Annotated in this window: 46 protein-coding genes (1 of these 46 running past the window's edge); 21 read left to right on the top strand and 25 right to left on the bottom strand. The window is 35.8% G+C overall.

Features of this window, described 5'->3' with window-relative positions; genetic code table 11:
* The 4 genes from N2Z72_08635 to pyrE form a co-directional block, all read right to left on the bottom strand.
* Positions 1–1,379, bottom strand: a 1,379-nt coding sequence (locus N2Z72_08635) for a C25 family cysteine peptidase (GenBank protein MCX7697738.1), incomplete at its 3' end; no start/stop codon positions are given.
* Between the two features lies 1 nt (position 1,380).
* Entirely contained in the window at positions 1,381–4,449 is a 3,069-nt protein-coding gene (locus tag N2Z72_08640; GenBank protein MCX7697739.1) for a gliding motility-associated C-terminal domain-containing protein, read from the bottom strand.
* Between the two features lie 31 nt (positions 4,450–4,480).
* On the bottom strand, positions 4,481–4,882 hold the full coding sequence (locus tag N2Z72_08645) for a hypothetical protein (GenBank protein MCX7697740.1): 402 nt from the start codon (positions 4,880–4,882) through the stop codon (positions 4,481–4,483).
* Positions 4,879–5,523 (bottom strand): orotate phosphoribosyltransferase, encoded by a 645-nt coding sequence (pyrE, locus tag N2Z72_08650; GenBank protein ID MCX7697741.1) that lies wholly within the window; start codon positions 5,521–5,523, stop codon positions 4,879–4,881. The genes N2Z72_08645 and pyrE overlap by 4 nt, the downstream gene beginning before the upstream one ends.
* Here pyrE and N2Z72_08655 point away from each other — a divergent pair.
* Complete coding sequence (locus N2Z72_08655) at positions 5,522–6,151, top strand: NUDIX domain-containing protein (GenBank protein ID MCX7697742.1); 630 nt, start codon at positions 5,522–5,524, stop codon at positions 6,149–6,151. The two genes, pyrE and N2Z72_08655, sit on opposite strands and share 2 nt — an antisense overlap.
* A gap of 34 nt (positions 6,152–6,185) precedes the next feature.
* Positions 6,186–7,031, top strand: a complete 846-nt coding sequence (locus N2Z72_08660) for a zinc metalloprotease HtpX (protein ID MCX7697743.1) — start codon at positions 6,186–6,188, stop codon at positions 7,029–7,031.
* Positions 7,032–7,039: 8 nt separating this feature from the next.
* Here the strand turns inward: N2Z72_08660 and N2Z72_08665 are convergent, their stop codons facing one another.
* Positions 7,040–9,571: an AsmA-like C-terminal region-containing protein gene (locus N2Z72_08665; protein ID MCX7697744.1), complete on the bottom strand. Its 2,532-nt coding sequence runs from the start codon at positions 9,569–9,571 to the stop codon at positions 7,040–7,042.
* A gap of 7 nt (positions 9,572–9,578) precedes the next feature.
* Entirely contained in the window at positions 9,579–10,634 is a 1,056-nt protein-coding gene (gene thiL, locus N2Z72_08670) for a thiamine-phosphate kinase (protein ID MCX7697745.1), read from the bottom strand.
* A 146-nt stretch (positions 10,635–10,780) separates the two neighbouring features.
* Here thiL and N2Z72_08675 point away from each other — a divergent pair, with 146 nt between their 5' ends.
* The gene (locus N2Z72_08675; protein ID MCX7697746.1) at positions 10,781–13,096 is read left to right on the top strand and encodes a M1 family aminopeptidase; all 2,316 of its coding nucleotides are present in this window, start codon (positions 10,781–10,783) and stop codon (positions 13,094–13,096) included.
* Here N2Z72_08675 and N2Z72_08680 read toward each other — a convergent pair.
* Positions 13,086–13,973, bottom strand: a complete 888-nt coding sequence (locus N2Z72_08680) for a YitT family protein (protein MCX7697747.1) — start codon at positions 13,971–13,973, stop codon at positions 13,086–13,088. The genes N2Z72_08675 and N2Z72_08680 overlap by 11 nt on opposite strands.
* A 57-nt stretch (positions 13,974–14,030) precedes the next feature.
* Here N2Z72_08680 and N2Z72_08685 point away from each other — a divergent pair, with 57 nt between their 5' ends.
* From N2Z72_08685 to N2Z72_08700, 4 genes are all read left to right on the top strand, one after another.
* Entirely contained in the window at positions 14,031–15,299 is a 1,269-nt protein-coding gene (locus tag N2Z72_08685; protein ID MCX7697748.1) for an aminopeptidase, read from the top strand.
* 135 nt (positions 15,300–15,434) lie between these two features.
* Entirely contained in the window at positions 15,435–16,772 is a 1,338-nt protein-coding gene (locus N2Z72_08690) for a phosphomannomutase/phosphoglucomutase (protein ID MCX7697749.1), read from the top strand.
* A complete protein-coding gene (locus tag N2Z72_08695) occupies positions 16,769–17,863 on the top strand; it encodes a hypothetical protein (GenBank protein MCX7697750.1) in 1,095 nt (364 codons plus the stop codon). The genes N2Z72_08690 and N2Z72_08695 overlap by 4 nt, the downstream gene beginning before the upstream one ends.
* Positions 17,864–17,869: 6 nt before the next feature.
* Complete coding sequence (locus N2Z72_08700; protein MCX7697751.1) at positions 17,870–18,280, top strand: tetratricopeptide repeat protein; 411 nt, start codon at positions 17,870–17,872, stop codon at positions 18,278–18,280.
* Between the two features lies 1 nt (position 18,281).
* Here N2Z72_08700 and scpA read toward each other — a convergent pair whose 3' ends face one another.
* Both scpA and N2Z72_08710 read right to left on the bottom strand, forming a co-directional pair.
* The gene (scpA, locus tag N2Z72_08705) at positions 18,282–20,429 is read right to left on the bottom strand and encodes a methylmalonyl-CoA mutase (protein ID MCX7697752.1); all 2,148 of its coding nucleotides are present in this window, start codon (positions 20,427–20,429) and stop codon (positions 18,282–18,284) included.
* 12 nt (positions 20,430–20,441) lie between these two features.
* Positions 20,442–22,292 carry a methylmalonyl-CoA mutase subunit beta gene (locus N2Z72_08710; GenBank protein ID MCX7697753.1) on the bottom strand — a complete coding sequence of 617 codons (1,851 nt, stop codon included), beginning with the start codon at positions 22,290–22,292 and terminating at the stop codon, positions 20,442–20,444.
* Between the two features lie 540 nt (positions 22,293–22,832).
* On the opposite strand from N2Z72_08710, the gene N2Z72_08715 reads away from it, so the two are divergent.
* Complete coding sequence (locus N2Z72_08715) at positions 22,833–23,711, top strand: hypothetical protein (GenBank protein MCX7697754.1); 879 nt, start codon at positions 22,833–22,835, stop codon at positions 23,709–23,711.
* Here the strand turns inward: N2Z72_08715 and N2Z72_08720 are convergent.
* Positions 23,692–25,038: a dihydroorotase gene (locus N2Z72_08720; GenBank protein ID MCX7697755.1), complete on the bottom strand. Its 1,347-nt coding sequence runs from the start codon at positions 25,036–25,038 to the stop codon at positions 23,692–23,694. The genes N2Z72_08715 and N2Z72_08720 overlap by 20 nt on opposite strands.
* A complete protein-coding gene (locus N2Z72_08725) occupies positions 25,031–25,771 on the bottom strand; it encodes a polyprenol monophosphomannose synthase (protein MCX7697756.1) in 741 nt (246 codons plus the stop codon). The genes N2Z72_08720 and N2Z72_08725 overlap by 8 nt, the downstream gene beginning before the upstream one ends.
* A gap of 73 nt (positions 25,772–25,844) precedes the next feature.
* On the opposite strand from N2Z72_08725, the gene lpxK reads away from it, so the two are divergent.
* From lpxK to N2Z72_08765, 8 genes are read left to right on the top strand one after another with little or no spacing between them, the layout of a single operon-like run.
* Positions 25,845–26,984 (top strand): tetraacyldisaccharide 4'-kinase, encoded by a 1,140-nt coding sequence (lpxK, locus tag N2Z72_08730; protein MCX7697757.1) that lies wholly within the window; start codon positions 25,845–25,847, stop codon positions 26,982–26,984.
* The gene (locus tag N2Z72_08735; GenBank protein ID MCX7697758.1) at positions 26,881–27,693 is read left to right on the top strand and encodes a purine-nucleoside phosphorylase; all 813 of its coding nucleotides are present in this window, start codon (positions 26,881–26,883) and stop codon (positions 27,691–27,693) included. Before lpxK ends, N2Z72_08735 begins: the two co-directional genes overlap by 104 nt.
* 2 nt (positions 27,694–27,695) lie before the next feature.
* The gene (amrS, locus tag N2Z72_08740) at positions 27,696–28,817 is read left to right on the top strand and encodes an AmmeMemoRadiSam system radical SAM enzyme (GenBank protein MCX7697759.1); all 1,122 of its coding nucleotides are present in this window, start codon (positions 27,696–27,698) and stop codon (positions 28,815–28,817) included.
* Positions 28,814–29,314 (top strand): HAD-IIIA family hydrolase, encoded by a 501-nt coding sequence (locus N2Z72_08745; protein ID MCX7697760.1) that lies wholly within the window; start codon positions 28,814–28,816, stop codon positions 29,312–29,314. Before amrS ends, N2Z72_08745 begins: the two co-directional genes overlap by 4 nt.
* 43 nt (positions 29,315–29,357) lie before the next feature.
* Positions 29,358–30,206 carry a hypothetical protein gene (locus N2Z72_08750; protein MCX7697761.1) on the top strand — a complete coding sequence of 283 codons (849 nt, stop codon included), beginning with the start codon at positions 29,358–29,360 and terminating at the stop codon, positions 30,204–30,206.
* Positions 30,203–32,281 (top strand): helix-hairpin-helix domain-containing protein, encoded by a 2,079-nt coding sequence (locus N2Z72_08755; protein ID MCX7697762.1) that lies wholly within the window; start codon positions 30,203–30,205, stop codon positions 32,279–32,281. Before N2Z72_08750 ends, N2Z72_08755 begins: the two co-directional genes overlap by 4 nt.
* A 36-nt stretch (positions 32,282–32,317) precedes the next feature.
* Positions 32,318–33,067 carry a 3-oxoacyl-[acyl-carrier-protein] reductase gene (gene fabG, locus N2Z72_08760; GenBank protein MCX7697763.1) on the top strand — a complete coding sequence of 250 codons (750 nt, stop codon included), beginning with the start codon at positions 32,318–32,320 and terminating at the stop codon, positions 33,065–33,067.
* A 4-nt stretch (positions 33,068–33,071) separates the two neighbouring features.
* On the top strand, positions 33,072–35,144 hold the full coding sequence (locus tag N2Z72_08765) for a VWA domain-containing protein (protein ID MCX7697764.1): 2,073 nt from the start codon (positions 33,072–33,074) through the stop codon (positions 35,142–35,144).
* On the opposite strand, the gene N2Z72_08770 is transcribed toward N2Z72_08765, so the two are convergent.
* From N2Z72_08770 to N2Z72_08800, 7 genes are read right to left on the bottom strand one after another with little or no spacing between them, the layout of a single operon-like run.
* Positions 35,141–36,700, bottom strand: a complete 1,560-nt coding sequence (locus tag N2Z72_08770) for a tetratricopeptide repeat protein (GenBank protein MCX7697765.1) — start codon at positions 36,698–36,700, stop codon at positions 35,141–35,143. The genes N2Z72_08765 and N2Z72_08770 overlap by 4 nt on opposite strands.
* 6 nt (positions 36,701–36,706) lie before the next feature.
* Positions 36,707–37,354, bottom strand: a complete 648-nt coding sequence (locus N2Z72_08775; GenBank protein ID MCX7697766.1) for a hypothetical protein — start codon at positions 37,352–37,354, stop codon at positions 36,707–36,709.
* Positions 37,355–37,369: 15 nt separating this feature from the next.
* Positions 37,370–38,494 (bottom strand): DNA polymerase III subunit beta, encoded by a 1,125-nt coding sequence (gene dnaN, locus N2Z72_08780; protein ID MCX7697767.1) that lies wholly within the window; start codon positions 38,492–38,494, stop codon positions 37,370–37,372.
* A gap of 58 nt (positions 38,495–38,552) precedes the next feature.
* Entirely contained in the window at positions 38,553–39,608 is a 1,056-nt protein-coding gene (locus N2Z72_08785) for a hypothetical protein (protein ID MCX7697768.1), read from the bottom strand.
* Positions 39,609–39,611: 3 nt separating this feature from the next.
* Entirely contained in the window at positions 39,612–41,306 is a 1,695-nt protein-coding gene (gene gldG / locus N2Z72_08790; protein MCX7697769.1) for a gliding motility-associated ABC transporter substrate-binding protein GldG, read from the bottom strand.
* Between the two features lies 1 nt (position 41,307).
* Positions 41,308–42,036, bottom strand: a complete 729-nt coding sequence (gene gldF, locus N2Z72_08795; GenBank protein ID MCX7697770.1) for a gliding motility-associated ABC transporter permease subunit GldF — start codon at positions 42,034–42,036, stop codon at positions 41,308–41,310.
* Between the two features lie 33 nt (positions 42,037–42,069).
* Complete coding sequence (locus tag N2Z72_08800; GenBank protein ID MCX7697771.1) at positions 42,070–43,089, bottom strand: branched-chain amino acid aminotransferase; 1,020 nt, start codon at positions 43,087–43,089, stop codon at positions 42,070–42,072.
* 156 nt (positions 43,090–43,245) lie between these two features.
* On the opposite strand from N2Z72_08800, the gene N2Z72_08805 reads away from it, so the two are divergent.
* The 5 genes from N2Z72_08805 to N2Z72_08825 all read left to right on the top strand — a co-directional run bounded on the left by N2Z72_08805 (position 43,246) and on the right by N2Z72_08825 (position 48,883).
* Complete coding sequence (locus N2Z72_08805; GenBank protein MCX7697772.1) at positions 43,246–44,262, top strand: hypothetical protein; 1,017 nt, start codon at positions 43,246–43,248, stop codon at positions 44,260–44,262.
* 107 nt (positions 44,263–44,369) lie between these two features.
* On the top strand, positions 44,370–44,882 hold the full coding sequence (locus tag N2Z72_08810) for a TlpA family protein disulfide reductase (GenBank protein MCX7697773.1): 513 nt from the start codon (positions 44,370–44,372) through the stop codon (positions 44,880–44,882).
* Between the two features lie 5 nt (positions 44,883–44,887).
* On the top strand, positions 44,888–46,522 hold the full coding sequence (locus N2Z72_08815) for a DUF6029 family protein (protein MCX7697774.1): 1,635 nt from the start codon (positions 44,888–44,890) through the stop codon (positions 46,520–46,522).
* A 1-nt stretch (position 46,523) separates the two neighbouring features.
* Complete coding sequence (locus tag N2Z72_08820; protein ID MCX7697775.1) at positions 46,524–47,360, top strand: Omp28-related outer membrane protein; 837 nt, start codon at positions 46,524–46,526, stop codon at positions 47,358–47,360.
* 401 nt (positions 47,361–47,761) lie between these two features.
* On the top strand, positions 47,762–48,883 hold the full coding sequence (locus N2Z72_08825) for a TolC family protein (protein ID MCX7697776.1): 1,122 nt from the start codon (positions 47,762–47,764) through the stop codon (positions 48,881–48,883).
* A gap of 380 nt (positions 48,884–49,263) precedes the next feature.
* On the opposite strand, the gene N2Z72_08830 is transcribed toward N2Z72_08825, so the two are convergent.
* From N2Z72_08830 to N2Z72_08860, 7 genes are all read right to left on the bottom strand, one after another.
* A complete protein-coding gene (locus N2Z72_08830) occupies positions 49,264–50,745 on the bottom strand; it encodes a hypothetical protein (protein ID MCX7697777.1) in 1,482 nt (493 codons plus the stop codon).
* A complete protein-coding gene (locus N2Z72_08835; GenBank protein ID MCX7697778.1) occupies positions 50,742–51,962 on the bottom strand; it encodes a cation:proton antiporter in 1,221 nt (406 codons plus the stop codon). The genes N2Z72_08830 and N2Z72_08835 overlap by 4 nt, the downstream gene beginning before the upstream one ends.
* Positions 51,959–52,879 (bottom strand): site-specific tyrosine recombinase XerD, encoded by a 921-nt coding sequence (gene xerD, locus N2Z72_08840; protein ID MCX7697779.1) that lies wholly within the window; start codon positions 52,877–52,879, stop codon positions 51,959–51,961. Before xerD ends, N2Z72_08835 begins: the two co-directional genes overlap by 4 nt.
* Complete coding sequence (uvrB, locus tag N2Z72_08845) at positions 52,876–54,879, bottom strand: excinuclease ABC subunit UvrB (protein MCX7697780.1); 2,004 nt, start codon at positions 54,877–54,879, stop codon at positions 52,876–52,878. The genes xerD and uvrB overlap by 4 nt, the downstream gene beginning before the upstream one ends.
* Complete coding sequence (locus tag N2Z72_08850; GenBank protein ID MCX7697781.1) at positions 54,869–55,960, bottom strand: endonuclease/exonuclease/phosphatase family protein; 1,092 nt, start codon at positions 55,958–55,960, stop codon at positions 54,869–54,871. The genes uvrB and N2Z72_08850 overlap by 11 nt, the downstream gene beginning before the upstream one ends.
* Position 55,961: 1 nt before the next feature.
* Entirely contained in the window at positions 55,962–56,642 is a 681-nt protein-coding gene (trmD, locus tag N2Z72_08855; protein MCX7697782.1) for a tRNA (guanosine(37)-N1)-methyltransferase TrmD, read from the bottom strand.
* Positions 56,643–56,735: 93 nt separating this feature from the next.
* Positions 56,736–57,671, bottom strand: partial view of a hypothetical protein gene (locus N2Z72_08860; protein MCX7697783.1) — the final stretch only. 5,157 nt of this gene lie beyond the right edge of the window; 936 of the gene's 6,093 nt are visible here — the last part of the coding sequence; its start codon lies off the right edge, out of view; its stop codon occupies positions 56,736–56,738.

Genomic DNA, 57,671 nt, shown 5'->3' on the forward strand with positions numbered 1-57,671 from the left:
GAACGAACAAACGATGGTTTCGACCATCCATTGATTGTTCCATGACCTCGATACAGCAATAACGAGGTTCCTTGATTGATTGCCGTACGAATCTGATAATAATTCCCGTTCCAGGGAAAGAAGGGCTTTCGAAGATGAGAAGGTACGGGTTCGCCGGCACTGAAATAATCGTTGTTCCAATAACGAGGATCATCCGTAGCATCAGCATAATAAATGCGATTGATCCCTTTACCTAAAAATTCAAGATATGAAGCTATTTCTTCGATGGTTTGAGAAAAACGTCTGTCTTCATAGGTGTCGTTGTTGTCGTCCTGAAAGTGAGATACAAGTGTGATTTTTTGATAGTAAGATGACTGCAAAGGTGGATTCTGCTCATAACGCATCACCTTACGTATCATACTCCTGGCTTCAGCTACAGTGCTTGCAGGCATTCTGCCAATAAAAACTTCAGGAAAATAGTCATCTCCTTCTAACAAAGTATAGGGAAAATCAGAATAATAATAACCTTGATTATCTTGCACATACACAGCTGGGATTACTTCAACATCACCTAAAAGTAAAACACAGGATAAAGAAAAATCCTTTTTAAAATAATAAGCAAGAATACTATCTTTAACCGAACCAGCAGTCCATCCCGGACATGAAACAACCCTTACATCATATCCCAAAAGAGTTTTCCACATTGCAAAGCTATCGGCCAAAAATTTAAATGTTGGTCGAGTCAGAATAAGATAACCTTCTATCTGCGTATGAGAACTTTTATTGATCATAAACGGATTTAGTACAATATTTCTAAGAAGGACAGAAGGCAATTCTTGCTTTAATTTAATTGATCTATTGGCAATGCGAAACACTATTTTTTGATGGAAAATCCATTTTTGATTAACAAAATCATATTGGAAAGGATAAATTCCAAGCTGAACGAGATTTTGCCCAAAAGCTCTCGTGCGGCGTTCGATTTTTACGATATCAGACGGATAAAGTGAATCAGAACTTTTGAAAGTATCTTTAATAGATACTATACTTGCAACTTCATAATCAGTCAAGTATTTTTTTTCTGCAGGTAAAAAACCACCATAGAAGAAGGTATCAGTAACGGATATGAGCCTTATTTGTGGAAAGGCTTCGTCCCAAATTAACCAAGGATGAAATGAAGAAAGAGAGGGCCTGCCTGAGTCAAGGATGGTAGAAAAATGAGGAAAACGTGGAACTATGCATAATTTTCCGTTGCGATAAATGCTATCGAGCACCCATGACTTAAATTCAAGCTGAATGTCTACTGAATCATTTTTCTGAATAAAGTATGTAACCTTTATAGCTTGAGAGAAAAACATATGAGCTAAAGAAACGAGGCATAAAAAAAGAAAGGTTCTTCTCATCTCATCTATACAAATGAATTACTCCTCTTAAAGTTCTTTTTCGTAAGCCATCTAATGTTTTTTCATATACATCACAAACATAAAAATAGACCCCTTCAGGACTTAGTTGATGAGTGTACATGTTTTTTCCATCCCACAGTATCATAGGGTTTTGAGTTTTAAAGACTTCCTTACCCCAACGATTAAAAATGTGGAGGTCAATACGTTCAACAAAATCAAACGGGAATGGACAAAACAGATCATTCCATCCATCACCATTGGGCGTAAAAATATTAGGTAAACTATAGAGATCACACAGATCGATGTCGACACATATTTCGGGAGAAAATGTACTTTCGTTTCCTGAAGAATCAATAGAAGTTAGTTGATAACAACCGGCTACTGTATTTTGGAGTTGATGATAATAATTCGATACATTAAAAGTATCTACTGGTTGCCATTCATCTAATAAGAGAGTCGGCTTGTAATAAAGAACAAAACCATACCAATCTTCTTCGTTACAATTAGGATTGCGGTAAGCTGTAATTTGATTTTGTATCTCAGAACAAAGCGTTTTTACTTCAAGTGTTGGGGGACAAGGAGGTTCAAGATCTTTAGGCATGAGACAAACTTCTTGAGAGAAATTCCGCAGAGGAACTGGTAATCCACTCATGGTATATCTCCCAACTGTTTCAACAACATAACAATATGTTTTATTGTTAAGTAGACCCGTATCTAGAAAAAAATTAGTCAAACTCTGGCCAATGGAGTCAAATTGCTGAGTTTGATTATTTTTTCGATAAATTACCGTATAATCGATCAACCAAGGAACTTGAGTTTCCCAACTCAAGAAGATAGCTTTGTTCAAAGAAGTTGGCTTAAGAAAAACTGACCAAGCAGGATAAGAAATTCCAACGTCAACAAAATTGCTTGTTCCGTTTCCTGACTGAAAATGAATTTTATATCGATACTTTTTATCCGTTGTATTTAAATTACTGTCTATAAAAGCACCCGCATTTAAACCTTCTATAGAAGATATGGGAATCTCATTTCCATCCTGCACCATTCTATATAATACATAACGATAAGGTGGCTGAAAGGCTGTTGAATCCCATTTGAGAGGTGGTATCCATTTAATTTGAATTTTTCCATCAAGTACACTAGTTCTAGTAACACTCACATGTGTGATTAATGGCACATCTGGCTCAATTTGAGCACAAGCCTCTAAAGAAGCTTTGCTTAAAGCACCATCAGCAAACCAATATATTATCCTATAACAATATTCGTTACCAGCAGGTAATTCCATGCCTCCATTATTGTCTAAATAACTTGTCTGAGAGATATCATAAATAGTGTCTATGCAAACATAACCTAGATAGGAAGGAAGTCCAGTCTCACATTGAGCTGGATTAAATGAACTTGGTCCGATTTTTCTATAAACATAATATCCTATCGCATTCGAACATGATGCAGGATCCCACGACACCAGCACATTGTGCCCTTGCGCCTGAGCTGTTACATTCTGCACAGGTGGTGCAATAACCTCCAAAAATCGAGTTTCTTCAATTGTTTTATATGGACTAACACGTAAAAGCCTAACATTGTCAATACCCCAATGATCATAATCTTTGTCCGTACACTCAAACTGAATCCAACGAACTCTAACATTTGACGATAAAAAAGTAGGTGGTATGGGAATAGAAAAATTATTCCACTTAATCAGATATGATGCATGGCCAGGACTATCAACCGGAAAAGCAGGATTGAAATAAGCTAGCGTAACCCAATTTTGTCCATTTACACTACATTGAACGTATACACCTTCGTCGGGTTCATCGGGTCCTTCACAGTCGGTGTTAGGGACACCTGTATGAGTAGAAAAAAGCATATCAAACACAAGAACATAATCCCCATTTGAGAGATCGAGAACGGGTGAAAGTAAAAATCTTGGAGTGGTCGAATCCTTTCCAAACCACAGATATGTCGTAGAATCCCATCCTTCTCCGCATGTTTTTCCGATTAAACCAGAACTTGAATGCGTGAATGGACCAGAACTTCCATTAAAACTGCTTAACATTTTCCAGCTTCCACTATCTGAAAAAGCTTTTACCTGGAAAGTTAATTCATAGGGATCTTTCCTAACCTCATGACAAGTGGGTAACCACGAGAAATTTGAAACAACTTCATGTTGGTCACATAATGATAAAAATTGCGGGGGATTACCGATTGAAAAAACATCCGAAAAAACCGTCAAACATACGCTATCATTACCTGTTAGAGATGCCCTCACTTGTTCAGAGAAATTTTGTCCGGCTATGACACAGGTATCAGAAAAAACATCAAGTTGTGGTTGATTAGGCTGACAACTTACCACTTGAACAAGAGATGTCCTAGCAATAGTACCCACAAGAACACCTTGCCAGTATTTTTCTACGCGAACAGAATACGCCCAAAAACCATTCATAGTAGGAACAAAAGTTACCTTGCCAGTATTTTGATCGATCTGAAATCCATTCGAAGACGAAGGAAACACATAACCAGAAGCTATCTGATTGCTACTGCTACGACATGGTTGAAGAAAGTATTTGAGCTCGTCATGATCATTTCCAGGAATAGCCTTTAGATCTAAGGTAGATGTTTGATTTATACATGCACTTTCGTTGGGTGGCAGCAGAAAAGTTGGAGAGTTAATATAAGTTAACATGGTTGTAACGAAAATCTTTGCTTCTATATAAAGAGGCTCTTGATGCGAAAGAGTAATATTTGAAACAGATGTGGGATAATTTTCATATAAAACAGAAACAGTGTAGAGTCCTGATCCAGCATATGTATGGGTTCCTCGATACACCACTTTCGTTAATCTTCCTGGTAAGTCTTGGTGAAACATATACTGGACAAAACCCTGCGTATTATCCCCCCATTGGATAGGAATTTTTTGGTCGACTGGCGTATGATCTAAAGTATAAATGATAACATCAACACGATACGTTAATGCATTGCTTTTTTCCCATATTAGTTCGATGGACCAGATATTCATGGCTTCGGACAAAAGCGAAAATAAGGAAACGAAAGCCACTAAAAAATGTCTCACACGTAACTTTTTCCAAAGATAAATAAAAAAATCATTCCTTGTTTAGCTGCTCGAAGAATCTACTAAATATTTCTTTCAACGTTATTTTAAGTATTGGCACGAAGAAAAAAGGCACATCATGCTCAAAAGTCATGGATATCAATGTTTTATCGGTATGAATCATGGAAAGCGAAACATTTAAAGCAAAAGACCTATCAGGCATAGATGGAATTTCAGGTTTCAAACGAAAGGAATTATCTGAGATTTCTTCAATTTTTATTTTTATAATCCCAAGTGCTTCGTCAAAAACTTCTACTTCATTATCCATAAAATTAACTTTCTTGTCGGGTGGGATTTGAATCACATCTTTTAGCAAGTAAGGTTCTCTGAAAATTTTTCTGATTTCATCGATGTTTTTATTCACCGTATAGGTAGGGAAATCCATTTCCTTCATTGGGCATTCCATTTATCTGGTGCAATACGCCATGCTTCTAAAGTTTGAAGCATGTCTTCATGTATATAACCTGAGATTATCGCTTTTTTCAAAAGGGAAGGATAATCTGAAAGTGTAACTAACTTACATCTCATCTTTTCGAACGATTCTTCTGTCGATGGAAATGCGTAACTAAAGTTTGCCATCATTCCAAGAACTTCGACATGATTTGCTCGAAGAATATCAAGCACTTGCAAGCTGCTTTTTCCTGTCGAAACAAGATCTTCGACAATCACAACCTTACTTTCTGCCTTAAGATCTCCTTCTATTTGGTGTTGAAGTCCATGATCTTTAGGATTAGATCTTACGTAAACAAGAGGCAACTTCATTCTGTCAGCAACCATGCTCGCCCAAGGAATACCTGCTGTTGCAACTCCAGCAATAACTTGAGCTTCTTTAAAGTAAGTATCCAAAATCTTTATCATACCTTCTAAAATGACCTCTCTTGCATCTGGATATGAAAGAAGCCTTCTGTTATCACAATATATGGGAGATTTCCAACCACTTGCCCACGTAAAAAAAGAATCTACAGATAACAAAATTGCTTTCTTTTGCAATAAAATTTCTGCTATCTTTGCTGAAAATTCTTCACTGAACAACATGCAACAAATATATAAAGTTTTTACATCTTCCAAAGTTATAGTATTTTCAAATTCAGCACCATCGGATGAACATATTCTAGTTTTAGATGCTAGTGCTTTGGTTAACATTCATGGAATTTTGAAAAACTTTGAACAAAACCCTTCCGTTCAGATTTGCTATTTTGTAGATGCTGAAGTGGAAAAATTATTTTCTAATTTTTACTCTCACATGCGAGTTATTCCAGCTGCTGGTGGAATCGTATATAGCCCACAGAAAAAAGTTCTTATCATCTATCGTCTTAAAAGTTGGGATTTTCCCAAGGGTAAAATTGATTGGGGAGAAACTGACGAAATGGCAGCCTTGAGAGAAGTTTCAGAAGAAACAGGTATACAAGATTTGACTATCGTCAGGCGACTTCAACCTACTTTTCATCTATACAATGCTGGGGATAGTTACATACTTAAAGAAACTCATTGGTTTTTAATGAAATGCTCGACATCTCCCTTGCTTAAACCTCAATTTGAAGAAAACATCACCCAAGTCAAATGGGTTGATTTGGATGAACTTGAAAAATACAAACCCCTGATGTACCCATCACTTCATCAACTTATTGATGAAGTGCGTCACATCCTCTTTCAAACGGTATAATTTTTGTAAGTAAGCGAAACAAAAAAATAAACGTATGAATGCCATCAAAACCTTTTTCATTTTATTGTTAATGTTTGGTCTATTTCTTCTTGTTGGTTATGCAGTTGCTGGTGAAGAAGGTATGTGGATAGCCCTCATGTTAGCTACAATTTTTAACGGATTGTCCTTTATTTTATCTGACAAAATTGCTTTGATGATGTATCGTGCTCGAAAAGTCAGCCCCGAAGAAGCTCCCGAATTACACAGAATGGTTGAAGAGTTGGCAGATGAGGCAGGTATACCCAAGCCGGGTGTCTACATTTCTGAGATGGAGATTCCTAACGCTTTTGCCACCGGACGAAGTCCTAGACGTTCAGCTGTGGCTGTAACACGTGGTTTGTTAAAATATCTCGACAAAAACGAATTAAAAGGAGTTCTTGCTCATGAAATTGCACACATCGAACATCGGGATATCCTGACTGGAACTATTGCTGCAGTCATTGCAAGTGCCATATCATTCATAGCTCAAATGGCCTATTATGCAGGTTTTTTCTTAGGAAGAGATAGGAACAATGGCGTAGGTAGTTTGTTATATTTGCTTGTATTAGCTATTCTTACACCTCTTATAGCTAGCATGCTTCAAATGGCCTTATCTCGCACAAGGGAATATGCTGCCGATGAGCGAGGAGCAAGATTGGTAGGAAATCCACTTTACCTTGCCAATGCTTTGAGAAAGTTAGGGCTTTATACAGCCCATCGTCCAGCTTCAACCAGCGAAATCAATCCCGCAACTTCACATATGCTCATTGTCAATCCCTTTAAGGGCGGTCTCGCTAATTTATTCAGTACTCACCCACCTATTGAAAAGCGCATTGCAAGACTCGAAAGTATGATCATTTAAAATAACTTTTATTCGTCCTCCCATTCAACCTTAAATATAGGTTGAATGGGTTTTTTGTTTTGATTTTCATGAATGGTATCTCTTTTCTTAAATAGAAATTCCTTCTGAAACGCTTCTTTCAGTTCTGAGCGTTGCCGTTCAATGTTCTCTTTCACTATTTCTTTGATGGTTAATCCGCTCACTTCAAATTTTGGGTTATCGACCGTACCAGTGACTCCTATGTAAATGGAAGGGTCATTAATACGACTTCTAACTACCTCCCCGTATTCACTTTCTGGAGCTGATTTAATTTTTTTACGTTTGAGTTCACTGTATTTTATCTCAACTTGATATTCTACCTTCCCATCAAAGGTTTGCATACCTTCGATCCATAAATTACCCACACTGGATTTGATGAGCATTCTGTCGAGATAAACTGTCTGATCAGCAACGACAACCCGACCGTTTAATTTCTCGAACCGTACGTGTTCGAAATCTCTATCTTTTAAGTACTTTTTTAAATCATTTAAAGGGGCATAGCCAATCAATTCTCCATTTTCCATGCTAATGATGAAATCAAGTCCTATGGTCGAATCGATGACTTCACCTTTTTTCGATACGTCAAAAGCAACATTTCCCTTTACATTAGCTTTTCCCCTAATATGATTATAAGTAATGGTCGTTTGATCGAAATTGTTAAATTCGTAAAATAATTCCCTTACATCAATAGAGGATACATCAACATTAATGTTGTATAGATCTTGATCTTTATGAGATTGAACAATAGCATCAATTTTACCTTTACCACCTAAGGACTGAAAAGTAAAATTCTCAGCAATAATTTTATCTGAATAAACATATATTCTTCCTTTAATGTTTTTCACGGAAAGGTTGCCATAAAGAAATTCATCTACCCGCAATTTCAATGAACCAGTCAATAGAGGCAAGCCAGTTGAATGATGAGAACCATCGGATGAAGTGGATATAAAGACCGTATCGATGTCTTTATAAAGTATCCGTTGAGAATAAATTTGCCCATCTACAATAACTTCTTCAGAGCTAAAGAGATGAATCCACGGACTGATGGTCATTTTTCCACTTACATCTGAATTTCCGAAAACACATGATAAACTGTCCACGAAAAGCTTGTTTTCGTTGATGTTAAGTCGAGCTTGTAGATGCTCAATAGGCATGGGCATATCTGTGTATTGTATGGTTACGTTATGAAGTTTTATATCAGTCCATATTTTTTTCCGGTCCCAATGATCATCGAACATTTGATGAAAAGAATCAAACTTATCATCCAGTCGAAGTAAAACCCGAGCTTCCCCCTCAAACACTTTAAAATCATTCAATTTAAACCATTTTTGCAAAGATGATAAATTCATTTCTCCTTCCATTTCAAATTTAATGGATGGTTGAAGGAAATTGCGAATCTTCAATCTGCTTTTCCAATTTCGTTCATCCAGTTTGTAACTTAAATCGTTGATCTCCAAAACATAAGTTCTCAAATCATTTGATTTTTGAGCCTTAAGTTGCATACTGAATTGCATATCATGTAATGAAACTCGTGAATCCGGATCCATCACATGTCCTTTCATCACCCGAATGTTTGAACTAATAGCAGGAAACGATGTTTTTGAGAACTTCCCCGAAATACTGAAGTCTAAGGAAACATTACCTTTTATTTCATATTTTTTGATTTCTTCCAGCCATTGATGAGGCAGCAACGAAAACAAATCTTTAAAAGTAGTTTGGTTAAGTGTTGCTTGTGCATTGATATGTCCGTTTTCCCAATGATAATGACCCTGGGTTTTTAGCCTTACATTCTCCAAACGCAGATCTGCATTGCTCCACATGATCATGAATTTGTCTGTGTTTACTTGGAATTTTCCTTGGGCCTTCACTTTTTTATTCTTACATATTTCATATGAATCAAGTTCGAGGGTAAAACGATCGAATTCGGCATCCTGTTTTACATCAAAAACGTTTTCATAAAAATTTCCTTGAGCTTTCATTTGATTAACAAGGCACTTGATCATCAGCCTATTGTAGTTGTCCTTGTATGTGAATGCAACATTTTTTATCTGAATTTGCTTAAGTTCTATTATAAAATCCCGAGAACGAGTGTTACCTGTCGTATCTGTTTTCCATATTTCATAGTTTGCCACCCCTTTATTAGTTACTTGCATGTTTAGAAAACCATCCATTACGTTAATTTGGTTGAGTACGTAATTTTTTTTCAATAAATCCCATAAATTAAAGCTAAATCCTATGGTTTTAACTTGTAAAAGAACTGAATCTTTTGTTTTGAAATTTACACATCGAACCCCGTGAAGAACTATTGTCAAATCAGGAAAATTCTGAAATACGGTGTAATCTATTTTTTCAATGTAAATACGCGCATCTATGTGCTGGTTCAGAAGCTCTATGACATATTTCTCAATCTGAGTCCGATGAAGCCATGCCCAAAAAATAACTCCTGACATAAGCAAAAACAAAACCAAAAAGGAAATCAGAAAAATTTTGATTACTTTTTTCCATGCAACTCTTCGTTTCATCTTTCGTTCATGGTTTATTGCCAAAAGCATTCCACCCTCGGGCCTTAAGTTCTATTTCCTGTTCGGCTTTGTTGATAAGATATCTTCCGGATTCAGGTGAAGTAATGTACCCGATTATTGCTATATCGTCTCTGTTCTTTATTTTGTCATAATCATAAACTGATATAGTAAACAACAATTCATAATCCTCTCCCCCATTAAGTGCCATGGTTAATTCTGGAATGTTAAACTCATCTGCCACTTTCTGAGTTTGAATATCAATGGGAATTTTCTCCTCAAAAATTTTGCACCCGACATGAGATTGCGAGCAAATGTGAAGTAATTCAGATGACAGCCCGTCCGAAATATCAATCATACTGGAAGGTTTGATTCCAAAACTTTTAAACTTCTCCAAAATATCGAGACGTGCTTCGGGTTTAATTTGCCTTTCTATTACATACTCATATCCCTGCAGATCAGGTTGAATATTAGGATTGGCTTCGAAAGTGACTTTTTCTCTCTGAAGTACTAGTAATCCGGCATAAGCCGCTCCCAGATCACCTGTAACGCAGATTAAATCATTGACCTGTGCACCTTTTCGATAAGTAATAGCGTGTTTTTCTGCCATACCAACAGCAGTTACAGATAAAATAAGACCTTTTTCGGACGAACTCGTATCTCCTCCCACTAGATCAACATTGTATTTGCTACATGCAAACTCAATTCCTTCATAAATTTGTTGTACAGCTTCGAGTGAAAAACGATTCGAAACAGCTATTGTTACTAATATTTGGGTAGGTGTAGCATTCATGGCTACAACATCGCTTAAATTAGCAATGACTGCTTTATATCCTAGGTGTTTCAGTGGCATCCATGTTAAATCAAAATGTACATGCTCAATAAGTATATCTGTTGTTGCCACCAATACCTTATCATCACTTATTTCAATTACCGCTGCATCGTCTCCTACTCCAAGCAAAGATGAAGGTTGCTTAAGTTGAAATTTTTCAGTTAGAATTTTGATCAACTCAAACTCACCTATTTTATCTAGTGGTGTAAAAACTACGTTCTTATCTTCCAGCATTTTTTTGTCAAAAGTAATGTAAAAGGAAATAATACAGGATACTTATAGAAGCTAGTTCATTCAACATTTATTAGCACATAATATTCATAGCACTTAATATTAAATTAATTATCGCATGTTATATTTGTAAAAATAAATTTTTTTCTATGAAAGTTTGGTTTGCAAATTTCGTTTTGGTTTTTTTATGCTACACAAACCTTTTTGCCCAAATTACTCAAGTCCAGTTTAAACATGTTGAAATACACATAGATTCTGTAAAAATAACTCCTCCGGTACTCTATGGATGGGCTATTGCTGACATTCAAAGTATGAATTCAGATTTTTTGATTTATTTGTGTCTGAAATTAGACAGTGCGTATGAGATTTTCAGCGGAACTTCTGTTACCATCGACAGCGTAGATGAATGTACGTGGCGTCTTACAAATATCAATCAACCAGGTGATTATAAGATAAAATTTTGGTTTCATGGTAAACCCCCTTTAGATCCACAAGGGTTTGGAGGCGTGTATTTTATCAATCCTTATGTGTTTAATCTTGGCGTATCTCTGAATTTGCCTGTGCACAGTTTTGGACGCGCATGGTTTCCAACCACAGATGAGTTTACCGATAAAGCCACTTACAGTTTTTACATACGCACTGATACTTCTCTCATGGCTATTTGCAATGGCACGTTACAATCGGTAACCCCCGTGCCAGGTACTCCTCATCAAATTTGGCATTGGAAACTACGCGATTCTATTCCTGCTTATCTTGTTTCCTTTGCAATTGGTCCATATAAAAAATATACTGATCAATATATAAGCATAACCAACGACACGATTCCTATTGAGATCTACGTACCACAAAACTTGCTTTCTAAAGTGGCAGGAACCTTTGCCCATCTCCACCAAGGTCTAAGTCTTTTTGAAGAAAAATTCGGACCCTATCGATGGGAGAGAATAGGTTACGTCGGTGTCCCATTTAATGCAGGCGCCATGGAACATGCTACCAGCATAGCCATACCTAATTTGATCATTACTGGAAATACTTCCTATGAAACACTTATCATACATGAATTATCCCATCATTGGTTTGGAAATCTTGTTACGTGCAAAACTCCTCAAGAAATGTGGCTTAATGAAGGATGGGCACGATATAGCGAATATATTTTCTTAGAAAACATCTACAATTTGCAACAAGCGAGACAGTGGTATATGGAAGAACTTGCTAGCACACTCAAAGAAGCCCACTTAGAAGATGGGGGATTTTATCCTGTTGGGAACATTCCCCTCAACATTACTTATGGCTCAACTACATACGATAAGGGTGCTTTAGTTTTGCATACACTTCGGAACTACTTAGGCGATAGTCTTTTTTTCGAAAGTGTCCGCCAATATACCCAACAATTCTCCTTTGCCAATGCTGGTAATGAAGATTTTAAACAAGTTCTTGAAAATGTTTCTCAGATGAACTTAAACGACTTCTTTGATGGCTGGGTTTACACAAAAGGTTTTCCTCATTTTGACGCACATTTACTTAGCTCATTTCCGGCCGGTAATGGATACGTAGCAAATGTTCGATTAAAACAAAAACTTTACGGTGCCGATCATTATTGGAAAGGAAACAAAATTGAACTGGTTTTTTATGATTCTACTTTTAATCATACATCAAAAATCGCCAATTTTTCAAGTATTGATACCGTTATCCAATTTAATTTACCTTTCAAACCTGCTTTTGTTTGGCTTGATCCTGAGGAAAAAACTGCTGATGCCTGTGTCGGGGAATCTTTTCAAATTAACAATCCAGGTACTTATATTCCTTACAGTGCCTACTGCAATCTCACTATTTCAAGCATTATGAGTCCTTTCTTATTACGCATAGAACATCACATAGCAGCACCGGATTCTGCCCTTTTAGCTGATACCATTTATCGTTTATCACCCAATCACTATTGGAAAGTAACAGGACTTGTCCCAAATGGTACCGTTGGAACTCTCCACTTTCAATACATTAGAAATCATTCTTTTCATGACAAGTCTTTGCTTATCACGTCTAACAGTGCTGATTCGCTTGTTCTTGTTTACAGAAGTAATATCAACGACCCATGGAAGATCATTCCCTTCGTAAAATCAGGCAACAATTCCATTGGATATCTTAAAACCTCACATATTGCTCCAGGTGAATACGCCTTTGCCATAGGGAAACCTTTCCAAAGCTACACCCAAGAAAGCACCCTTAATGCCAAATTTAAAATTTATCCCAATCCCGGAAAAAATTTCATCCTCGAATGTTACGACACTGATGTGAACATAGAAAAAATAAGCATATTCAGCGTTACAGGTCAAGAATTAGATGTGATTCACCATCCAACTTTCCCATATTATTATGCTGCACCATTTTTACCTGGGGTGTATATTATGCACTTTATAGGCAAAGATGGAAATGTAATAAGCTCCCATTTTTTTTCAATTATCAGAGATTGATTCTTGAGCCAAACGGACGAAAACCATTACCGAAAATTTCATTGGCATCAATCACCGTCATAAAGGCCCCACTGTCAATTTTGTAGATATAATCATGGAGTTCTGCAACTTCTTGCCTGTTAAGTACAACATAAATCATTGTTCTGTCTTCGTTGGTATATAAACCTTTGGCAGGAATAATGGTTCCACCTCTTTTCAGGTCAAAAAGAATTTTTTGTCTAACTTCTTCTGGCTTATTGGTAATAATGATACACGTTTTATCATGGTTCACTCCTTGAATGACCGTGTCGATGACACGTCCCGTAATGAAAATAACAATCCAGCTATAGAGAGGTATCTTCCAGTCATCAAAAGCGATAAGTGTCATCATTACAATACTTGCATCGACATATATGAGAGATTGTCCCACGGGTATTCCAGTAAATTTGTTGATGATCATAGCCACTATGTCGCTCCCACCTGAAGAAGCACGAGATCGAAACACAACACCCAAACCAAAACCCAAAAGAACCCCACCAAAAATTGACGAAAGTAAAGGATCATTTTCAACCAACGAATTGTAGCCCCATGTAAATTCAAGTAAGCTAACCCATGCTGAAAGAAGCGTAAAACCAAGAATCGTCTTAAAACCAAATTGCGGCCCTAAAAGATATATACCAAGCAAAGTTAAAGGTATATCTATTGAAATACCTGTAATCCCTATAGGAAAAGAAAACAAATGATGTAAAATGATTGCTATTCCATATACTCCTCCTGGAGCAAGTTTGTACGGAGAAATAAAAAAAACGAAACCTATTGCCATGACAAACGTGCCAATTAGAATGTAAACGTACGACCGAATTTCATCCCATGTGAAGAACTTGCTGAGTTTTTTCATACTTTTTTTGCAAAAATATCGAAAACATATCCCTAAAAATGATAGCTTTGCGAAAAAATGAAAAAATTTCAATGGTTTTTTCAGCTTTTCATAATAATTCTCTCTGGGCAAACCCTTCAGGATAAACTTTCAAGGCTACCAGGGGTTCAAATTGAAAGCAAAAAAGAACATTCAGATTTTAAAGAGGTATGGGTTACTTTCTTTAAAATGCCTATTGATCACAACGATAGTACCAAAGGTTTTTTTAAACAACGAGTTTTTATTTTCCATCGTGATTTTACTAAGCCAGTAGTTTGCGTAACCGAGGGTTATACGGCTAGTTATGCACTCTCTCCCTTTTATAGCGAAGAACTTTCAACTCTTTTGGATGCGAATCTCATCATCATTGAACATCGATTTTTCGGTAAAAGCATCCCTGATGGAACAATTTCATGGCAATATTTGACCGTACGGCAAGCAGCATGCGACCACCATGACATTATACAAAAATTGAAAAAAATTTACCCCGGTAAATGGGTAACAACTGGTGCTAGTAAAGGAGGGAGTACAGCTGTTTATCATCGTTGTTTTTATCCAAACGATGTGGATGTAACTGTTGCCTATGTTGCCCCTTTTACTACCAATCGCGAAGATCCACGTGTTATCCCATTTCTTAAGCAAGTAGGAGCTGATAGTATTCGCGCCAAAGTGCTACGATTTCAGCAAGCAGTTTTAAAGAAACGTGAGGAAATCAAAAAATACATGGAGGTTGATGCGAAGAAATATCCACTTCTAGTTTCACCCGATAGTACTTTGGACTACCTCGTACTTGAGTATGCTTTTTCTTTCTGGCAATATTGTCATGATCCTAGTAGAATCCCTAATGAAAATGCTCCTGCTAAAACTCTATGGAAACACCTTACATCCATTATTCCTCTTTCTAGCTACTCCACCATTGACGAAGGTGGTACTAACACTTTTTACGTTCAAGCTTATTATGAGGTAGGTTATTATGGTTATGATACTGTCGGCCTTGGCAAATACCTTTCTATTCAATCTCCATATATAAGTAACATTATTTTGTGTCCCAAAGAAAAATTATTACCGTATGATTCTTCTGCTTTACATTACGTACGTCAATGTATAAAAACAACTTTAGAAAAAGTCATTTTTATTTATGGTGCCAACGATCCTTGGACAGCTTGCGCTGCAGAAATAGGAGACAATAAAAAAGTGTTGAAAATTATAGAACCCAATGCTTGCCACAACATCAACATTGCAGGACTAAACGAAAACAATAAAACACTCGTATTAAGTACACTGAAATCTTGGCTTGCCGCAAAATGAGTTTTTTCTAATTTGAATTAAACTACACTGTTCTAAAATTCTATTCCTCAAGGAATTTATGTTTGTTTATTTTTTTAGATAAAAGCTCAGGGAAAGTGTTATAAAAATTTTATGCAAATTTGTAAAAATAATCACATGAGTGCATTTCATGCATATGACATTCGTGGTATATGGCAAGAAGATTTTAATGAAGATGACGTCTATAAAATAGGTTTTTATTTGGTACAGATTTTCAACGTAAAAAAAGTTTTAATAGGAAGAGACGTTCGGACAAGCTCGCCTATCATACATGAGCGATTGACAGAAGGATTAATAGATGGTGGTGCCCATGTTTATGATGCTGGACTTACTACTACACCGATGATCTATTGGGGTACTGCTACGTATGACTTTGACCTTTCTGTGATGATTACAGCCAGTCATAATCCAGCTCAATACAATGGGTTGAAGGTTTCTGGTCCAAAAGCAACCCCTATTGGATATGAGAATGGCCTAAAGTTGGTCGAACAAGCTATGCAAACTCCACCTCGCCCTACCGTTCCAAAAGGAAAAGTTAGCTCTTTTAATTATAAAGGTGAATACATCAATTTTTTAAAAAAATATGTTAAATTTTTAGAAGTTCCATTGGTTATTGACTGTAGCAACGGAATGGCATCTATTTTAGTCAAAGATATTTTTGGAAACAAGCCTACATATTTATTTGACGAACTTGATGGTACATTTCCAAACCATGAACCCAATCCACTTGTCCCATCCAATATCGTAGCCTTGAGAGAAAAAGTTAAAGAGGTTGGTGCAGCTTTTGGGATGATATTTGATGGTGATGCTGATAGAGTTATGTTCGTTGACGAAATGGGCAATTTCATACCTCCAGATCTTCTTATAGCTTTGCTTGGACATTACTTTTTGGAAGAAAGGGGAGAAAAAGGCAAGGTGGTAGTAGATATTCGCACGTCTAAAGCTGTAGGTGAATACCTTAAGCCTATGGGTGGCGAAGTTGTAATTTGGCGAGTTGGCAGAGCTTATGCAGCAACTAAACTCAAAGAAATCAACGGTGTTTATGGAGGAGAGCTTGCAGGCCATTACTATTTCCGCGACTTTTTTTACAGCGATTCGGGTATGCTATCAGCCATTCTCATGAGTAATCTTTTTCAAAAATTCATTCAGCAAGGAAAAAAGGTCTCAGACATCATTCAATCAATCAAAAAATACGAGAATTCTGGAGAGATTAATTATAAAATTGACCAAAAAAAGGCACCTATTGATGCTGTGGTCCAACATTTTATACATGAGAAGAAACCCGATGTTATTCTCGATTTTGACGGGTATCGACTTGAATATCCAGATTGGTGGTTCAACATTCGTCCGTCCAATACAGAACCTTACCTTCGCTTACTATTAGAAGCTACTTCTAAGGAACTGCTACAAGAAAAACTTTCCATCATAGATAGCATCATAAAAAAATTCATATGAAAAAAGGTTTATGGATATTTATTTTCTTTTCACTTTTTTTATGTTGGCAATGCAAAAAAAATGATGATGAGCCACCACCTCCCCAAATAGACCTAAACGAAGGTCAAAACAATTGGACAAAACAAATCGTTGCTCAACGCCCAACAGGCGATATCCCTTCAGACCCTTATGGTTCTTTTTGTCCGGTTGAAGTTATCCCTTTGTTTTTTTCAGGTGACACAATTACCTTTTTTGTTAATTTTTACAAAACAATTCCTTACTTATCTGTTTTTATCTCATATCAAAATGCACAAAGTTTTTTTCACAAAATTACTTTTGATGGCAATATACTCTCTTGCGACCAAAGTGATATATTTTCTTTTTCCCTCAGAAAATGGAACAATACAACTTACATTGGAAAAGCTCTCCATTATGGAACTTCCTGGAATTGGCAGCCTGCTACATTTAATGCTACACAAATCGTAGCTCTGACAAAGGATACTTTATTTTTACTCGACAACAATTCACTGAAAATTTCTTACAATGGCGGTCAACAATGGTCTATTATCTCATCAAATTTTTACCATAAAATTTACAAGTTTGGAAAAGAAATTTGGCTCACCAAAGATTCAAATGTCTACGTTCTAACCAATCCATACACAACTCCACAGTGGATATCAAAACTTCCACACTTGATTACATCTTTGTACAAGCACGATACACTCCTTTTGGCAGGCACAGAAAAAGGAAAAATATACGTAAGCACCAATGGTGGAACCACATGGGAAAAAAAATTCGACGGCACATCCCAATATGGGCAAAATCAAAAAATGCGCATCGAGCAATTCATCATGCTAGATGGGTGGAACGGATTTGCTCTATTGGTCCCAGATGGTTCTCTATATTACTCTTCGAATTACCCTTCAGTTTTAAGTCTCATTCTGAGAACCACCGATGGAGGAACAAACTGGCAAGTTAATTACGTCACTCAACTGATTAAACTCAAATATTTTACTCGCATTGGTCAGAAGATCATAGCATGCGGTTACCAGCCCGCTCATCCTACCATCTCTGGAATTTATTTTATCGCTACCACCACGATGGGAAACTAAAAAGCTATGATACGAACTTTTAGCGTATTAAATTTAGTTTTGATATTAGCTTTGTTATCATGCACCAAACGAAATGAAAAAGCACTACACTACAAGAAAGAAGCATATGTTCTTCTTTACGAAAGTCGCTTTTCTGAAGCAGAATCGGCAATTAAAAAGTCACTTGATCTAAATCCATCTGACCCAGAATCATGGTATATTTTGGGAAATATATACATGAACACAAAAAAAATCGATGCAGCTATCGAAGCTTATACGAAGGCTATTGAAACAGATTCAACTTTTGGACCTGCCTATGTCAATCGCGGAAAAATTCTGAAAGAGAAAAAACTTTTTGATGCAGCATGTCAGGATTTTCTGAAAGCAGAAAAATATGGAATGCGTTCCATTTACGAAGATGCAAAATTCTGCAAATGAACTACTTCATCCGCAGGAGAATTTCAAGAATGGTGATGGCTGCTTCGCTAACTACCGTTCCAGGGCCAAAAATGGCCACCACACCTGCATTAAAAAGAAATTCATAGTCCTGAGGTGGTATAACACCACCAGCAGTTACAAGAATATCTTCTCTTCCAAGTTTTTTGAGTTCGTCGATAAGTTGAGGGATTAATGTTTTGTGACCGCCGGCAAGACTTGAGACACCGATAACGTGGACGTCGTTTTCCACAGCCATTTTGGCTGTTTCGGCTGGAGTTTGAAAAAGAGGACCCATATCGACATCAAAACCAATATCTGCATAGCCAGTTGCGACTACCTTGGCTCCACGATCGTGACCATCCTGGCCCATCTTAGCAATAAGGATACGAGGACGTCGACCTTCTATGCGAGTGAACTCTTCAGCTAACTCACGAGCTTTTCGAAAAGACGGATCCTCCTGACTCTCAGAAGAGTAAATCCCTGATATGCTTCGGATGGTAGCCGAATATCTCCCAAATACTTTTTCCATGGCATAACTTATTTCGCCAAGTGTTGCACGACGACGTGCAGCTTCAATGGCCAGCTCAAGTAAGTTCCCTTCGCCTGTCTCACATGCTCGAGTAATGGCATCCAACGACTCTTGGACAGCTTGCTGATCTCTTTTGCTTTTCACTTCTTGAATTCGCCTTATTTGAGCTTCACGTACGGCTGTGTTATCTACTTCCAAAATAGGTATTGGATCTTCTTTATCAAGACGATATTTATTCAGCCCAACAATGATATCTTTACCTGTATCAATTCTCGCTTGTTTTCTTGCAGAAGCCTCTTCAATTCTTCTTTGAGGGACACCTGCTTCAATAGCTTTAGTCATACCTCCTAATTCTTCTACTTCCTGAATAAGTTCCCAAGCTTTTCTAGCAAGCTTATCGGTAAGGTATTCCACATAATACGAACCACCCCAGGGATCAATGGCACGACAAATGTCAGTTTCTTCCTGAAGCAAAATCTGTGTATTTCGAGCTATTCGTGCAGAAAAATCTGTCGGTAAAGCTAATGCTTCATCCAATGCATTGGTATGCAAGCTCTGAGTATGCCCAAAAGCAGCTGCCATAGCTTCAATACAAGTTCGTATCACGTTATTAAAAGGATCTTGAGCTGTTAGACTCCACCCAGAAGTCTGAGAATGAGTTCTTAAAGCCATGGATTTTGGGTTTTGTGGATTAAAAGACTTAACAATCTTAGCCCAAAGTAAACGAGCAGCTCGCATCTTAGCAATTTCCATAAAATGATTCATTCCTATAGCCCAAAAGAAAGACAATCTCGGAGCAAAAGCATCCACAGGTATGCCTGCCTGAATACCTCTACGAAGGTATTCTAGACCATCAGCTAGTGTATAAGCTAGCTCCAAATCTGCAGTAGCACCCGCTTCCTGCATATGATAACCACTTATGGATATGCTGTTAAATTTAGGCATGTGCTGTGCAGTATACTTGAAAATATCAGTAATGATCCGCATAGAAGGTTCTGGAGGATAAATATAGGTGTTTCTCACCATGAATTCTTTCAAAATGTCGTTTTGTATCGTCCCACTCAGGTCGCTTTGCTTTACTCCCTGCTCTTCAGCTGTTACAATGTAGAATGCCATAATGGGAATAACAGCACCATTCATCGTCATAGAAACAGACATCTCCCCTAATGGAATCTGATCAAAAAGAATCTTCATGTCTTCAACCGTATCAATAGCAACCCCAGCTTTCCCAACATCTCCAATAACTCGTTCGTTATCGCTATCATAACCACGATGGGTTGGTAGATCAAACGCTACACTTAATCCTTTCTGTCCTGCGGCAATATTGCGGCGATAAAAAGCATTACTTTCCTCGGCAGTACTAAAACCCGCGTATTGTCTAATGGTCCAAGGTCTGATCACATACATGCTAGCATAAGGTCCTCTTAAAAAAGGAGGAATTCCGGCTCCAAAATGCAAATGCTCCAACCCTTCTATGTCTTGCTTGGTAAAAAAGGGCTTGATGGGTATTTGTTCAGCTGTTTGAAATGTTTCTTTAGTGATTATAGCAAAATTATCTTTCTCTTTTTGAAGATTTCGAATAACCTCTCTCAATGTTATGTTTTTAAATGATGCTCTCATACTTAAAAATTTTTAAAGACCAAACAACATGTTTTGATATTCTGTCAATGCCTGAAGAGCATTGGTACGAATATGAATAAAACTTTGAATTCCAGCTTGCCTAAGCAAAGCCTCATTTTCACCTGGATTTCCAGCAAGGACAATATGTAGATGAGACAACGAAGATAACAATTGTGCTAATTTTACTCCCGTTGTTAAGTATTCTTCGTCGCTGCTACATAATACCACAAGATCAGGAGATTTAGCTTGAATTTGTTCAACTAATGTATGATCTTCATTCTCAACAATCAATTCATCAACAGTAAATCCTGCAATCCCAAAAAAATTGGTCGAGAAAACAGCACGAGCATTACGCATAGTAAGATTACCAAATTGAAGAAGTAAAACCAACGGACGTTTTTTACCTTGGGTTACGTACCAATCTGTTTTCATTCTAAGCTTTTCATATGGTTCAGCTCCTCTTCTTAATTCTAATGCTGGTGAAGAAACCGCATTTTTGGAAGAGATTTTTTCATAATGAAGTTTTACATTTTCTAGGTTTTCTTTGAGGTTGGGATAATTGTTGATTCCCACGTAAGAAAACTTCCTACTTATAATGTCTTTACTACGAGCCTGATGAATCTTGTCGATTTCATTCCGTAAGAATCCACTTTCCATGGCTTTAATAAAGCCTCCCAAGTCCTCGATCTGATTAAAAAGTTTCCAAGCTTCTTCAACTATTACATCGGTCATGGTTTCGATGTAATATGAACCTGCTGCTGGATCTATAATTTGATCAAGTCTAGCTTCCTCACGAAGAATAAGCTGAGTATTTCGAGCAATGCGGTGACCAAACTCAGTCTCCTGCCCTAACAGAAAATCATGTGGCAAAATGGTAAGTTCGTCAATACCTCCAATCACAGCAGCCATAGCTTCCACTGTATTACGAAGCATATTGTTATAGAGATCATAATAGGTCTTATTGTATAGTGATGAGACTGCATGCCATGAGATTTTTTGCAATTCCTTTTTTTCAGAATATGCAGACACGATAACGGTCCATAACCTACGGGCTGCTCTGAATTTAGCAATTTCTTGAAAATAGGAAGATCCCACCGACATTGTTATTCGCATCTTTGGAATAATATCGGAAATATCCAAACCAAGGTCTTGCAAAATGACAAGATATTCATGAGCAAGAGAAAGAGTAAATGCCAATTCTTGAATCGCAGAAGCACCAGCATTAGCAAAATACTGCCCATTAACTTGAACAATTTTTAAATAAGGAAAATTTTTCTTACTCTCTTGCATCAAAAACTTCAGTTCATTTTTATTATCATCTAAACTGTTGTAGTATTGCCCATGAAGTAAAAAGTACGATAAAGGATCAAAATTAAAACCACCTTTCACTTCTGTGGAGTCTATTTTTCTTAAATCACAAACCCTTTTTAATAAGTCAATCAATAAAGAATAACTATAAAACGAATGTACATACAATAGATTATCAGTAAAATCAATGTCTTTCAATAACAAAGCCAACCACTCTACTTCGTTGATGTAATCAATCCTGAAACTTATACCATCAGCTCCCCTTTGCAAAGCATGTAAAGCAAAAGCATTGGCCTGTTGAATATCTAAAGTTTCGATTTGTTGAATAATTTTCCAACTATTTTCTTTTTCCTTATAACCCCTCTGAAAAGTCTGTACACCTGGGATATCGTCCAACAAATATTTTTCTACATCTTCACTCATGTAAAAAGGTTCGAGGATCACTCCGTCGTATAACTGCCAACGCATTTTCTTATCGTAATCAGACCCTTTTAGTTCAGCTGTTATGGCCTCTTTCCATTGTTCTTTGCTAACAGGAGTAAATTCGAAAAACATTTTTTTCATCTTTAAAAGATTTAAGCAAAAGTAATAATTTCTATCAATGATGATCTCTGAGAGATGATAAACATAATAAATTTACTGATGCTCTTCTTTTTGAGATTTATGACTAAAATTTAAGTTGTTGAACCACACCCCTTGATAGAACCCCCCTTGATATTCACAATCCTGAATTATATTATCTATCCGATAGTTTGACAAAGCCTATGAAAACAGTAAAAATATACCACAGAGGCATGCAACTCTGAATTGAAGTGGATGAACTTGTTACTGAGCTAACCGGCATTAGATTCTCTAAAATCAAACTACTACCCAGGTAATCTATATCATCTAATCATATAGCTTGAATTAATGATTTTTTCGGTTTTTTATAAGCAAATGATAAAAGCATACCCTTTGCAAGTTTGCATTAAATCATATTCATAGCGTTCATAATATTGATGCTGAGAAGCCTATCATGTGAAATGAAATGTAATGTTAATAAAAAAATTTAACTATACTTGATGTAATTTTACCAAAAAATAGCACTGCCTACTAATGACAATAAAGAGAATTGACCTCATTTGTAAGAAAATAATAGACACAGGCGAACAGAAATACTATGTAATGGAAGATATTGTAAGCAAAAAAAATTACTTACTACCATTTGAATATTATCACAAGTATCATTTTCAAGCCGGACAGAAGATATCAGCCACGATTGATAAAATTAATTGTAGTGGTGAAATTTTCATCGAACCCGATCACCCATACTACGAAACGGGAAAATGCTATTGGTTTAATCTTATCAGCATGAAAAAAAACGAAAAGTCCATCGAACTTATAGTTAAGGATATATTGGAAAACCAACTCTCATTATGCTTCACAGAAATACCTACAATTCATAACAATCAGGTTTTTCTGTGTGTTAAAGGTATACGTAAAGGTTTACCCATATTGTGTCTTAAGCCTGAAGACACTTTGATTTATCAAAAAGGACAATGGTATTACTTGCAAATAGAAAACATTGAAAAAAATAATCCTGATTCATATCTTATTCTTAGAGATGAAGAAGGTAGACATTTCCGGCTCCCTCTGCAAAATTACCACCATTATCCATTTAAAGTAAATGATACCATACGATGCTTTGTGAGCGATATAACTCCTGACGGAAAAATTCATTGGGAACCCGAACATCCATCGTATCCTCTTAATACAACTCTTCAATTGAAATTGCATTCTAAAGAAATAAAATACCTTTCGGAACAACAAAAAAAACATCCTTCATACGTGCTCGTCAATGAAAGAAATGATAAGTTTTACTTACCTATAGCTTTGATCGATCAGTCGACTAATTTGAATTCTTGGGAATGGTATCGAGTTTATCGTTATAGAAAGGGGAAGATCATCGTCAGACCTATTCAAAAGGACGAATAAATTCTAATGGCTTTGCAGCTTTTATACCTAAAAACTTTCCATTTTCGTAAACAAGTTTCCCATTCAGAATTGTTGCAATTACTTTTCCGTGTAATTCTACTCCCACCCAGGGTGACCATCCACATCGATATAAAATCTCATCCGGCCAAACCTTCCACCTGCTATCCATGTCGACAAGTATTAAATCTGCATAATAACCCTCACGAATGAAACCTCTCTCGGCTATGCGAAAAATTTCACTAGGCTGATGCGACATCCATTTTACTACGTCAATAAGATGAAAATTTCCCTCATGTACCAAAGTCAACATAACAGGAAGACCATATTGTATGGAAGGAATACCTGATGGAGATCTTAAATAAGAAGTCATCTTTTCATCACATGTATGGGGTGCATGATCTGTTGAAAGAGTATTTATGACACCATCTTTTAGCGCATCACGTAAGGCATCTCGGTCATCCGTAGTTTTTATTGATGGATTACATTTGATGAAATTCCCTAACTTTTGATAATCTTTATCCGAAAACCACAAATAATGAATACAAGTTTCAGCTGTTATATGAGGAGATTTACTTAATCTAAGAAAATTTACTTCATCAGCTGTGGAAATATGAAGCAAATGGAGACGTGTTTTAAATTGACTAGCAAGATAGACAAGATGAGAAGTTGCTGCCAAACAAGATTCTCGACTACGAATCAATGAATGATGATATGCTTGCAAGTGGTCATCGCCTATTTGTTTCCTAAACAATTCAGTATTTTGCCTTATAATTCTCTCATCCTCAGCATGAGCTACGATCAAGGGTAAATGTAAGGAAAAAAGTTTTTCAAGACCGTCAGGATCATTAAAAAGAATATTCCCAGTAGTCGAACCATAAAAAAGCTTAACACCAGCCACGTAGGGTAACATCAAGGCATGCAGTTCTTGAAGGTTTTCTAACGTGGCAGCTACATAAAAACCAAAATTTACCAGCATCTGAGATCTTGCAAGTTCATATTTATTTTCAAGCGTCTTGTAATCCACGGTTGGTGGTACAGTATTAGGCATTTCTATTACACTTGTTACACCTCCCGCTAAAGCAGCTTTAGATTCAGTCGTCATGCTGCCTTTCCACGTCAAACCAGGTTCACGAAAATGCACATGTGTATCGATGACGCCTGGTAACAGATATTTTTGATTTGCTTCAATTCTTTTATAATTAGATGGGGTTTTTAAACTTACCTTTTCTATTTTTTTAATTTTTTCCCCTTCGATAAGAACATCGGCTTCTATAATTTTTCCCTCATTAACCAACTGTGCACCAGCAATATGAAGTCCTTCATACATGAGACTGGTAACGTTTTTTTACATTGGTAAAACGAAGCTTAAGAACTCCCCAAAAAGCTTCTCGAATGATTTTCTTTGACATTTTAGATTGACCATATCTTCGATCAGTAAAAATAATGGGTATCTCCTTGATTTTAAAACCCAACTTATGAGCAACATATTTCATTTCTATCTGAAAAGCATAACCTACGAAAGATATCTTTTCAAGCAAGATTGACTCCAATACCCTGCGAGAATAACCAACAAATCCGGCCGTTGCATCATGAACAGGTAAACCTAAAATAAATCTCACATATTTAGAAGCAAAATAACTTAACAAAACTCTTCCTATAGGCCAGTTTACCACATTGACACCCTGAACATAGCGAGACCCCACAACAACATCATACCCATCATTTGAAAGAACTTCATACAATCGTACAAGATCGTCTGGATTGTGACTAAAATCAGCATCCATCTCAAAGAAATACTGATATCCATTTTCCAATCCCCAACGAAAACCTGTTATATATGCCGTGCCTAAACCTAATTTTCCATTTCTTTTTAAAAGATACAACCTTTCTTTGTATGTTTCTTGTAAGCTTTCCACAATATTTGATGTTCCATCAGGACTATTGTCATCGACGACGAGAATGTGAAAATCTACAGGAAGTGAAAAAACTTTTTTAATAATGTTAGATATATTATCTTTTTCATTGTAAGTAGGAATAATGACCAATAGCTGTTTTTTCACAAAATTTTTTACAAAAATAGAGTTTTTTTTTAGGAAAAAATTGATTTTCACGAAAAAACTGTATTTTTACTTCATGTATAAGTTATTGTTTTTTCCTTTTCAATGGTTATTCATTTTATGTTCCACCTTTCGAAAGTGTTTATATAAACTTCACATTCTAAAAAGACATACTTACAACATACCCATCATTTGTTTTGGAAATTTGAGTTCAGGAGGTACCGGTAAAACTCCCCATGTTAAACATTTTGCATATCTTCTAAATAGTGAAGGATTCCATGTTGCTATACTTCTGAGGGGTTATCGAAGAAAAACTAAAGGAATCATCCTCTGCACAGCCAATCACACTTTTCGAGAAATAGGTGATGAAGCTGTGGAATACGTTCGCTCTCTGCCACCTGATATACCGGTTGTTGTAGCTAGAAACAGACATCGAGGAATCCAATTTATTCTCAACAATTATCCAGAAACAGATGTAATCTTAATGGATGATGGCTATCAACATCTTCGAGTAAAAGCAGATCTTTACATTTTGCTCACAGATTTTCATCAACCATATTTCAATGATCACGTTCTTCCTGTCGGATCACTAAGAGAAACAAAAGCTGCTCGAAAGCGAGCTAACTACATAGTCGTTACCAAATCTCTCAAAATTTTATCACCTATCATTAAAGATGAATTTTTGAAAAAACTTAAGCCCTATCCTGGCCAACACGTAATATTCTCAACTTTTGGAAATTATGAACTATTACCAGTTTTCCCTAAGAATAACTCAAGACCTTTGACTACTAATCCTTATGCCATTTTTCTTATTACAGGAATAAAAAATCCATCACCCATCGAAGAAGAACTTAGATTACGATGCATGGATCTAAGATCTTATCTCTATCCCGATCATCACCCTTTTAGTGACAGCCAAATTCATAATTTCTTATTTGATTTTGATCGATATATGGTACCAAATAAGATCATTGTAACTACGGAAAAAGACTTACCAAGGTTGTTATACAAAGCTTCTGAAAAATTAAAAAAATACCCTATTTTTGTGATAAAAACCAACATTTTATTTCATCACATTAATGGAGAAAATTTTGAACAAAAAATAGTAAGCTATGTTAAAGAAAATAGAAAAAACAAAAAAATTCATCAAAAAGAAAATCAGCAAGCAATACGAAATTGCCATTGTTCTTGGAACTGGTTTGGGTGGATTGGTTGAAAAAATCAAAATTGATCTTGTCATTCCTTATCATAAAATACCTCATTTCCCTATTTCAACTGTAAAAGGTCATGCAGGTCAACTCATCTTTGGTGAACTTGCAGGGAAAAACGTCATTGCAATGCAAGGTCGTTTTCACTACTACGAAGGATATACAATGAAAGAAATCACTTTTCCGATTCGGGTGATGAAAGCTCTTGGTGTAGAATTATTGATTATTTCTAATGCTGCTGGGGGAATGAACCCTACCTTTAAAGTAGGCGATATTATGGTCATTAAAGATCATATCAATCTCATGCCATCCAATCCTTTGATTGGTAAAAACTATGAAGAACTAGGTCCTCGTTTTCCCGATATGAGCGAGCCATACGACAAAGCTTTGAGACAAATAGCTTTTGAAGCAGGAAAAGAGTTAGAAATAGACCTTCATGAAGGAGTGTATGTAGCGGTCTCTGGTCCCACCTTTGAGACACCTGCAGAATACAAATACATGCGAACCATTGGTGGAGATGCCGTGGGTATGTCGACTGTTCCTGAAGTAATTGTCGCTCGTCATGCCAACATGAGAGTTTTTGCCTTATCTGTAATAACTGACCTTGGCGGCATGGACCATGTAGTTCCTGTCAGCCACGAAGAGGTACTTGAAGCTGCAAAAAACGCCGAACCCAAGATGAGTAATTTGATCATCAAAATGCTTTCAAAAATTTAACTATGGATCGGAGGCAATTTCTTCGAAGCATTGCAAGCTTTGCCTCCCTTATGGTTCTCAAAAAAATACCTCTTCATGGATTGGATAGAGTTGAAAATAGTTCTCAAATGATCCCCTTTCACCGAGCAAAATTTTATGAAAAAATAGCAGACGGAATCATCCAATGCCTCTTATGCCCTCATCATTGCAAACTCCAAAAAGATCAAATAGGAATTTGTCGTACACGGATTAGTGATGGCAACGATCTATACACTCTTGCTTACAACAACCCCATTGCATTGCATCTAGATCCCATTGAAAAAAAACCACTTTATCATTTTTTTCCTACGAGTAAAATTCTATCTCTTGGTACAGCTGGTTGCAACTTTAGGTGTCTGAATTGTCAAAATTATTCAATTTCACAGGTATCTCCCCGCGATGTTTCATCTTTAAATTATACACCTGAGCAAATTGTTAATACAGCCATTGAACTCAACGTAAAATTCATCGCTTATACATATACAGAACCTACAGTTTTTTACGAATACATGTACGATATTGCCAAACTTGCTCACGCTCATGGTATCAAAAACGTCATGATTACCAACGGTTACATCGAAGAAGAACCTCTGAATCAACTACTTGAAAATATGGATGCTTTTAACATCGATTTGAAATCATTTAACAAACAAACTTACCGAAAATTATGTGGTGGAGATTTGGATGCAGTACTTCGTACCATCAAAAAAGTTCATCAAAGCAAAAGATGGCTTGAAATTACCAATCTCATGGTTACTGACTATACCGATAATTTAGATGAATTTAGTCAAATGATAGATTGGCTCTTAGAAAATGGTTTTGCTGAGGTGCCTTTACATATTTCTCGTTTCTTCCCTGCGTATAAATTATCACACTCTCGTCCGACTGATATTTCCATTATTAAAAAGGCACGACAAATCGCCATCGAAAAAAAGATCTCTTATGTCTACACTGGAAACATTCCAGGAGATGAAGGACAAAACACCTATTGTCCCTCATGTAAATCACTCTTAATTGAAAGAAATTACTATAACGTTCGATTAGTTAATATAAGCAATGGGGCCTGCCTTACTTGTGGGCAGAAAATTCCCGGTGTTTGGAAATGACAGTATTTCACAATATTGATCTTGTCGTTTTTGATTGGGGCAATACGCTAATGATTGATTTTCCCGATGAAGTAGGGCCTATGTATACATGGAAAAAAATTGCACTTATAGAAGGTGTCGATGAAATTTTACCATACCTTAGAAAAAAAAATTACACCCTTGCCGTAGCCACAAACGCAGGATTATCCCATGGTAGTGATGTTCAAAAAGCTCTAAAACGTGTTCACATAGCACAATTTTTTAGTTATATTTTCACTTCCCGAGATCTGGGTTACAAAAAACCTGATCCACTTTTCTTTGAAATTATTCTTAAGATGGTTTGCATCACCCCTAATCATGCCGTCATGATAGGAGACAATTACGAAAAAGATATAGTTGGTGCCGCTCATGTTGGTATGCATACCGTTCTTTTTTTCCCCAATTATCATGAAAGCATTTCTTTCCCAAAAGCTGATTTTGTTATTCGCAACATGAAAGAGATTGCATTAATTTTATAACTTCAATTTAGAAAAATCCATTATTTTTAAGCAAATTTTACGTATGAAGTGTTGGCTGTACTCCATGTTTTTGTTTATTATTCTATTGAGCAAAGCACAGATCACGTCTACTCAAGCTTTTTTACAAGGACAGGGAGGTGCAGGAGTAGCAGATGGAACTCATCCTTTTATTGATGCTAATCCTTCTGTTTCTGCATGGTCAGAAAACCCCACCATCATTGTTGGCTATTTCGCCCGTTTTTTTATGCACGAGCTCTCGGATAGAACTCTGACTTTCATATATCCTTTACCGGAAAGCCTTGGAACAACCTCAATCCAAATCTTTCAATCAGGTTTTCCCGCTTTGCACATGACAGGTTCGAAATTAAACTTCGCTAAAAATTTTGGAGAAAAATTTTCATTTGGCTTAAATTTCGATTATTATCAATTAGGCACTAATGTGGAATATTACGGGAAAAAACATCTTTTCATTTTGGAAGCTGGTTCGCAATTTAAAGTTAACAACAAACTTTCTTTAGGAACTTATGTCTTTAATCCTATTCAGCCCAGTATTTCACAGGTTACCCATGAAAGATTACCCGGAAAAATCATATGTGGGACAACATATTATTTTTCGGACAAAATGCTCCTGTCGATTGATATCAGTAAGATGATCAATCAGCAACTTTCTGGTCATGTTGGTTTACGTTTCACATTAAATTCGCGTGTGCGACTCACAACAGGTACCAGTTTTAACCCTTTTCAGTGGCATATGGGAACCATTTTTATTTTCAAAAAATTTCAAGCTATTTGGGCTATTAGTTATCACAATATTTTATCGTTTTCATCAGGCATTAATTTGATATATACTTTTGACAGAAAGGGAAAAAAAACTCAAAACGGTGAAGAATGAAAAAACTATTCCTTCTCAATATCTTTGTCTGTATTTATCTTCACTCTCAGGTGATTCCTGATACCACACCACGTTTTCCTTCCGATACACTTATCATTGAAGAAAAAATTCAAGATAAAATTGAACAATTTACAGAAAATACCGAACAAGAACAAGATTTTACTGAAATTTCTGAAAATCTCCAATATTTTGCACGTCATCCCATTAATTTAAATAACACCAACTATGAAGAATTGTCCAGATTAGGTTTGCTTTCCGATCTTCAAATAGGCAATTTACTTTTGCACATACAAAAAAATGGAAAACTTCTGTCCATTTACGAACTCCAATCCATCGAAGGATTTGATCTCCCAACCATTTACAGAATCCTGCCTTATATAAAAATTGCTAGCGAAGAAAGTAAGACAAGTTGGAGTTTTAGAAATGTAAGTAAGTTTTCAAAATCAGTTCTTATCTCACGGTATTCCCTCACACTACCTCTGGCTGTAGGATACTCAAGAGAAGATTCGTCTGGTTACTTAGGCTCACCCTACAAGCTCTTCATAAGGTACCATTTTTCCTATTTCAATCTTCTTAGTGCTGGTTTTACTGCCGAAAAAGATCAAGGTGAAGAGCTTTTCAGGGGTTCTCAAAAAAACGGGTTTGATTTTTATAGTGCTCATGTTTTCCTTCGCAAAATAGGTCCTTTTATGGCGCTTGCTCTTGGCGACTATACGTTAGAATTCGGGCAAGGCCTAGCAATGTGGACAGGACTTAGTTTTGGAAAAACATCCGATGCTACCTATATAAAAAAGGCCGGTAGGGGTATTCTGCCTTTTAGATCAGTTAACGAATTTAATTTCTTACGTGGTTTTGCAATGCAAATGAAACTTTTTCGTTCAGTATATCTCTACGGATTTGGAAGTATCCGTATGAAAGATGGTTCCATTTTACAACAAGATAGTCTTTCTCAAGAAGAATTTACAATTACTTCCCTCAATGAATCAGGACTTCACAATACGTATTCATCAATGAATCGAAAAAATAACGTTCAAGAAAAACTTTTAGGAGGCAGAATGGAAGTTAATTTATCCCGATTTAAACTAGGATACACTTCATATTTCCTTCACTTCAACAAGAATTTTGCCACACCTTCTGATTTGTACCAAATGTACGACTTCACCGGTAATACTCAATTAATGAACAGCTTTGATTACAGCATTCTACTAAGAAATTTTAACATTTTCGGTGAAGTTGCTCATGATGGTTCCGGGCAACCTGCTCATTTACACGGTCTTATGATGGCAGCTAATTATCACTATTCTGTGTCGGTTCTTTATCGCAATTTTCCTCGCGACTTTCACTCATTTTTTGGCACACCCCTATCCGAAAGCTCAAAACCAAACAACGAACGCGCCTGGTATATTGGCCAAGAAATAAAATTTTCAAGGCAATGGATTCTCAATGCCTACATGGATATGTTTCAGTTTCCATGGCTGAGATATTTAGTAGATGCACCCTCAGAAGGAACCGAAATTCTTGCCCAACTTAATTACCTGCCCAACAAGAAAACACAGTTAAGTTTGAGATATAAATACGAAGAAAAAAACAAAAACGTAAGCCAACAATACGTTAAAAAACCTGAATCTGATCAAAGACAGTGGTTTCGCTTCCACGCTACCTATCCCATTTCTAATGCTTTTATTTTCAAAACCAGAGTGGAATTATTATTACATAAATTTGCAACTCAACCTCTTAGAACAGGTTTTCTCGGTTACCAAGATGTTTTGCTTCGGAAAAAAAACAGCCCTCTTAGCCTCACTCTTCGCATTGCTTTTTTTGATACTTATTCATACGATGAAAGAATTTACGCCTACGAAAACGATGTTCTTTATTCATATACCATTCCTGCTTATTACTACAAAGGTTCACGGACGTATTTTATCATAAAATATACTTTTAAAAAACATCTCGACATTTGGTTACGCATTGCCCATACTTTATTTTTGGACAGAACAACTATAGGTTCAGGTCTTGATTTAATTAATCAGCCTTCTAAAACAGAATTAAAAGTACAAATCCGTTATACTTTTTAATAATTAGAATTTTTCAGAAATTTGCAAAAATATTCCATGTGTAAGTTATTAATCAACAAAACAGCCATCATTACAGGTGCTGCCAGAGGCATAGGCAGGTGCATTGCTCAAGTCTTTGCAGAACATGGTGCCAACGTTATAATAACCGACATCCAGTTCTCTGATGAATCTTTAAAAAGTATTGAAGAACTTAATCAGTTAGGAATAAAAGCTAGAGCCATTCAGAGCAATGCTGCTGATTTTAACGACTGTGAAAAACTAATAAATGAGGTTAGCAAAGAATTTCCCACTATCGATATTCTAGTAAATAATGCTGGCATCACACGAGATAATATCATGCTTCGAATGACTGAAGAAGATTGGGACAAAGTGATAACCGTCAACCTTAAAAGCGTTTTTAACATGACCAAAGCTGTTCAGCGTATTATGCTGAAGCAACGCTCAGGTTCTATTATCAATATGAGTTCCATTGTTGGCCTCGGTGGCAATGCAGGCCAAGCAAATTATGCTGCCTCGAAAGCTGGCATTATTGGTTTTACCAAAAGTATAGCTAAAGAGTTAGGAAGTAGAAACATTCGTTGTAATGCCATAGCTCCAGGATTTATTGAAACTGAAATGACAGCTAAGCTCCCACCGGAAGTTCGTGAAAACTGGATTAAAGACATTCCCCTTGGTCGTCCAGGATCGGTATATGATGTAGCGAACCTGGCTCTTTTCTTAGCTAGTGACCTTTCTAGCTATATCACTGGTCAAACTATTACCGTTTGCGGAGGCTTGCATATTTAACACCATGTCTTTCGATTTACCTTTTCCAATCCTTTGGATTATTGGTTTTCTTATAATTGCCACGACTTTAGCTTTATGGCTTTATCTTTTTAACCAATCTTTTCGTATTCCTCAAAACAGAAAAATTTTCCTAGCAGTTCTACGCTTTTTTCTTCTATTTACCCTACTTTTTCTATTGCTTAGTCCTCTCTTTAAATTTACTAGAAAAGAAACCATCAAACCTATTTTTGCTATTCTAGTTGATGCTTCACAGTCTATGATCAAAAACCGGGATTCTTCTTTGATTAAGAAAGAAATACCTGAATTTATCCAGGATCTTCAATCTAGTCTTACTGATTACGACGTTAGAATTTATTCTTTCAGCGATAGCCTCAGAAACAACTTTAAGGATTTTTCAGGTAAAATCACCAACATTTCGGATGCCTTATTGCAGTTAAGACAACGCCTTCAGGATAACTGGTTGTCAGAAGTTCTCCTCATATCTGATGGAATATACAATATGGGGGCTAATCCAATACTCATGGCTAGTCAACTTCCATTTCCAGTCCATTGCATGGCCGTAGGAGATACAACTCCTTCAATAGACCTATCCGTTTCTTTCGTCCAGATCAACAAAGAAGTTGGTTTTAACGCATATTTTCCAATAGAAATCTCGGTCAATGCCCATGGTGCCTCAGGAAAATCCTCTGTGATCAAAGTTTTTTTAAATGATAAAAAGATTTCGGAACAAAATTTATTTATAGCTTCCCCTGCTTATTCAAAATTTATTTCACTTCAAGAGTTAGCTACGCAAAAAGGTCTCAATAAAATTACAGTTATTTTCGATCCCTTACCTGAAGAAAAAAACAAGAATAATAACGTAGTAACAGTATACTTTAATGTAATCGAAAAAACAAAAAACATTCTCATTTTTGCTGAAACCATCCACCCCGACATCCGTAGCATTAAAGAAGCTCTAGAACATTATGCTCAATTTTCTGTTGATGTTTTTCGAAAAGAAGAAGTCCCTACCATCAACCTAGATAAATATAATCTAGTCATATATTACCAGTCTCCTCAAAGTCCTACCTCCCCTCCGCTCTTCCAGGAAATTACCCAACGACAAATTCCTGTTTGGTTTATTGGAGGAATGAAATTTAACTATCATTTTCTAATGTCACAAAAAACAGGGATTAACATTAAAATCCGATCAAATAATTCGAACGAAGTTTTTCCAGCATTTAATTCAAATTTTAGTCTTTTCACCATGCCCGAAAACGAAAAATCTTTTTTCGATAATCTTCCCCCTCTAGAGTTGCCTTTTGGTGAATATTCAGCAGGAACAACTTCACAGATTATGCTTTTTCAGAAGCATGGCAAAGTTGTAACACAACAACCTTTGCTACTATTCAATAAATGGCAAAACGTCTACTTTGCATATCTTTTAGGTGAAGGCATATGGCAGTGGAGAATTAAGGCTTTTGTTGACTATCAAAGTCATGATATTTTTGATCAGTTCATCGCTCGTATTGTTCAGTTTTTAACTGAACACACAGAAAAATCACGGTTTCTTGTGAAATACAAAACAAATTACAGTTCGTTTGAATTGGTGCAGATGACTGCCGAACTCTATAATACCCAATATGAACTTATTAATGATATCCCTATTGTTATAAACATTAAGGATAGCAACAACCGAATTATGACCTATCAATTTGAACCTGAAGGAAACGCCTATTCTTTGAGTCTTCAGGGGCTACCTTCAGGCATTTATCAATTTACTGCTTCCGTTCAGGACAACCGCTACCCTTTCAAGCAAAGCGGACAATTTAGTATTAATGCATTTAACCCTGAATTGCTTTCTTTGAAAGCTAATTACAACTTGCTCAAACAAATCGCAGAACTTACTGGAGGAGACTACTTTCAGATCTCTAGCAAAAAAGAGTGGTTAGCAAAAATCCAACAAAAAACTCCTTCAACACGCGAGAAAAAAATCACTCGATACGCCAGTCTCATTGAATGGCCCTACATCTTTTTCTTGCTTTTACTTTTAGCCACCATAGAATGGGGCTGGCGAAAATGGGAAGGATATTATTAATTCACCTGAGGTTTAAAATACCTGCTCCCTAGGTATAAGAAACTTTCATTTTGAGGTTGCATAGCATATCCTGAAAGTAAGTAATTGTAAGCTGTTGAAGTATTTCCTTCTAATAAATAGAGGGCTGCACCTAAGAGATAGATTTTATCACTGGTTAGTGCATCTTCTTGCTTCAAAAGGTTGTCAAGAATCGCAAACGATTCTTGAGTTCTCTTTTTGAAATACAAAGCCACAGCTTTTAATAGCAAAGCATCAGTCTTTGATAAAGGTAACTGTAAATAATTTTCAATGTTTGCAAGAGCTTTATCGTATTGTTTTAATGCTATATATAACTTAGCCAATAAAAGCAAATTATCTGGATAAAATCCTATCTTCTCCTTTTTGGATTTAATGTCTTCTAATATAGCTACGGCTTTTGCCGTATCTTTTTTGGCTCTAAGATAAATATATGTTTGCAACATCTTGACATTAAACATTTTACCATGAAAATAAACTACAAAAGGTTCGAGATTTTTCTCCGTTTTTGAAAGCCAAAATAAAGATGAATCTGGCATGTTTAGCAATAAATACAACCAACTCAGAGATTCTTGGATTACGAAAGGAAAAATTGACTCAGATATTGATTTTTCAGCTTTTAATAGCTTAGATTTTAACAACTGCAAAGAATCCTTGTCGCATGAAGACATTTTAACTTTTATTTCCTTACTTGAAAGATCGGGAAGATACCTCATCACGTAGAACAATAACTTCCCTAATGAGCCTAAAAGCTGATATCTTATGTCGTTAGATTTTTCTAATTTGGTCAGCATTTCAATTTGTATGATTTGACTGAGGCAAAGTTTTCTATCCTGATCCAATGTAGTTGTTAATGAATTCACAGTGTTATAGAGGGATATGATAAGTCCTGGAATATATTTGAATAAATCGATTTTTTTAAAACGTTTTATGCCAAGAAAAAACATTGAATCAACTTTTTCGTACATCGACATTCTGCTGTAAAGCAAATAAAGACCCAAGAAAGCAAGAGAGTCTAGAGAATCCTTAGCCAAAGCTTGATTATAAAAGTAATAAGCAGAGGATATATCGTTATTACAAACCTCACTCCACTGAGCAGCCATTGCAAGTACATGAGGATCTGACGAAAGACCCTGATTATATGATGTTAATTCTTTGTTTAGTCTAAACGATAACACCACAGAAATTGAATCTGCTTTGGCATAATTTCCAAGAACTTTATGCAAGGTAAACAATTTCAAATACGTATTTATACTATCTTCAAGATTCTTATAAAACTTTAATGAGTCGTTGAAGGATTCAATGTGCTTGCTTATACTAGAAAAAGAATTTTTGATGTCTCCCATCTTAAGGAAGTCGTAAGATGATATTGTGTAATTGACTGTTCCGAAAGAAAACTGATCAAAAATAAAAGCAGTTAGAAATGCTTTTTCGTGCTTGTCAACAGTTTTAATGGGTGTTTCTTGAAAGGGAAATTTCTGAGCACCAACAAAAGAAAAACCAAACAAAACACATATGATGAAACTATGTCTAAGCTTCATATAAATTTATTTTTCTACCATAGGATTTTTTGCGTATTCCAGAAATAGAATATGAACTTGATTAACTTCGTGGGTTACTGAAAGTGGGTACACACACTTATTTCCAAATGGCATTCCACTTTTTTCAAGCAAAAAAAGACTAAGTAATGATGTATTGAATTCAGGTAGTGGCTTAACATAAGAAGCAAGAATTTTTCTTTTGCTTTCATACTTACTGACGAGTTCTTTCTCTTCTCGTGTTTTAGGATTAAAAACCAAGTTAAATCTTGTAGATTTTTGTCGATCGATTAAATGTTCAATGCCCATAGTGGTGGGTAAATTAAAAAGTACTTTTCCAAGACTATCGTTTATTAAAAACTGGGCATAATACCTATCAGGATCCCATTTGGGTTCCCATCTGAAAACAATTTTAGGATGGTAAGAAGGTAGCGACTGAAGTTTTTCAGGTTGGATGATAGAATCACATTTTCCATCCAACAACCAATACGTGGCACTGCTTTGAAATATAATTAAAGAATCATTAAAAGACATGCTCCACGATGAAGGTAATTTTGTGCGAATGGTATGCAAAATGGTGTCCTGTAAAACAAGACTTGCTTGAGAATTAATGACAAAACTTATTAAAGCAAAAACAAATACAAAAAAATATTTCATAAATTTCATAAATTATTATGTTCTTAACGTAATCGGCATTACAAGCATTAGTAATTCTTCTTTGTTATCAGTTTCTTCCTCGGGTCGAATGATCACGGCTCTATTGGGAGATGTAAACAAGAAAAGAACATGTTCACTACTCATATTATTGAGCAAATCGAGTAAAAACTTAGCATTGAAACCTATTCTGAAGTTATCGCCCTCGTATGAACATGTCAGACGTTCTCTAGCAGAATTGGAAAAATCGAAATCTTCAGCTACTAGCAGTAGCTCTTGACCATTGATGTTAAATACAACCTCAGGCAGAGCTTGATTGGCAAAAACCGATACTCTTTTAAGTGCAGAAATTAACATTTCTCTATCAACCACCAAACGATATTGACTATCCTGAGGAATAATGTTTTCATAAGCAGGGTACCTCCCCTCAATCAAACGACAACTAATGAAATACTTATCAAAAGTAAATGAAACATTGGTTTCATTGAATCTTACGATTACATTTGCATCAACAGAAGACAACAAATTCTTCAACAAAGGGAGAGGTTTTTTGTGCAGAATAAAAGAAAAAGCATTATCACCCTTAACATCAAGGCGTCGATATCTTATTAATTTATGACTATCGGTGGATACAAAATTGCTATATTGTGGGGATATCTCAAAATATACACCATTCATTTGAGGTCGCATTTCATCGTAGCCCACTGCAGGCAAAGTTCTTATGATAGCTTGAGACAAAACAGAACTCTCTATGAGCAACTCGCGAGGATTCTCTAATTCTGTAAAAACAGGATAATTTTCGGCATTATATAATGACATCTTATAAATACCATTGCCTGTATTGAGTTCTCCCATCAAATTTTCCAGATCGAATGTGAATGTTACGGGTATATCGGGTAAATTTTTTAAAGTCTCTAACAATATCTTAGGAGGAACAGCTACTTTTCCTTCCCCCGAAAGCATGGTAGGACTAAGTGTTACTGTTGCCCTGGTTTCATTGTCAGTTGCTGTTACATGTAACACTTCACCATCACTTTCAAACAAATAATTTTCAACAATGGGAACCAAGCTGTTTGTTCCGATGAGTTGGTGGATACTTTGCAAAGCCCTCTGTAAAACTTGACTTGAAATAACAAAATTCATAATATCAAATTTTTAATGCAAAATTACGATTTGTTGATTAAATTTCCTTTTCATTAATTCATTTTTTTAACCTAAAGTCATCTAACCTTTTCATCAACGGCCCAAAAACAAAATATTGAGTCATGACCACTTCTCCAGAGGGTAAGACCCCCCATAAATACTCAGGATCATACTCAATAGGTTTACCCTCAATATTGGTACTTCCCTTAGGTGCTTTAATCTTAATGAGATGAATAAACTGTTCCTGATTTTGTGTGGTCTTAAGTTTTATGGTACAGAATGGAATGAGCTGGCGAATAGAATCTAATTTATCAGGTGAAGCATCATCAATAAGTGACTCAAATCGTACATCAACAAATTGAGTTAAAAAAGCAATGATAGAAATAGTGTCAGAATCGAGTAATTCTATTCCATTTAAATTCAATAACTTAAATTTACCATTATGAGAAATAATTCTAAAAGAGTTTTCGGGAAATGCCGGATATTTGATTTCAACTTCTTTAATATCATGAATTTGAGCTTCAAAAACTTTATGACTTCTCCAGTCTCGCTCGAATGGACTAAATCTTGAATTGATAAAACCCATAAAACCAGGTATGTGCAAAACGTATGGATTCTCATATCCTTCCATAAGAAAAAATGAGCCAGTTTGATCTTTCGTGGCATGACCAACGTAAAATGTCCTGACCCGTTTAATGTATGGAAACCACCTCATATTCAGCAAATTCCATCCATAAACGCGTGCATAAATTTCTACCTTAATTCCATGGCTAGCCAATTCACGTATTACATTATCCCTCATTGAAAGAGGTACAGGATTTCTAACGGTCATGTTAAATAGGGTATAAAGAAACTCTTTGATCACGTCCCGGTGGGCTTCATATTTACCATTTACCATCCAAATATTACCTTCTTTTCTTTCGAGTAATACCCTATTTCCTTTCTTGTCGGCAATAAAAAACTTTACTACTGAAGCTGTATCAAGAAATGCAAAATCTTTCTCTCCAGGATATATATCAGAATTTAATCGGAGTTGGATAAAATTAATAACCACTGGAAATAATATAACAGCCATTAAAAGAACTAGCGTAAAAAGTATCTTTTTCTTTTTCATAACTTATCTTTTCAACCATTTTCGGAGTGAAACTCTCTTAATAATCACAAAAGTTATGCCTGAAAGCACAATGAAAAAAACGGGTAGGAAGATGTTGAGAAATACAATAAAATTTCGATAACTTTTAACTTTAGTTTTATCAAGCAATCGAATAATGATCTCACGAGACCTTATATCCAAAATATTTTGTTCATCAGTAAGATAACTCACACAATTTAATATAAAATCTTTGTTCCCATAAGTAATCTTCGTAAAGCGATCGTAACCTAATGGAAATGTATAAAATGAACCTTGTTGATAGATAAACTGATTTTGAGCAACGTTTCCATCAGAAACCACAATCATCTTGGTGGGCTTACTTTCAGCTTGAAAACCTATTCCCGTATCTTTCTCTATTTCTGGGGGAAGCCTGTGTTTAAAAACACTTTGAAATTGCCCTTCGAGCAACACTGCTACAGGTAAGAAAGACTTATTAAAAAATTGTTTACTAGGTTCTTCTTGCAAAACACGTAATGAAACAATAGTAGGAGTATTGAGTACACGTGAAAACTGAGAACTCGTCAGAAGAATTGTCTTCTTAACATGAGGTACTGGTATGGTATCGATAGTTGATGCGAATTCAAAACGAATGGCATTAATATTTCTAACAATCGGATGCCCCCGAGGATTAGCAATAGCAGGAAAGTAATAAAAATTGTAATAATTAAAAACAGGACGCCCACCTTCTTCTCCTGTTTTAATAGGAATTGGACAACTGTTAAGATCAAGCAAAATATTGGGGTTAACCCTTACCCCATACTTAAAAAGCATATCTTCCAAATTTATCTCATTGGCAATAGCTGGTACTTCGGGTCGAGATCGGAGTGAGTCAATGGTCGTCCATGCCCCATCAATTAACCACAGTACCCTTCCCCCTTTCATGATAAATTGGTCTATGATAAATTTGTCTTTTTCATCAAAAACGGAATCAGGACCAACTATGATCAACGTACGAACTCCATCAAGGGCTTTTAACTGATGGTTTATAACCACCTTTTTCACGGTATAGTATTCTGATAAACTTCGAGCCAGGTCATCAACCAACATGGGTTCCGCCTCGCCATGTCCTTGCAAAAAAGCCACTGTATATTTTTGCGTTTTTTGCAGTCTACGTATAGCATCTACCAAATTAAATTCAATATTTTCAATCGACTGATTGATCAAAATTTCCTTATTTACTTGCTGAAAAGCCTGAACGAAGTTGATGGGAATTTCACGGTCTTTGTAATATGCTAAAGCACAAGGCCAAATGACTTTTCTCTCTTGAGATTCGGCTTCAAAACGATGATCTACCGTAGGATATAATCCTTTTCCCGTTAATTCCTCATATATGTCCTGAATCGTACGCTTATCTTTGCCTTCAAATGGATTGATAAAATCGTATTGAATCTTAGATTTATTATAGGCCTTGAATTCATCAAGCATGTCACGAATAGCATTCCGAAGTTTCCTATATTCTGCTGGTAAATCACCTTCCAGATATATTTTGAAATAAACAATATCATCTAGCGATCGTAATATTTGACGCGTAGTTGACGATAGGGTATATTTTTTTTCCTGAGTTAAATCTATTCGAAAGAAAAAACGCGATGAAATTATGTTTATCAGGAAAATCAACATCAAAATACCCAGAATGTACAAGTATGATTTTCTCTTCATCTCATTTTTTGTTTTTTAGGTTTAACCAGCTCAAAAAAAGGAAAAAGAAAATGACCGACAAAAAATAAACAACATCCCTACTATCAACCACACCACGACTTAGAGACTTATAGTGTTCTTCAATACCAAGAGATTTGATGAAAAGCTCACCTTTACCAAATATACCAATATCATAAATGAATTCAAACCCCAAATACATGAACGTAGAAAAGAACAATCCCAACACAAAAGCTACCAAGTGATTTTTGGTAAGAGAAGATGCAAACATGCCAATGCTTAAGAATGAAGCTCCCATGAGAAACAAACCCACATAAGATCCGTTAATACCACCTATGTCAATGTTTCCCACAGGAAAAGCAAGATAATAAAGACTAGCATAATAAACCAACGTGGGTAACAAAGCAATAAGTAGAATCAGTAAGCCTGCCAAAAACTTGGCTATCACTATCTTGGCTTCTGAAATAGGTTTAGTGAGTAACAACTCAATGGTTCCATAACTGAACTCGTCCGAAAACATTTTCATTGAAATAGCTGGTATGAGAAAAAGAAAAACAAACGGGGTAAGCAAAAAAAATCCCTCTAACGTAGCATAACCGTAATTCAAAATATTAAAACTTCCCTGAAACAACCAAAGAAGTAAACTGGTACTGACCAAAAAAACAATAATAACAATATATCCAATAAGAGAGAATAAAAAGGATTTTACTTCCTTCCAAAACAGGTACCACATCTTAACAAAATTCTGGGACCAATTTACAAAAGATTATTCAATGATGGAGATCCATCCAAATTTGTCTTCTTCCGTGCCAAATTGAATACCCATGAGCTTCTCGTAAAGTTGGGTTGAGTATTTACCGGGTTTTCCATCACAACAATAGAGATATTTTTGACCTGTGTCCAAATCATATATTTCACCAATGGGCGTAATGATGGCTGCTGTTCCGCATGCACCTACTTCTTCAAAAGTTGGTAATTCTTCAACCGTTACTGGCCGTACTTCTACTTTCATTCCGAGATCCGCAGCCAACACTTGAAGCGATTTATTCGTAATAGAGGGCAAAATGCTGGGACTTGATGGTGTTATGTAAGTATTTTGTTTAATTCCAAAAAAATTAGCCGCACCAATCTCATCGACAAATTTTTTAAATTTGCTATCCAAGTACATAGCAGCTGAATATCCTGCTTCATACGCACGAATCATCCCTCGAAGACTAGCTGCATAATTTCCCCCAACTTTAATGTTACCCGTTCCTAACGGTGCAGCTCTATCACTATCATGAATGATAGCAATTTTGACCGGTTTAAAACCATCTTTAAAATAAGGACCTACTGGAGTCACGAAAACTATAAGTGCATATTCTTTCGATGGTTTGACACCTACTTCTGGTCCTATTCCTATCAATAATGGTCTGATATATAACGAAGCACCAGTTCCATAGGGTGGCAGAAATTCGATATTTTCCAGAACAGCTTTTTTGATGCATTCAAAAAATAACTCATCCGACACTTCAGGCATGAATAAACCACGTGCACTATTTCTCAAACGGGCAGCATTTTCTTTCCATCTAAATAAGCGAATGTCTCCTTTGACTCCTCGGTAAGCTTTTAAACCTTCAAATGCTTGTTGACTATAGTGTAAGGCCGTTGCAGCAATGTGCATGTTTAAATACTCACTATCACTTAATTGAGGTTCACTCCATTTTCCATCCTTGTAAAAGCAACGGACATTAATTTTTGTTTTATGATATCCAAACGGAAGTTTGGACCACTCTATGTTTGTCATAAAAATTAAATTTTGCTCAAATATATGCTTTTTAGCAAACAAGTGTATACGTAAAAAAATTTTTTCTTTTCAATTTGATAACATAATGTACAAAAAAAATTAAAGCATACATTTATTAATATTTATTAATTTTAAAACAAAATTTTAAATATGATTATGAGACTGTTTTATTTTATTTTGATCTTGAAATCGATTTTAGCATTTTATCCACAAAGTGTAGGCATCAATAACTCCGGCTTATCACCAGATGTAAGTGCTGGTCTTGACATAAACTTTACCAATAAAGGATTGCTTATCCCCCGAGTAACACTCCAAGGGGAAAATGATGCAACAACCATCCCAAATCCAGCAACGTCTTTGCTCGTATATAACACAGGAACAGGTGGATTACAACCAGCAGGATTTTATTACAATCAAGGAACTCCCGCATCTCCCTTATGGACTCGTCTTCCTAGCCACTCAGAAACCTGGAATACGACTGGAAATTCCGCTACCGATCCCAACCTCCACTTCCTAGGAACCACAGATGCCACAGATTTAATTTTTAAAACAAATCATCAAGAAAGAATGAGAATAAGTCACATCAACGGTAATATAGGTATCGGAACAAGCAATCCTACAGATAAGCTCGATATTGAAGGGAATATCAAATTTTCAGGTTTACTCAAACCCAACAACAATCCTGGCTCAACCGGAGACGTTCTGGTTTCGCAAGGTGCAAGTTCACCTCCCATATGGACCTCTGCCATCAAAGGAACGCTAGCTGGTGCATGGGAAGTTTCTCCTTTAACTGCCATCAGCACCAGCTCTTTTTCATGGGAAAACACAGATCTCACTCTTAACTTTTTCTTACCAAGAAATTGCACCGTATATATGTATTATACTATAAATGTTCAACCGAATGGTAATCCAGGAGTTGGTTACATACAAACTCGTTTGATAATCGATGGCACTCCCGATAGAACAACGGCATCCCATTATCAACCATTCTGTAGCGGTGATTGCAATGTAAACATATCTGGAGTAAAGGTAATGAGCATGAGTTCGGGTAACCACAGTGTTACTTTGCAGTGGAAAGTCACCGAAAATCCGATTATGTGGTCTAGCAATCCTAATTGGTGTGATGGATATTGCGCAGCAAGAAAACTTGTGGTTATGGCTTTTTATGAATAAATCATCACTCAGCTCAAAATCCTATTATATATTATAATCAAAAAACATAATGCCAAGGCCATCAAAGTTGGTCTCATTTTTGTTTACTAAGATGAAAAAACTTCTGTATGTTTGTAAAAAATTCTATGCGTTTACAGGTAGGCATTGTTATTTTATATGCAGCATTTTTTTTACATGCTCAAACAAACCCTTCTCTTCCTAAGATTGAATTGAAGACCATGGATGGAAAAATCATTTCCACTGATTCTATTCAAAACAACGGTAAGCCTATTATTATGAGCTTTTGGGCTACATGGTGCAAACCATGCATCAAGGAACTTAACATCTTTGCTGAGCATTATGATGAATGGGTTGAAGAAACAGGTGTTAAGCTTTTTGCCATCAACGTTGATGATCAGCGAACTTTTGCCTCTGTAAAAACATTGGTGAATGGGAAAGCATGGCCTTTTATTGTTTATTGCGATCCCAACGGGGAATTTAAGCGCGCGATGAACGTCGTAAATATTCCACATACATTTATTCTCGATGGTGAACGAAAAATTGTTTGGCAACATAGTACTTTTGCAGAAGGTGCCGAAGAAGAAGTTATCGAAGTAGTTAGAAATTTGGTCAAAAAGTAAATTCAATGCGTCTCATTTGTTGGGTATTATTGTTTTCGGCGTTTTTCTATCAATTGATAGCTCAACAAGATTGGCAAATCAATGGGGATGTTCAGTTGGATGCCCAATACTACTTAGAAGATTCAACAGCAGGAGCGCCAGCTGTTAAGGAACATCTTTTGTCGAACGGATATTTTAACTTGTCTGTTCGTCGAGGTGGAATTTCCATGGGCATTCGTTACGAAAATTTTGCCAATCCCATGTTGGGATTTGATCCACGACTAAAAGGTTCCGGTTTCCCCCATAGATACATTGAATATCAACATTCATATTTTTCAGTATGCGCTGGAAGCTTTTACGAGCAATTTGGATCAGGCATAACTTTACGAAGTTACGAAGAGCGAACTTTAGGGTTTGACAATGCCATTGATGGTATTCGTTTACGCGCTCAAGTTCACCCCGCACTTCAAATCAAAGCACTCATAGGTCAACAACGTCAGTTTTTTACACGATCTGAAGGGCTTATTCGAGGCATAGATGCTGAATTTTATCTCAATGAACTTAATGACAGTTTGCGTTCTTTTCCGCTCAATATTAGATTTGGTGGCAGTGCCGTAAGTCGATATCAAGTAGATAAGGATCCGATGTACAAACTTCCTGAAAACGTCTTAGCATGGAGCATTCGAAATGCTATCGGTTACAAAAATGCTTCCTGGAGCAATGAATTCGGGTTCAAATTCAACGATCCTAACGCTACTAATCATTACATTTATAAAGATGGCATGGTGATTCTTTCTACCTTTACATATGCTCGTAAAGGATTTGGACTTTTACTGAGTTACAAGCAAACAGATAATATGGACTTTAGGTCAGACCGAACAATCACTGGTTTAGCCAGTACGATCAACTATATTCCAGCTCTTGCACGTATACATTCATATTCTCTAACTGGAAAATATCCTTATACAGCTCAACCCAACGGAGAAGCAGCTGTCCAGGCACAACTAACTTTCAAGATTCCTAAAAAAAGCAAGCTTGGTGGTAAATATGGAATGGATTTAAGTATTCAATATGTTCGTTCCCAATCTATCGATAAACAACCCATCAACGATTCTACACCGCTTTATACCAGTGGAACCGATGGATACGTAAGTCGGTTTTTCCGCCTCGGAAATGAAACATACTTCGAAGACTTTGACATTGAAATTCAAAAAAAGTTTTCCTCATCCTTAAAGGGAGTGTTTTCCTATGTATATGTAGTTTATAACAGTTTAATTGCTGAGGGTCATGATTATGGCATGTTTTACGCGCATGCCACTGTTATTGATTTAACTTGGAAAATATCATCTAAGCATGCTTTACGATTCGAAGCTCAACATCTTTACAAAGAGCAATACGACAGAAATTGGGTGGCCGGACTTATTGAATACTCTCATGCGAAGGGTTGGTTCTTTTCCATAAGCGACAATTTCAATTATCAACATCCAGACCCTACAAAAAGAATACACTATTATTCATTTCATCTCACCAAAAATATTCAAGCTACTCGAGTCAGCCTAACTTACGGAAAAACATTTGAGGGTATTACTTGTGTTGGAGGAGTTTGCCGTTACATGCCAGCCACGTATGGAATTTTGTTGTCGTTCAATACATCGTTCTAATATGAAAAAAAATATAATTGTTTTTGGTTTAGCGATGATATTGATGGTTGGGTGCGATATTGTGGAACCACCTTACGTAGAGACACTTCCACCAAGTCCAACCGATTCGGTTGTTCAGAAAGTATTGCTTGAAGAATTTACCGGACATCTTTGCCCCAATTGTCCTGAAGCTGCTGAAATTGCTCATCAACTTCAGTTGATGTATCCCAATCAAGTCATTGTCATTAGCATACATGCAGGATACTTTGCCAATCTTCAGTCCCCAAACTACATGACCGACTATCGCACAAGTGTCGGAAACGACCTTCATAACTTTTTCGGTGTCTCATCTTATCCCATAGGAATGATCAATCGAATTGAACGAAACGGTATTAGACTTTTTGACAAAAATGCATGGGCGTCGATCATTGACTCTATGATTCACACAACACCAAAAATCAAAATTTCATATCAGAAACAATTCAATATTTCTTCGTCAACATTGCAAGCAACCATCGAATTCAAAATTCTTTCCAACATAGATCACCCCCTAATGTGGTGCGTCTTCTTTACAGAAGATAGTCTGATAAGTTATCAAAAAAACAACAATCCTAACATAGGCCCCACTCCAGAAATACCCAATTATTCACACGATCATGTATTGAGAGGGGCTGCTTTTGGTACGTGGGGAGATACTTTAACTTCAATTCCATCTCCCAACGGAACAATCATTAATAAAAATTTAAATTACTCTTTTGCTTCTTCCAGTTGGAACTTAAATCACGTGCATCTCATCGTTTTCGTTTACAATCCGGCAAACTATCAAATACTTCAAGTGGAAAAATTCAGTTTGTTATAACTAACCTTTCATATTTGCTCGGTCGAAATTACAGAAATAAAAATAAAATGCGAAAAAAAGATCTATACAACATCTTTTTAAGCATTAACTTTAAAATTAGGAGTATGCTCCTGGAGATTTAGGTACTTATACACTGTAGGGGTTGTTTATCATTAGATAACCTATAACGCAACTAATCCTAAGTGATGAAATTTTAGCAATGTCAATTTAGGCTTTTGTGCAAAATTATCCTGTTATAGCTGTCCACTTTTCAAGGTTACTAGTTTTGAAATATATTTGCTATGAATTTAATTATAGTAAACTTACTCTAAAGGTCTTAAATTATGAAATATCAACACAAAATTTTTTCACATACAATTATTTTCTTTTTATTTTTTTCGACAACCATCTTTTCTCAACATATGATTGATTTAAACACATCAATTAATAAGGCTTTAGTAAACTCACATCTTTTAAAATATGCTGAAAAAAACATAGAAAGCCACAAAACCCTTTTACCTACATCTTTTGCATTGGAGAAAACTGAATTATATGTCAATTATGACGAAAACAATATAACTCATGCGGGATATCCACTTACTAACATCGGAATTCAACAAAGTTTTCAATTTCCTGGATATTACATCAATGATCGTCGCATACTCATGAATCAGTATGAAGCGGCTCAACTTGAATATATTTTCTTGAAGCAAAGAATTTCATTTGAAATGGCATTACTCTATATCCATATATATTTTACCATGGAAAAAATCGCACTTTATCAAACTCTTGATAGTATTTTCAGCAAAGTATATGAATCGATCAAGCAAGGTTTCGAATCTGGTAACATTTCGCAAAAAGATTTTTTGACCATACAACTTAAACAGATAGATTTAAAACAACTGCTATTCGAACAATATATGTTACATAAGCAACTTATGCATCGCTTTCATCTTTATGTAGGAGATACAACTTTGGCCCCTGATACCGTTTTGCCTCCTTTAGAACAAATCAAAATGGATTCCCTTGCAATTATCTATCAAGAATTTTTTCAAAATCAAATTGAACAGCATCATCTAGAATGGAAAAGTCAAAAATATGAATCCATGCCTGATTTTTATGTGTTGTACTTCTTGGGTTCAAATCGTCACGAAACTCAAAAATACCATGGTTTCGAAGTTGGAATAAGCATTCCTCTTCTCAACCCAACCTTAACTTATAAAATCAAATCATCTAAACTTAAGTCTAAAGCATATCAACATTTAGTGCAGAATGAACAACAGAAGATCCAAACTCAGTTGTATGAAAATTGGTTAGCATATCAAATGCTTTTATCGCTTCAAGAGTATTACCAACAACAAAACGAAATTCAAGAAAAATTTTTTCATCAACTACTTCTAAATTCGCAATCTGAGAACATTAACTTGGATGAATGGTTCCAAATTTTCGACAGTTTTATGACATATAAATTAAAGCATTTGGATTACTTAGAAACAATGTACACAACGTATTTTAAAATCAAATACGGAATCTATGAAGAATAACTCTTAAAATTTGAAGATAAAATATTAACAAGATTTATTCGCTTCTCAAAATGCTTACATTTTCTGCTTTGACAATGTCTATGGTTGTTATAAAAATTTTTAACCTTTCACTTTTCTTTTAAAACCATCATACATGTTAGTCTCCATCATCAAGGAGAATGAAAACTTAATTGCCATCTTAGCCAATATTTGTTTTAGTCTCAACTTTCTCGACACCATAAACTTGGAACTAACATCATGATCGCCCATATTTTCACCTCACAAAAAATGTTTTCTTGACCAAAAAGTCTTTCACGAAGAAAGGGTTAATGCTCAATGAATTAAACAATCTCTGAATATTTATGATAAAAGTGTCATCATAAGATGTATTTGGAATACACTTAATTTTTCACATATAAAAATATTTTTTTAGAGGCAGCTGGATTAAACGTCCAAGGAGTAAAAAAAGGAGGATTATATTCTTCCGTTTTTTTCCAATGTTTGCGGACAAAAGAGCGAATCGAATCGCTGGCATTTCCAATGAATGAAGCATTATTCTTAGGGCTTTCAAGCCATGAGGGAATGCCATTGGTTTCTAGATCATTCCAGTATGGTTCGTATAACACCGCACAATTGCAATCGCTTCTCAAAAAGTACTTCATTTTGGGATAATCCAAAGCATAATTATAAAAAACTTTTTTACATTGATATTTCTCATACCATTCGCTCACAGACAACAGTTTACGATGAACAAATCCAGCATCGAGCATTAGAATATGATAAGCAGGTCGCAGTATGCATATAAAAATAAACAGCGTTAATATAAGAGATTGTTTACGGGGAAAGAATTCGACAAAGCGTTTAATTCCATAAGCAGCCAATAACACTAGCAAAGGAATCATGGGTATTTCCCAACGAGGAATGGCACCTTTTGTGAAAGAAAGATATGCGTAAAAGATCAAAACCCATCCTACCATCAAAAAAAATGATGAATTCCTGTCTACTTTAAATTCGTAAATAGAGAAACCTATCCCAATCAATGCTAACAGCAACATACCTATGTCTATTCCCATGACAGGTTTAAAAAAGAAATAACTTAGTGGTGAACCCTTGACGACAAAAGGAAATTCATTCATATGATATAAAATTTCATCAAGAAAATCTTGCCAATAAATAACATAAGGTAGTCCAACGATCACAAGCCAAAACAAGCTGAGCAAAAAAAACCGTAATAATTGTCTAAAACGAAATCCGTTAACTAATTTCATTTGCCAAAGCATCACAATAACAGAAAACAATGCCAACAACCCACCAACATGAATCTTCGTATGAAAAGCTAATGCTATGATGAAAGACAACCAAAACAATTTCTTTTCTAGCAACATTTCTTGTAGAAGTAGATAAATTGTTACAACGACGAAAAAAGCAGTAAGACTATCCGGAACAGCGTAGTGTGCAGCTTCAACCCAACGAAAAGCAAAAGCTGAAAACAGCAATGTTACCATTGCTATTCTTTCATCATTGTAACGCAAAGATATTCTGTAAAGAAACCACACGGTTAAAAAAGACGGTAGAAAAGAACTAAAAAGCCTAATAAACCACAACGCTTCATTGATATCATACCCAAACCAATAGGCATAAAGTTCATACGAGCACAACCCTACGAAAGCTAAATACTTCCCAACTGGCCCATATATGGATACAAATTGTGGATCAAGATAAATAATACCATCTGATAACTGATAAAAAAATTTTCCCAATAAACGAGCACCTAAATACAATTGTTCCTCATCCCAGGCAAATCCTTCGAACCAAATACCGTAAAATCGAGTAATAACGTTAAGTACGAATAGAAAGGAAACATAAAAAACTTTTCTTTTCACCAGCGTAATCTTTTAGTAATTTCGGTGGAAAATAATCTTAACTTCTCGGGCATAGTTTTGCTATACATTGCTTGCACAAAAGCAATCCATGGTGTGGTCAACACCATCGTCATGGTGATGGTCGAGATAAGAATTTGAAATAAAAAGTCATTTATCAAACCCAAAACGCTTGCTACCTGGGCTAGAACAAAACTAAACTCACCTATCTGCGAAAGTAATGCACCAGCATAGAAGCTCTCTGCCCAAGAGAAGCGACGTATTTTAAAAACGACAGCATTGATTAAACTATTGACCACAAAAATAGCAAGAGTAATAAGGGCAACGAGTTGAAAATTATTAAATAAAAAAGGTAAATCCATCCTCATCCCTATAGAAAGAAAGAAAAATGAAAGGAAAAATACACGAAAGGGAATAAGAGCTTGCTTTAAATAGACATTACATCTGTCCTTACTTACAAGAATTCCAGCTATGAAAGCACCCAGAGCAGCTGAAAGACCCATCAGGTTTGTAAGCCAAGAAAAGCCAAAACACATGAAAAAAGCAAGCAAGACTTGCAACTCATGATCTGACTTAAGTTCATGCCGGAAAGGAATTCTAAAAAATTTGTACTTCAAAATAAGCCAAAAGAAAACAACAATCAATATAGCTCCTATCAATGTTGGTAAAAATTCATTTAAGACAATAGAATCCTTTGAGATGAAATGAAGTGTAAGCAACATGGGTACAATCAATACATCCTGTACAAGCAAAATTCCACCCGTAAGTATTCCAACAGGTGAATTCAAGCTGGCGTTTTGCATCAGAAACTGAAAAACTAAAGCTGTGCTACTTAAGCTTATGACAAAAGAAAAAAACAACACAATCTTCCACGACCAACCATAATAAATGCCCACCATTGACATAAAAAGAAAACTTAGTGCTATTTGTAGTATTACTCCAACAAAAGAATGTTTGAAATTTTTTGAAAAAACCTGAAGGTCAATTTCGGCTCCTATAAAGAACAGAAGCAATATAAGCCCAAAATCTCCCAAATCGAAAATCATCCGTTCGCTCGTGACAAGATTTAAACCATTTTTTCCCAAAAGTATACCGACTAAAATATAAGCTAGGAAATAGGGTTGATGTATTTTTTTCAACAAAAAAATCAAAACAAGGGAAAAAACAACCATGACGGAAATTTGATCAACAAAGCTGCTTTGTGCAAAAAGTTCGATCATGACTTCCTAGCATTTTTAAACATAGGATGATAACTCTCAATAATATCCCTTAAGTGGGTCCGACTAATGTGTGTATAAATTTCTGTCGTAATAATGCTACTATGTCCGAGCAATTCCTGAACAACCCTTAAATCAGCACCGTTTTCAACCATATGTGTAGCAAAAGTATGCCGAAAAGTATGTGGACTAATAACTTTTTTAATTCCTGCTTTTTGGGCTAAATCTTTAATAATATTAAAAACGGCCACTCGTGAAAGCTTTTTTCCTTTGAGATTCAAAAATAAATACATCTCATTATTTTTTTGAATCGGAAATTGTGGACGAGAATGATGTAAGTATAACTCAAGCGAATTAAATGCTTCTCTTCCAATGGGTATAAATCTTTCTTTATTACCTTTACCTATTACACGAAGAAATCTTTCTTGTGGAAAGTAATTTTCAAAAGTTAAATTAACAAGTTCACTAACACGTAAACCACAGGCATAAAGAATCTCAACGATAGCCTTATTTCTATGACCTTCTTTTCTAGCTAGATCTATACTCATGATCATACGATCGATTTCATCCAGGGAAAGAACTTCTGGAAAATAAGATGGCAGTTTTGGAGTGTCGAGAAACTCAGCAGGGTTTTTGTCTATGATGTTTTCAATTAAGCAAAATACGAAGAAAGCTTTAATTCCAGAAACTATCCTTGCTTGAGATCTTGGATGCATCCCTATGTCGCTCAACCACTGTACAAACGAAGAGAGATCAGTTAAATCAATTTCGTTAAGTGGTTTATTTTGAGCAATTTGTTCGTTCCATCTGAAAAAAAGCAACACATCATGTTCGTAAGCTTCAATCGTAGCAGGAGACAGAGCTTTTTCAAGCTTCAAATAACTTAAAAAACTGCGAATGAAGGTATCTCTCAAATTCATTTTTTGAGTACTTTTTGAAGTTTAAGAATTTCATCCCGATAAAAAGCCGCTATCATAAAATTAAGATCATTAGCTGCTTTCTCCATTTCTTGCTTGAGCCATTCTATCCGTTCTTCTATGCTCATATCATGTATTTCATTAAGTATAGGATCTAAAAAAATGGAACGATTCATAAACTTTGATGAATCTTCTTTTTGCATCACTTCATCAAACGGGGTTTTTTTAGACTTCTGAATATTTTGAGGTATAATGTTATGTTTCCGGTTATATTCTAGTTGTTTTTCTCTACGTCTTTGAGTTTCATCTATCATTTTTTGAATCGAAGAGGTGATTTTATCAGCATATAAGATAACACGACTTTCGGTATTCCTTGCAGCTCTTCCAGCAGTTTGAATGAGACTTTTTTCATCTCGTAGAAAACCTTCCTTATCGGCATCAAGTATAGCGACCAAAGTTACTTCAGGTAAATCCAGACCCTCTCGTAGTAAATTAACACCCACCACTACATCTATGATGCCACTGCGTAATTCCTGCAAAATCTGAATTCTTTCAATGGTATCAATGTCAGCAATTAAATATTTGGCTTTAATATCCATCGACAAAAGGTAATCAGTCAGTTCCTGAGCCATTCGTCTCGTTAGGGTTGTTACAATAGTACGATGGTTTTTTTCTATTTGCTTATGAATTTCACTCAACAAGTCATCAACCTCTATTGATGCAGGTCTTACGATTACTTCTGGATCAACTATTCCTGTTGGGCGTATGAGTTGTTCTACGACTACACCTTCACATTTCATCATTTCATAATCGCCAGGTGTAGCTGAAACAAAAATTACTTGATTTAAAAGATTTTCAAATTCGTCAAACGTCAGAGGCCTATTGTCTAATGCTGCAGGCAACCTAAATCCATAATCCACTAATATTTGCTTTCGCGATTTATCACCACTATACATTCCCCTTACTTGTGGAATTGTTACATGGCTTTCATCGATGATCATGAGATAATCCTGAGGAAAGTAGTCCAGCAAACAATAGGGCCTGACACCAGGAGGTCTGTTATCAAAATAACGCGAATAATTTTCAATACCTGAGCAATAACCCAATTCTTCCAACATTTCAATATCATGACGCACACGCTCTTCTAGTCTCTTGGCTTCTAGTGTCTTGCCAATAGAAAGAAAATAGTCTACCTGTTTTTGTAAGTCAAGTTTAATTTGCTCCACGGCAGATTTAAGTTTTTCACGTGTTGTCATGAAAATACTTGCAGGATAAATAATGTATTCGTCGAATTCTTGCAAAACGTTGAATGTTTGGGCATCGAGGCGTTGAATATGTTCTATTTGATCTTCCCAACCAATGATACGCACAGGGTGATCGGCATAGGGTGGGAAAAATTCAAGTGTGTCACCTCTTAAACGAAAAGAACCTTTCTTTAATGTCTCATCGTTTCTAACGTAGAGAGCATCCACCAGGCGAACAACAATATCCATCAGGCGCATCGGTATGTATTTACTCACCCTTATGGTATGTTCCATAAAATCATTAGGATTTCCCAGGCCATAGATGCAAGATACAGATGATACAATGATCACATCGCGCCTGCCAGAAAGCAAAGCCGAGGTAGCTCGTAAACGAAACTGTTCAATTTTTTCATTGATAGATAGATCTTTTTCAATGTATTTATCCGTAATAGGCAAATATGCTTCTGGTTGATAATAGTCATAATAAGAAACAAAATACTCTACTGCATTTTCTGGGAAATACGATTTCAACTCAGTATAGAGTTGAGCAGCTAAGGTTTTATTATGCGATAGCACAAGAGTGGGTTTCTGAACCCGTTCAATCACATTGGCAATAGTAAAAGTCTTACCTGAACCTGTTACACCGAGCAAAGTTTGAAAAGGGATTCCTTTTTCAATACCTTGCACCAAAGCCTCTATAGCCTCAGGCTGATCACCAGTAGGAGTAAAAGAACTAACAAGTGAAAATTTATTTCCCATTTTTAGCGAAGATACATTGAATAGGATAATGATCATTGAGATTCTCCTTGATAACTTGATATGAAACAGGTACCCATATTTTGTTCTCTTTCATAAAAATATAATCTACACGTAATGGTAAAGCAAAATTCAGTGTTCTGAAATGATTTAAAGTACCAGTAATTTTGTAAACATCTTTAAAATACTTTGCGAATGTGATACAAATGTAAGACCAAGGTAACTCATTAAAATCACCCATTACAATCACTTCATCAGGAAATGTAAGAGCAAATTCAAGCAATTTTTTAGCTTGCAAAGAACGATAATAAGCATTCAAACGAAATTTACTTAAAAAATTAATAAGAATACTCTTCTGGGCAGAGTTGGCCTTTATGTCTAAAAAATCTCTTTCCTTCTGGGAAAACTGATACGATTGTAGATGAACGTTAAATACCCTCATGGTATCCTTCTCATACAATAGAAGATCAGCCCAAATGGCTATGATTTTTTTGCCTTCTGGAGTATTGTTACTGATAATTCCATGATGTAGAATAGGGAACTTGCTGCCAATAAACATGCCTGCAAATCCTTTATCTTTTATTGCCAAATATGGGAAATAAACATAATAACTCATAGAAAGAGGTTCGAGTAAATTTTTATGAATAAAAATTTTGGAAGTGTCTGGAACAAAACACTCTTGCAAACATAAAATATGGGGATTGAGCTGCTGATATGTCTTAATCCATTTTTCTGGAATGAAAGCTCCTTTTTCATAAAATTTAAAAATATCTACATTATGTGAAATAACCGAAAACAACGTATCATCTGATGAAAAATGATAAGTCTTTTTGTGAGGAAAAAAACTTAATGGTTTTAGAACAAAGAAACTAGATAAACTCACAATAAGCAGACCAACCAAAGCTTTGATATTATAGAAAGAATATACTAAAAACGCGATTAATGCTACCACGAAAATAAGTGGGAAAAAAAGAGCTAAGAAAGAAAGAACCCAGATGAATGTTGGTGGCAATAAAAGCCCCAGAAAGGACAACAGCCATAAAAAGAAGAAAAACCATACTAAAATTTTAAGCAATCTTTTCATCTTAGTATTTCTTCAACAAATCGGGGCGAAGCTTTAAAGTTTTTTTATAAGCTTGTTCATATCTCCATTCTTCAATTTTTTTACTATCACCAGAAAGCAATATGTCAGGAACCTTCCACCCTTTATATTCAGAAGGCCTAGTATAAACAGGCTCAGATAAAAGACCCGCCTGGAAGGAATCATGTAAAGCTGAAGTCTCGTCATGCAAAACACCAGGGATTAATCTAGTTACTGCATCTATGACCACAGCTGCTGGCAATTCACCCCCTGTCAAAACATAATCCCCAATGGATATTTCCATTGTTACTAGGTTATCTCTAACTCGCTGATCAACGCCTTTGTAATGCCCGCATAGCAAAAGAAGATTACGTTGCAAGCTTAAACGATTGGCTATTGATTGAGTAAAAGGAATTCCATCAGGGGTCATAAAAATAATTTCATCGTAAGAAATTTTTTGTTTTAAATCAGAAATAGCTCTATCGATAGGTTCTATCATCATAACCATCCCAGGACCTCCTCCATAAGGATAATCATCTACTCGTTTATGTTTATCTGTAGAATAGTTTCTAATATCGTGTACATAAATTTCTACTAATTTTTTTTCTCTTGCACGTTTTAAAATAGAATGATTTAAAAAACCTGAAAACATCTCTGGAAAAATCGTTAGAACATCAAATCGCATGATCTTGTTTTGACAAAATTACATAAAATAAAAAACCCCTGGAAAGGGGGAAAACCAGGGGCTAAAGTGACATGTGGTATATGTTATAGGGGGCTATTTAACTACTTCAAAAGGTATCACTATCATCTTATCTTGATATTGAACAATTAAATGATACATTGCTGGTTGCAAATTTACAACAGGAATTTCAATAATGTTTACACCTTTTTTGATCAAATTTATGAATTGATACAACTTGTTTCCATAAAAATCGACAACAAAAAGGTTAACATTTAAATCATATAATGAGCTGATAATCAATCTTATATTAGAATTACAATAGGCAGGATTAGGATATAGCCTTGCAAACAATATATCATTGTTTGTATAAGATAAATCATCTTTCGTCAAATAAACAACATCACTCATAGTAAAATTACCATCATAATCAATCTGTTTTAATCTGTAAATAAATATATCATTGGGTTGGTAAGCAAGATCATAATCAAACCATTGATATACTCTTTGTCCTACATGTGTTCCACTTCCAGGCACAAATCCCACTTCTGTAAACCAATTGTTAACCAGTTTTTCCACGATAAAACCTGCGTTATTTGTTTCAGTAGCTGTAACCCATTCAAGAACTCCATCTGCTCCCTGCCAAAATGCTTTTAAAGACAAGTATTCAACAGGTAAAGGACTACATCCTGAAAAAGAATAAAATGAAGCTCCATCATAAAATCCTCCTTTATAAACAGGTGCTATGGGGCAATTAGCAGGTAATAATATATGATCAGATCCATCATAATTGCCACCACGCCACAAGCTATTAGGAGGACAATTTGCCACAGCTAAAACCACATCCGAACCATCATAGGGTCCACCACGCCATACACTGTTTGGAACGCATGTCGCTGCGAGAAAAAACCTATCTGTTCCATCATATGGACCACCTAACCATACACTATTTGGAATGCAATTCGCTGCAAGAAAAACCCTATCTGTTCCATCGTATGGACCACCACGCCATAAAGGATTAGGATTGCAAAT

This window comes from Bacteroidales bacterium (assembly GCA_026418905.1).
Taxonomy (GTDB): domain Bacteria; phylum Bacteroidota; class Bacteroidia; order Bacteroidales; family DTU049; genus JAOAAK01.

Coding starts and splice junctions, on each gene's coding strand:
- N2Z72_08645 (MCX7697740.1), bottom strand. CDS start 4,882: ATGAAGGAAATGGATTTCCCTACCTATACGGTGAATAAAAACATCGAT.
- N2Z72_08655 (MCX7697742.1), top strand. CDS start 5,522: ATGCAACAAATATATAAAGTTTTTACATCTTCCAAAGTTATAGTATTT.
- pyrE (MCX7697741.1), bottom strand. CDS start 5,523: ATGTTGTTCAGTGAAGAATTTTCAGCAAAGATAGCAGAAATTTTATTG.
- N2Z72_08660 (MCX7697743.1), top strand. CDS start 6,186: ATGAATGCCATCAAAACCTTTTTCATTTTATTGTTAATGTTTGGTCTA.
- N2Z72_08665 (MCX7697744.1), bottom strand. CDS start 9,571: ATGAAACGAAGAGTTGCATGGAAAAAAGTAATCAAAATTTTTCTGATT.
- thiL (MCX7697745.1), bottom strand. CDS start 10,634: ATGCTGGAAGATAAGAACGTAGTTTTTACACCACTAGATAAAATAGGT.
- N2Z72_08675 (MCX7697746.1), top strand. CDS start 10,781: ATGAAAGTTTGGTTTGCAAATTTCGTTTTGGTTTTTTTATGCTACACA.
- N2Z72_08680 (MCX7697747.1), bottom strand. CDS start 13,973: ATGAAAAAACTCAGCAAGTTCTTCACATGGGATGAAATTCGGTCGTAC.
- N2Z72_08685 (MCX7697748.1), top strand. CDS start 14,031: ATGAAAAAATTTCAATGGTTTTTTCAGCTTTTCATAATAATTCTCTCT.
- N2Z72_08690 (MCX7697749.1), top strand. CDS start 15,435: ATGAGTGCATTTCATGCATATGACATTCGTGGTATATGGCAAGAAGAT.
- N2Z72_08695 (MCX7697750.1), top strand. CDS start 16,769: ATGAAAAAAGGTTTATGGATATTTATTTTCTTTTCACTTTTTTTATGT.
- N2Z72_08700 (MCX7697751.1), top strand. CDS start 17,870: ATGATACGAACTTTTAGCGTATTAAATTTAGTTTTGATATTAGCTTTG.
- scpA (MCX7697752.1), bottom strand. CDS start 20,429: ATGAGAGCATCATTTAAAAACATAACATTGAGAGAGGTTATTCGAAAT.
- N2Z72_08710 (MCX7697753.1), bottom strand. CDS start 22,292: ATGTTTTTCGAATTTACTCCTGTTAGCAAAGAACAATGGAAAGAGGCC.
- N2Z72_08715 (MCX7697754.1), top strand. CDS start 22,833: ATGACAATAAAGAGAATTGACCTCATTTGTAAGAAAATAATAGACACA.
- N2Z72_08720 (MCX7697755.1), bottom strand. CDS start 25,038: ATGTATGAAGGACTTCATATTGCTGGTGCACAGTTGGTTAATGAGGGA.
- lpxK (MCX7697757.1), top strand. CDS start 25,845: ATGTATAAGTTATTGTTTTTTCCTTTTCAATGGTTATTCATTTTATGT.
- N2Z72_08735 (MCX7697758.1), top strand. CDS start 26,881: ATGTTAAAGAAAATAGAAAAAACAAAAAAATTCATCAAAAAGAAAATC.
- amrS (MCX7697759.1), top strand. CDS start 27,696: ATGGATCGGAGGCAATTTCTTCGAAGCATTGCAAGCTTTGCCTCCCTT.
- N2Z72_08745 (MCX7697760.1), top strand. CDS start 28,814: ATGACAGTATTTCACAATATTGATCTTGTCGTTTTTGATTGGGGCAAT.
- N2Z72_08750 (MCX7697761.1), top strand. CDS start 29,358: ATGAAGTGTTGGCTGTACTCCATGTTTTTGTTTATTATTCTATTGAGC.
- N2Z72_08755 (MCX7697762.1), top strand. CDS start 30,203: ATGAAAAAACTATTCCTTCTCAATATCTTTGTCTGTATTTATCTTCAC.
- fabG (MCX7697763.1), top strand. CDS start 32,318: ATGTGTAAGTTATTAATCAACAAAACAGCCATCATTACAGGTGCTGCC.
- N2Z72_08765 (MCX7697764.1), top strand. CDS start 33,072: ATGTCTTTCGATTTACCTTTTCCAATCCTTTGGATTATTGGTTTTCTT.
- N2Z72_08770 (MCX7697765.1), bottom strand. CDS start 36,700: ATGAAGCTTAGACATAGTTTCATCATATGTGTTTTGTTTGGTTTTTCT.
- N2Z72_08775 (MCX7697766.1), bottom strand. CDS start 37,354: ATGAAATATTTTTTTGTATTTGTTTTTGCTTTAATAAGTTTTGTCATT.
- dnaN (MCX7697767.1), bottom strand. CDS start 38,494: ATGAATTTTGTTATTTCAAGTCAAGTTTTACAGAGGGCTTTGCAAAGT.
- N2Z72_08785 (MCX7697768.1), bottom strand. CDS start 39,608: ATGAAAAAGAAAAAGATACTTTTTACGCTAGTTCTTTTAATGGCTGTT.
- gldG (MCX7697769.1), bottom strand. CDS start 41,306: ATGAAGAGAAAATCATACTTGTACATTCTGGGTATTTTGATGTTGATT.
- gldF (MCX7697770.1), bottom strand. CDS start 42,036: ATGTGGTACCTGTTTTGGAAGGAAGTAAAATCCTTTTTATTCTCTCTT.
- N2Z72_08800 (MCX7697771.1), bottom strand. CDS start 43,089: ATGACAAACATAGAGTGGTCCAAACTTCCGTTTGGATATCATAAAACA.
- N2Z72_08805 (MCX7697772.1), top strand. CDS start 43,246: ATGAGACTGTTTTATTTTATTTTGATCTTGAAATCGATTTTAGCATTT.
- N2Z72_08810 (MCX7697773.1), top strand. CDS start 44,370: ATGTTTGTAAAAAATTCTATGCGTTTACAGGTAGGCATTGTTATTTTA.
- N2Z72_08815 (MCX7697774.1), top strand. CDS start 44,888: ATGCGTCTCATTTGTTGGGTATTATTGTTTTCGGCGTTTTTCTATCAA.
- N2Z72_08820 (MCX7697775.1), top strand. CDS start 46,524: ATGAAAAAAAATATAATTGTTTTTGGTTTAGCGATGATATTGATGGTT.
- N2Z72_08825 (MCX7697776.1), top strand. CDS start 47,762: ATGATTGATTTAAACACATCAATTAATAAGGCTTTAGTAAACTCACAT.
- N2Z72_08835 (MCX7697778.1), bottom strand. CDS start 51,962: ATGATCGAACTTTTTGCACAAAGCAGCTTTGTTGATCAAATTTCCGTC.
- xerD (MCX7697779.1), bottom strand. CDS start 52,879: ATGAATTTGAGAGATACCTTCATTCGCAGTTTTTTAAGTTATTTGAAG.
- uvrB (MCX7697780.1), bottom strand. CDS start 54,879: ATGGGAAATAAATTTTCACTTGTTAGTTCTTTTACTCCTACTGGTGAT.
- N2Z72_08850 (MCX7697781.1), bottom strand. CDS start 55,960: ATGAAAAGATTGCTTAAAATTTTAGTATGGTTTTTCTTCTTTTTATGG.
- trmD (MCX7697782.1), bottom strand. CDS start 56,642: ATGCGATTTGATGTTCTAACGATTTTTCCAGAGATGTTTTCAGGTTTT.